Raw genomic sequence first — 53,647 nt, 5'->3', positions numbered from 1 at the left:
CACAACACACTCGACAGTATCGTGCGCGTACTGGCATTGTAGTGGCATTTTTTCGAGCATCGATTTTCGTGCAATTGCCATCAGATGCCGCAACCAAACCGGGTGAGTCGATACAGCGTTCTCACCTGCGCATATAAGGTGCTTCACATGGCCCCCCGCCACCTACCCATCCTTGGGCTTTGCCTGATGTCGGCGCTTTCATTCGCCGCCGCGCCGCGACCTGACGCCATTGCCGAATATGAGTCGGCCAACCAGGCCATGGATGAGTTGCAGCGTGGTTATGCACAACTTCAGGACCTGCCGGCCGAAACAGAGGCTGATCGAGCGAAAGGGCGGGCGCGTGTCGATGAGCTATCGGCCATGAGTGCTCGCATGTACGAGCACCTGGACAATGCCATCGCCGCCGGACATGCCGTCGCGATGTACCAGAAGGCCAAGATGTTGGCGGTAAAAACCATCGGCAAAGGCAATAAGGCGGTGTGTGACCTGTATGGTCAGGCCGCCGAGCTGGGGCTGATGGCGGGTGCCTTGGAGTATGCCAAGTGCCTGAACTTCTACCCTGAGACAGCGGAATACAACCGGCGGCTGGAGATACTCAAGGTGGCGGTCGAGGGGCAGGACCCGTATGCGGCGGAGTACCCGCTGATGACGTCATTCCCGTATTGCTTCCCCAAGAACAAGCCAGCGTTGAAACCAGGGGAAGATGCTATTGCGTGGGTTGCGGACAATGCGCGCCCTCTAGCGTTGAGTGCTGAGGATTTTCGCGCAGAAGGTTATTACACGCTGGCGATGACCGGGCCAGACGAACAAACCAAGGAGATCAAGGCCGGGTTTCTGAGGTCGGCTTTTGCCCATGGCTGCCGAGAGGACTCGGCGCGAATTGGCAGGCACTTGGGCGTGACACCGCCGGGGAAATGACCAGTCAAAGAGCCGCCCACTCAGTGCACGAGTCGGCGGTCCCTGCAGCAACGTCAGGCCACGGAGCAAGATACTAGGGCTTCTGGTAGGACTTGTAGTCGTTCTGCAACACGATATGGTCCGCCACGTACTTCGCATCGTGCCAAACCCCATAGATAAATGAAGATGCGCGGTTGACCAGGTTCGGCAAACCCAGGAAGTAAATTCCGCTCTGTGCCGAGATCCCGCGTTTGTGGAACGGCTCGCCTTTCTCGTCGAACGCATCCACCTTCAACCAGCTGAAATCGAAGGTAAAGCCAGTAGCCCAAAGGATTGTGGTCACGCCCGCTTCAGCCAGGTCCAGGCTCAACATCGGATTCACCAAACACTCTGGATCGGGCAACAATTCCCAGGCCTGTGGCTCCGGCGGAAACGGTAAGCCATTGGCCTCGATATACGCATCCGCATCGCGCAGTACATCGAAGTAAGCGCGGTCGCCTTCAGCCACGTTCTCGGCCAACCCCGGTTGAAACGTCATGACGCCCTCCACCCAGTCCTGGGTGACACCCACCAACTGAATCCCCTGATGCGCCAGTCGGCGAAAGTCCACTGTCTTGCCGCCTTCATAGCCACTCACCGCGAACGCCACGTGTTTTTTCTTCGGCTGGATTTTGACTTCATCCCATAAGCCCAATGCACCCAGCCACCAGCAATAGTCACGGCCACGATAGGCACGGGGCGGACGGTAGTGTTCGCCGACCGAGAGGTACACGGTCTTGCCGGCCTTTTGCAGTTCCTCGGCGATCTGCGAGCCGGAGGCACCGGCGCCGACCACCAGCACCGCGCCTTCGGGCAGTTGGCCGGGGTTCTTGTAGGCGGAGGAATGCAGTTGGTGCAGCGCTGCGCTGGCGGGCACGATGTTCGGGATTGAGGGGCGTTGGAACGGGCCGGTGGCGGCCACTACGTTGACGGCTTCGATCACGCCCGCGGAGGTGGTGACCTTGAAGCCGGGGCGGCCTGCATGGCGTTCCACCGACTGGACTTCCACGCCCGTGCGGACAGGGGCCTGCAACTTATCCGCGTAGGCCTCGAAGTAGTCGGCCATGCGCTCTTTCGGCGGGAAGGCTTCCGGCGAAAGGCCTTCGAAGGTGAGGCCGGGAAAGCGGTCATGCCAGGCCGGACCATTGGCGACCAGGGAGTCCCAGCGTTCCGAGCGCCAGCGTTCGGCGATGCGGTGGCGCTCCAGCACGATGTGGGGCACGCCCATCAGGGACAGGTGCTCGCTCATGGCGACGCCGGCCTGGCCTGCGCCGACGACCAGGGTGTTGATTTTTTCGACGGACATAGGCGGTTCCTGAACAGTCATTAGGCGGTTTGGCTTAGCAATTCGGCCACAGCCGTGATTGCCAGTTCATAGCCCAACGCCCCCAACCCGGCGATCACACCGGTGGCGGCCCTGGACACGTAGGAGTGGTGCCGGAAGCTTTCGCGCTGCCAGATATTGCTCATGTGCGCTTCGATGATCGGGCCGTCGAACGCCAGCAGCGCATCGAGGATCGGCACCGAGCTGTAGCTGAGGCCCGCGGCATTGATCACGATGGCGTCGGCGGTCAACCGGGCCTCCTGAATCCAGTCCACCAGCACGCCTTCATGGTTGCTCTGGCGAAAGTCCAGCGTCAGGCCCAGCGCGGCGGCGTGGCGTTGGCAGCGGGCGTCGATGCTGGCGAAGCTTTCGCTGCCATAGGTGCCGTTTTTATCCAGCCCGTACAGGTTGGCGTTAGGCCCGTTGAGGAAAAACACACGATGGGTCATGGGGCACTCCAGGCAATCAGCGCGTTCATACGGCCCAATCGTCCGGCACCACGGCGATCACATCGATCTCCATCAACCACTCTGGCTGGCCCAGCCCGGAGATCACCAAGCCGGTGGAAATCGGGAACACGCCTTTGAGCCACTTGCCCACTTCCTGATACACCGGCTCGCGGTAGCGTGGGTCGATCAGATAGGTGGTGGTCTTCACGATATGCGACAGGTCCGAACCGGCTTCTTCCAGCAGTTGCTTGACGTTCTTCATCGCCTGCTCGGCCTGGGCACGCGGGTCGCCAAGGCCAACCAGGTTGCCGTCGAAATCGGTGCCGATCTGGCCGCGCACGTAAATGGTGTTGCCGGCGCGCACGGCCTGGCACAGGTCGTTGTCCAGCGCCTGGTTGGGGTAGGTCTGTTGGGTATTGAACATGCGGATGCGGGTGTGGGTCGGCATAACGGCAGCTCGTGGTAAGCGGGATAGATCCAGCTTCACACTGCCCCGGTTGCGGCGAAACCAGCATTTGCGCGGGGTAGTGCTTAGGAAAAACCGAAGCCCGTGCAGGTCATCGGTTTGCGCCTGACCCGGCACGAACCCTGCAACACCACCTGCACAGTCATTGTTGAGGGGCAGGCGTCATGCTCAGTCGTATTACTCAGCGTCAACTGGAGTATTTCGTCGCGTCGGGAGAGGCGGGCAGCATCAGTGCGGCCGCCGAGCGCATCCATGTGTCGTCACCGTCGATCTCGGCGGCGATCACCCATATGGAGGCGGAGCTGGGCATCCAGCTGTTTATCCGCCATCACGCCCAGGGCATTTCCCTCACGGCGGTGGGGCGCCTGGTGATGCAGGAAGCCAAGCTGATCCTGGAACAGATGACCAACCTCTACACCATTGCCTCGGAGTCGCTGAACAGTGTGCGCGGGCCGTTGCGCGTGGGTTGCCTGGAGTCGCTGGCACCGATGATCACGCCAGAGCTGGTGTTCGGTTTCGGCCGGGCCTTTCCCGGCGTACGGCTGACGCAAGCCGAGGGCAACCATGAAGAGCTGCTGGAAAAACTGCGCAGCGGCGAGCTGGACATCGCCCTGACCTATGACCTGGTGACCAGCCCGGACATCGACTTCCAACCCCTGGCGCAGTTGCCGCCCTACGTGATGGTGGGCGAGTACCACCCGCTGGCGAATTCGCCGGCCGTGAGCATGCAGGACCTGGAGGCCTACCCGGTGGTGCTGCTCGACACGCCGTGGAGCCGTGACTATTTCCTCAGCCTGTTCATCCAGGCCGGCACCACGCCGAACATCATCATGCGCTCCACCAACCTCGAAACGGTGCGCGCCATGGTCGGCAACGGTATCGGCTATTCCTTCGCGAATGCGCGGCCCAAATCGAACATGTCCCAGGATGGCAAGCGCGTCATCCGTCTGCGCCTGGCGGGTGCACACCGGCCGATGCGCCTGGGCTACGCCACGGCCAGCAACACCCAGCTGTCGCGGGTGGTGTCGGCGTTTGCCGAGCGCTGCCGCATGTTTGTGTCCGACCAGTACATCCCCGGCATGGCGCCGCCGAGCTTTTTTGACCCGCATGCGGTGCGGGTGTTGAGCGGTGTGAGCTGAGGTTGCACCAATAAGTGGCGCGCGCAATACGGCCGATTCAAGCCTGCACCAAAGGTGGGAGGGGGCTTGCCCCCCGATAGCGGTGTGTCAGCTACCCCTCAGTGGGCTGATCCATCGCCATCGGGGGCGAGCCCCCTCGCTCATTGGATCTGCATAGGTTCTGCCTACCCAGTGCCCCGGCTTTTACGAATTGACCCCAACCGCCTCCCACCACGACTCTGAACCCATCGATGTAGATCAACTTCTCAGGGCACAGCGACGATGACATTCGACTGGAATTACATGTTTGGTTTGCTGGGCGATGCCGAGTTCTGGCGGGCGACGTGGACGGTGATCAAGCTCAGTACCCTGACCTGGGTGTTGAGCATTGGCCTGGGCTTTCTGCTGGCACTGGCCAAGCAATCCCGGCATAGTCTGCTCAGCGTGCCGGCCCGCGGCTATATCTGGCTTTTCCGCAGCCTGCCGCTGCTGGTGCTGCTGATCTTTATCTACAACCTGCCGCAAGCGTTGCCGGGTACCTCGGCGGTGCTGGCCGACCCGTTCTGGTCCGGCCTGCTGGCCCTGGTGATCTGCGAAACCGCCTATGTGGCCGAAATCCATCGCGGTGGCCTGCTGTCGATTCCCAAGGGCCAGGGCGAGGCAGCACGGGCGCTGGGCCTGAAGTTCTTCGGCACCCAGTGGCGCGTGGTGATTCCCCAGGCGCTGCGGGTGGCCTTGCCGTCGCTGGCCAACGAATACATCTCTATCGTCAAGCTCACTTCCCTGGTGTCGGTGATCTCTCTGACCGAGATCCTGATGGTCGGCCAGCGCCTGTATTCGCAGAACTTCCTGGTGATCGAAACCATGGCGGCGGTGGCGTTTTTCTACGTGTTTATCGTCACGGTGTTCGACTTTCTGCTCAAACGCCTGGAGCGCTTTCTCGACGTCAACCAGCGCAACGTGTCCCGCGTCCCTGATGCGGCGGTGCTGGCCCTGGCGACGCAAGCGCGCACCGCCTTGGCGCGCCCGGCCCACACTGGCGAGTCGGCGTTGCAAGCCACGCGCTTGCACAAGGCCTACAACGATATCGAGGTGTTGGGCTCGGTGAATCTACAGATCCAGCCCGGTGAAGTGGTGTCGGTGATCGGCCCGTCGGGCTCCGGCAAGACCACGCTGATTCGCCTGCTCAATGGCCTGGAGCAACTGGACAACGGCGAGATCAGGATCAACGGCCAGCCCTTCATTCACTTGAACAAAGTCGGCGCGCAGAAACCCCAGTACATCGAACACGCCGAGCATCGCTTGAACATCGGCATGGTGTTCCAGAGCTTCAACCTGTTCCCGCACTTGAGCGTGCTCGACAACCTGCTGATGGCGCCCAAATACCACCGTTTGGGCACCACCGCCGAGCTCAAGCAACAGGCCTACGCGCTGCTGCACAAGGTCGGCATGCTCGACCACGCCTGGAAGTACCCGCACCAGTTGTCCGGCGGCCAACAGCAACGCGTGGCTATCGCCCGGGCGCTGATGATGCGCCCGCAGATCATGTTGTTCGACGAGCCCACCTCGGCGCTGGACCCGGAGAAGGTCAACGAGGTGCTGCAGGTGATCGAAGCCCTGGCCGAGGAGGGCATCACCATGGTCATCGTCACCCACGAGATGAACTTCGCCTTCAAGGTCTCCGACCGCATCGTGTTCATGGAGAAGGGCCGCGTGGTCTGCGACGACACGCCGGGCGCCCTGCGCAGCGGCCACAACCCACGCGTGGAGGCGTTCCTCAAGGACGTCTCGCTGGCGTGATCTGTTTAACGTTCAGGAAACACTAAAATGATCGAGCAATCGCAAATCGAACAATTCCAGCGCGACGGCTTCCTGGTGGTCGAAGGCGTGCTGTCGCAGGATGAAGTGGCCGCGTTGCAGCACGACTTCGACCAATGGGTGGAAGAAAGCCGCAGCCATGACCGGGGCTGGGGCGCCACCGTCGATGGCCGTGAGCGCTTTGACCTGGAGGGCGACCACCGTGCCGACCACCCGTCGCTGCGCCGGGTCAGCTCGCCCACGGAGATTTCGCCGGCGTATGAGCGCGTGGCGTTGCACTCGCGCATGGCGGCGATTGCCGCGCAGCTGATCGGCGCCCAGGGCACGCGTTTTCATCACAGCAAGATCAATTCCAAGCTGCCCCACACCGCGACCCAGGTGAAGTGGCACCAGGACTTCCTGTTCACACCCCACAGCAACGACGACATCGTCACCGCCTTGCTGATGGTCAGCGAAGTGACCCCGCAGAACGGCCCGCTGAACGTGATCCCCGGCAGCCACAAAGGCCCGCTGTGGTCGCACTGGCAGCATCAGCGTTTCACCGGTTCGGTGGACGACAGCGTGGTCGCGCAACACTGCCAGCAGCCGGTGGCCTGTTACGGCCCGGCCGGCTCGGTGTGCTTCATGCACACCCGGCTGTTGCATGCTTCCAGCCCTAACGAGACCGAACTGCCGCGCACGTTGTTCATCAGCGTCTATGCCGCTGAAGACGCGCTGCCCTTCGGCGAAAACCCGTTGCCCAGTGCGCATGCCGGCCTACTGGTGGCCGGTGAAGAAAGTGGCCTGGTGCGTTCCACCGACAACCACATGCGCCTGCCGCAGAAGCCCCGTGGCGCATCGTTCTTCGTGCAACAGGCGGGACAAGATTCAGCCACTGCCTAACCCCCCTAAACCCTTGCAGGTAATCACCATGACAGCGTTTCGTAAAAGTGTTCGTCCCCTTGCCGTGTGCCTGCTGGGCGCAGCCGTTGCACTGACCTCGTTGGCCGCGTCGGCGTTCCAGCAGGATGGCAAGATCATCGCCGGTTCCGATGTGACGTTCTTCCCCTATGAGTACATGGATAACAACAAGCCGGCAGGCTTTGATATCGAATTCATGGACGGCCTGGGCAAGGTCATGGGCCGTAAGGTCGAGACCCTCGACACGCGCTTTCCCAACCTGATCACCGGCTTGCAGGCCGGACGTTTCGATGTGACCAACTCGTCGATGTACATCACCGCCGAGCGGGTCAAAGTGATCGACATGATCCCTTATCTGAAAAGCGGCGAGTCGATCCTGACCCTCAAGGACAGCAGCTTCCAGCCCAAGACCCCGGAGGAATTCTGCGGCCACAAGATCGGGTCTATGGGCGCCACCTCGTGGCTGGCGCAGATGAACAAGTTGTCCACCGAATACTGTGTGGCCAAGGGCCTGAAGCCGATCCAGATCAGCGAATACAGCACCGACCCGCAAACCACCCAGGCGCTGCTGGCTCACGCGGTTGAAGCGCAGATCACCGACGCCGCCGTGGCCCGGGGCGTGATCGACAAGCTCGGCAGCCGCGTGGTGATCTCGTCCGACACCTTGATCTACCCGGTGCTCAATGGCTTCGGCGTGAAGAAGGGCAATGACACGGTGAAAAAAGCCCTGCTCGACGGCCTGGAAAAATACCGCGCCACGCCGGAGTACGCCGCCCTGCTCAAGAAGTACAACTTCCAGGCGCCGACCGAGGCCGACATCGCTGCACTGATGCCGAAGTAAACCTACACGCGCGTGCCGCAGTCGCCTGCGGCCGCGCCCTGCGGAGTCCGATCCATGGCGTTATCCCACGAAGAACAGACGCGCATCGACCTGGCGGCGACCTTTCGCATCATCGCCCACCTGGGCATGCATGAGGCGGTGGCCAACCACTTCAGCGCTGCTGTCTCGGCCGATGGCAAACAGTTTTTGCTCAACCCGAAGTGGAAGCACTTTTCGCGTATTCGTGCGAGCGATCTGCTGCTGTTGAACGCGGACGATACGGCCTGTGCCGATCATCCCAACGTGGATGCCACGGCGTGGTCGATCCACGGGCAGATCCACCGGCTGCTGCCGCAGACCCGTGCGGTGCTGCACCTGCACCCGGTGTACACCACGGCGGTGGCGTGCCTGGCCAGGCCGCATATTCCGCCGATCGACCAGAACACTGCGCGCTACTTCAACCGCGTGGCCGTGGACGAGTTGTACGGCGGCATGGCCGACACCGAGGCCGAAGGCGCCCGGCTGGCCGGGTTGCTCGACGGCAAGACGCGCTTGTTGATGGGTAACCACGGCGTAATGGTCACGGCCGGTTCCATCGGTGAAGCGTTCGACGACATCTGGACCCTGGAACGTTCCTGCCAGATCCTCGTCACGGCCTGGTCTACCGGGCAGCCGTTGCGGGTGCTGTCCGATGACGTGGCGGAAAAAACCGCGCGCGGCTGGGAAGGCATTGCCGACTTTTCGCGCCAGCATTTCGAAGAAATGAAGCAGTTGATGATCGACGCCGACCCTTCCGTGCTCGACTGAGGACTCCCCATGACGTTTTCCGTTGTCGCCCGCTGCGCTGAGACGGGCCAGTTGGGCATTGCGATCAGCTCATCGAGCATTGCCGTGGGCGCACGTTGCCCCTGGCTGCGCCCCGGTGTGGGCGCGGTGGCGTCGCAGAACATCACCTTGCCGAGCCTGGGGCCACAGGTGCTGGATTTACTGGAGCAGGGCCTGACGCCGAGTGAAGCACTGGCGACCCTGGCCGGTCAGGATCACAGCGAGTATCGCCAGGTCAGCGTGATTGATCATCTGGGCCGCACCGCACATTTCAGCGGTGCGCAGACCCTGGGCATTCACCACGCAGTGAGCGGTGAGGGCTGCGTGGCGGCAGGCAACATGTTGGCCAACGCTGGGGTGATCAAGGCCATGGTGGCGGCTTTTGAAGCGGCCCCGGGGCACCTGGCCGACCGCCTGCTGGCCGCGATGCACGCCGGTGTGGCAGGTGGTGGTGAAGCGGGGCCGGTGCATTCGGCGGCGCTGGTGATCGTCGATGACCTGCTGTGGCCGGTGGTCAATCTGCGCGTGGATTGGGCCGATACGGACCCGATCAGCGCCCTCGACCAACTCTGGCAAGCCTATCGCGGGCAACTGCAGGATTACATCGACCGTGCCCTCAACCCGCAGATCGCACCGGGTTATGCGGTGCCGGGAGATGACCGATGAACAGCCGCGACCTGCTGGCGCAACTGGTGCGTTTCGACACCACCAGCCGCGAATCCAACCTGGCCTTGATCGACTTCGTGCGCACCTACCTGCAAGACCACGGCGTGGCCTGTGAGCTGGTGTACAACGCGCATAAGAGCAAGGCCAATTTGCTTGCGACCATCGGCCCGGCGCAGGTGCCCGGCATCGTGCTGTCCGGGCATACCGATGTAGTGCCGGTGGACGGGCAGCGCTGGCGCGTGGCGCCGTTCGAGCTGACGGAACAGGACGGCAAGTTGTACGGGCGTGGCACGGCCGACATGAAGGGCTACATCGCTTGTGTGCTGGCGTGCGTGCCGGCGTTGGTGCAGGCGTCGTTGCGCATGCCGGTGCATATCGCGCTGTCCTACGATGAGGAAGTCGGCTGCCTGGGCGTGCGCTCGTTGATCGAGCGGTTCCATGGGCAGCCGGTCAAGCCGCTGCTGTGTGTGATTGGCGAACCCACCGAACTCAAACCGGTGCTGGGCCACAAAGGCAAGCTGGCGATGCGCTGCCAGGTGCACGGTACGGCATGCCATTCGGCGTATGCGCCGGCGGGTGTGAACGCGATTGAATACGCGGCGCGCCTGGTCAGCGAGCTGGTGCGTCTGGGCGAAACGCTCAAGGCGACGCAGCATCTGGATGCGCGTTTTGATCCGGCGTTTTCTACGGTGCAGACCGGTTTGATCAGCGGCGGCAAGGCACTGAATATCGTGCCGCAGGAGTGCAGTTTCGACTTTGAAGTGCGCTCGCTACCGGCCCAGGATCCCTGGCAGGTGGTGCAGCAACTGCGCGACTACGCCGAGCACTCCCTGTTGCCGGCAATGTGGGCGGTGAGCGCGCAGGCGGCGATTAACCTCAGCGAGTTGTCCAGTTATCCAGGGCTGGCCACGTCTCCAGAAAGCCAGGCCGCAGAGTGGGTGGCGCAGTTCTGTGGCTCGCCGGATTTTGGCACGGTGGCCTTTGGTACCGAAGGCGGGTTGTTCGACCAGGCCGGTATTCCCACGGTGGTGTGTGGGCCTGGCAGCATGGAGCAGGGCCACAAGCCGGATGAGTTCATCAGCCTGGAGCAGTTGCAGGCCTGTGACCGGATGTTGGCGCGGGTGCTGAAGTTTGTGAGCGTGTAGGTTACCTGTGGTAGGGGGCTTGCCCCCGATGGCGATGGGTCAACTAACAATGCAGTGACTGGATGTCCGCAATCGGGGCAAGCCCCCTCCCACATTTGATCTTTGTTGTGCCCTCGAACTGTCAGTGCTTTGCCACACCCACCCGCCACTGCGCAGGCGGCAGGATTCCATTCACCAGGTAATTGCCCACAATCCGCGACTTGTACACACGCGGGTTGTGGTTCGCCAGCGTGCGCGCATTGCGCCACAGTCGGTCCAGCGCCTTGCTGCTGGCAGTGGCACTGGCGCCCAGGGCATCGAACAAGGCCGTGGTCGCGGCCAGCGTCGCATTCACCACCGGGTTCACCGCCAGGCACACTTCCAGCTCGGCCAATGCAACCTGCGGGTCATCGTCATGCAGTGGCTGGTCGTGGGCAATCACGTACTGCGCGGTGTACTCCAGGCGTTGCGCCGCTTGCTGGGCAATGGCCTGCGCGGCGTAGGCCTGGCTCGCGACTTCACCAATCACCTGTAGCAGTTGCACGTCCTGGCTCGCCGTGTCGGCATTGCCGGTGGTGAAGGTGCGGGCGCGCTGGCTGAGTTCTGCGGCACCACTGAGGGCGGCGCGCCGAGCGATACCGGCGAGGGTGCTGAGGTGGTAGAGCTGGAAGAATGACTGCCCGTGACCAAAGCGCTGTTGGGTGGGGCGTGCGTCGTCGTCCACCACCGGCGCGTTGTCGAAAATGCACGTGCCGCTGGCGGTGAGGCGTTGGCCGAAGCCGTTCCAGTCGTCGACGATCTGCACGCCGGGGGCTTTCAGGTCGACGACAACCGTATACACGGTGCCGTTTTCACCGGTCGCAATGGTGTTGATCAGGTCGCTGTAGAGCGCGCCGGTGGTGTAGAACTTCTTGCCGCTGATGCGCAACGCGCCGGCAGCGTCACGGTGCAGGCGGGTATCAAAATCACCCCGGGCCGCGTTGCCGACTTCGGTGCTGCCGGGCGAGAGCAGGGCGCCTTGGCCGAGGCGGTCCAGCCACTTGGCGCGCCAGTCGAGGTCCTTGGCGCTGAGTACGTCTTCGCAAAAACCAAAGTGGCCGCGCAGGGCCTGGGTGATGTTGGAGTCGGCGGCGGACAGTTCAGTGAGCAGCGTGAGCAACTCGACCAGGCTCGCATCCTGGCCGCCATAACTGGCCGGCAGGCGCCAGCGCGGCAAACCCAGGGCATTCAGTTGCTGGATCACCGTGGCGAGGCTGGCGCGTGTCTGATCCGCCGCGGCGGCTTGCGCGAGAATCTGCGCAAACAGTGGGCGAAACGGCGCGGCCAATTGTTCGTAGCGGGCAGTGGGCGGAGCGCCCCAGATATTCAAAGCGGGAATCGACATGCAATGGACCTTGCTGAAAATGGTTCAGGTGCTGGGGTCCAGTGGTCTGGTGACGTCACCCTAACCCAGGGGCGGCGAAGGTTTTAATACGAAAAGCAACTAGCGACCTGTGGGACGGTTCTATCGATAGTGCCCAACAGTATTAAACCCCGCGCTTTTATTGCGTTAGCTTCTACGTCAAGCAACCAGACTGCATGCCCACAGATGGTTAAACCTACCCTCTAACCCTGTGGGATTTTTCATGATCAACCGTCGAACACTGCTGTCCTTGCTGGGCGTGGCCTCTCTTGCGCTCTATGGTCCGTCGGCCAGCGCCGCCGAGCCGTTGACCCTCGTCGTGGGTGACCAATTCTTCTCCAACCGCATCGTGCTGGAGCTGTCGGGCGAGCTGAAGGACTTGCCGTACACAATCGACTTCAAGCGCTTCAACACCGGCTCTCCGGTGGCCTCGGCCGTGGCCAGCGGCGCGCTGGATGTGGGCATCGTCGGCGACACCCCGGTGATCAGCCTGGCCGCCAATGGCGCGCCGGTGAAAGTCGTCGCCAGCACCCAGACCAGCCTCGACGGCGTGGGCATCGTGGCGCGCAAGGGCATTCACTCGGTGGCCGACCTCAAAGGCAAGACCGTCGCCATCTGGAACGGTTCATGGAGCCAGCAACTGGCGTACAAGGCACTGGATGAAGCGGGTGTGCCGCGCAGCAGCGTCAACTTCAAATACCTGCTGCCCGCCGAGGCCAGCCTGGCGCTGACCCAGGGCGACATCGACGCCTTCGGCACCTGGGAACCCTACGTGTCACTGCAGGAAAAAGAAGGCAGCACCCTGATCCGCAACGCCAAGGGCCTGATGAGTGCGCCGACCTACATCGTGGCGTACGAGCCGGCCCTGGCGCAGAAAAGTGCGATCATCAAAGACTTCATTGCCCGCCTGACTCGCGCCCGAGTCTGGAGCAACACCCACGTCGATGAGTACGCCGAAGCCTGGTCGAAGGCCAACCAGTCGGCGCCGGAAATTGCCAAGGTGTGGTTCAAGCGCGACGCGATCAAGGTACTGCCGATCTCGCCGACGATTATCAGCGAGGCCCAGGCCACGGCGGACTTTTTGGTGGATGCACAGATGTTGAAGCAGCGGTATGACGTGGCGCCGTTGTTTGATCGGGTGCTTTAAACACTGGGGAAACAAGCGCTCATAGTATCCAGCCGATGTTTGTGCAGGTGCTGAACTAGGGTTTTTTGTTCCGGCGCTCACCGGAAACAAAAATCCATTGGCATCGACAAGGAGTAGCCTGTAGGCTACAAGTGATACTGTGACTAATTTGATCGGCAGGACGCCGGAGTTTGATACATGGCTCGACGGTATGCGGGATATTTGGGGGAAAACGGCGATTCTTACTCGCTTGGACCGGGCGGAGGAAAACAATTTTGGGGATTGTGAATCCGTAGGTGACGGTCTGAGTGAGATGCGTGTGTTTGTCGGGCCCGGCTACAGGATGTATTTCGTGCGTACGGGGATCACCGCTTACATGATGCTGTGGGGCAGTGATAAGACCGACCAGAAAAGAGGCATCAAGCGGGCAAAAGAGATTCTCGATGCCCTGAGAGGTAAATGAAATGAGCGAATCGAAATTCAAACCCGAGGACATGCCGATCCTCGATCTGGATACGTCCGGAACCAGCGTCTATGAGGCTTCGCGCTTTCTCGACAGCCCGGAAACCATCAGTGCGTATCTGGCGCAGAGCATGAAGGCTCAAGACCTGCAGGTGCTCATGAAGGCGCTTGCCGAGATTGCCAAGGCCCAAGGTGTGAACAAGGTGGCCGAGGCCGCTGGGGTGAACCGGGAGAGCCTGTATAAAACGTTGAAAGGCGGCTCAAAGACCCGCTATGAAACGATCCAGAAGCTGATGCTGGCCTTGGGCGTCGAGCTGACGGTGCAGCCAATTGCAGGAGCGAGCTTGCTCGCGAAGAAAACCTAGGCAGCGCGTTTACCCAGGGGGGCGCTTTGCCGTTGGCGATCTTCGCGAGCAAGCTCGCTTCTACAGAGGGTGGGCGTTTATCGCACCAGGCACGGCTGTTTGTTGTTGAAGCGCCACCCCGGAATCAAGAATTGCATTGCCACGCTGTCATCCCGCGCGCCTAGGCCCATGCCTTTGTAGACTTCGTGGGCCTGGGCCACCGCGTCCAGGTCGATCTCCACGCCCAGGCCTGGCTTGCTTGGCACTTTCACATAACCGCCTTCGATTTTCAGCGGCACTTTGGTCAGGCGCTGGCCGTCCTGCCAGATCCAGTGGGTGTCGATGGCGGTGATATCGCCCGGCGCGGCGGCGGCGACCTGGGTGAACATTGCCAGGGAAATATCGAAATGGTTGTTGGAGTGCGAGCCCCAGGTGAGGCCCCATTCATGGCACATCTGCGCGACGCGCACCGAGCCCTGCATCGTCCAGAAATGTGGGTCGGCGAGGGGGATGTCCACCGATTGCAACTGGATCGCGTGGCCCATTTCGCGCCAGTCGGTGGCGATCATGTTGGTGGCGGTTTTAAGGCCTGTGGCCCGGCGGAATTCGGCCATGACTTCGCGGCCCGAGTAACCGTTTTCGGCACCGCAGGGGTCTTCGGCATAGGCGAGTACGTGGTGCTGGTCGCGGCACAGGCGGATAGCCTCTTTCAGTGACCAGGCGCCGTTCGGGTCGAGGGTGATGCGTGCGTCCGGGAAGCGTTCGGCCAGGGCGGTGACCGCTTCGATTTCGGCATCGCCGCTCAATACGCCGCCCTTGAGCTTGAAGTCGTTGAAACCGTATTTGGCCTGGGCGGCTTCGGCCAGGCGCACCACGGCGTCGCTGGTCAGGGCTGTTTCGTGGCGCAGGCGGAACCAGTCATCGTCGCTGTCGGCCTCATTGCGATAGGCGAGGGTGGTGGCGCTGCGGTCGCCGACATAGAACAGGTAGCCGAGCATTTTCACCGCATCACGCTGCTGTCCTTCGCCGAGCAGGGCGGCCACTGGTACTTCGAGAAACTGGCCCAGCAAATCGAGCAGTGCCGCTTCCGTGGCGGTGACGGCATGGATGGTGATGCGCAGGTCAAAGGTCTGCAGGCCGCGGCCGGCAGCGTCGCGTGAAGCAAATGTGCTGCGCATCTGGTTGAGGATGCGCTGGTACTGGCCGATGGGCTGGCCGATCACCAGGCTGCGGGCGTCCTCCAGGGTTTCGCGGATGCGCTCGCCGCCGGGTACTTCGCCGACGCCGGTGTTGCCCGAGCTGTCCTTGAGAATCACGATATTGCGCGTGAAGTACGGCCCATGGGCGCCGCTGAGGTTGAGCAACATGCTGTCGTGGCCGGCGACGGGGATGACCTGGAAGTGCGTAACGACGGGAGTATTCATGGCAGGTTCCTGATTGGGCTCAAAGTGGTTTGCCGAGGGCGGCGGTGGGCACGGCGCTCGGTGGCATCAATGCGGCAGAGGGGGCCGTCTTGGCAAAAAACACCAGGATCGCGGCGAGCACCGAGGTGCCGGCCAGGCCATAGAGGCCGCCCTGGATCGAACCGGTGGTTTGCTCCAGAAATCCGAAGGTGGTCGGCGCGACGAAGCCGCCCAGGTTACCGATGGAGTTGATCAGCGCGATCACCGCGGCGGCGATGCGCACATCCAGGTAGCCCTGGGGGATCGGCCAGAACAGTGACGACGCCGACTTGAAGCCGATGGCCGCAAAACAGATCGCCACAAACGCGAAGATCGGCCCGCCGGTGGTCGACATGAACATCCCCGCCGCCGCAATCAACAGCGCTGCCGCGACCCAGGCCTGCTGGAACTTGAACTTGCCCGAGAGTGACGCAAAGGCGTACATGGCGATGATCGAGATCAGCCACGGGATCGAGTTGAAGAAACCGACCTGCACATCACTCAAGTCGCCCATCTTCTTGATGATGCTCGGCAGCCAGAACGTGGCGGCGTAGATCGTCAGCTGGATGCAGAAATACAACGCGCAGAACAGCAGGATCTGGCGGTCCTTGAGCAGCTTGCCGAGGGTCGGCTTGACGCTGGTGAGGGCTTCGCGGTCGCGTTGTTCCTGGTCGATGGCATTGACCAGTGCGTCCTGTTCCTCGCGGGTCATCCACTTGGCGTCGTGGGGCTTGGAGTCCAGCCAGAACCACACAAAGAACCCCAGCGCCACCGAGGCCAGGCCTTCAATGCCAAACATCCATTGCCAGCCATGCAGGCCAAACCCTTCGATCTGCAACAGCGCGCCGGAAAGCGGGCCGGAAATCAGCGACGCGACCGCCGAACCACTGAGGAAAATCGCAATGGCTTTACCGCGTTCCACGCCGGGCAGCCAGCGCGTGAAGTAGTAGATCACCCCTGGGAAAAAGCCGGCTTCAGCCACACCCAGCAGGAAGCGCAGGATGTAGAAGTGGGTTTCGTTCTGGATGAACGCCATCAGCGTGGCGACGATGCCCCAGGTGAACATGATGCGGGTCAGCCAGATACGTGCGCCGACCTTTTGCAGCAGCATATTGGAGGGCACTTCGAAGAGGGCATAGCCGATGAAGAACAACCCGGCACCGAAGCCATACGCCGCTGCGCCGATGCCCAGGTCGTGTTCCATGTGCGTGCGCACAAAGCCGATATTGACCCGGTCGATGTAGTTGAGGATGAACATGATCACGAACAGTGGGAGCACATGGCCCTTCACTTTGCTCACGGCGCGCGTGAGGACTGGATCATTTTCGGGTGTGGCAGATGCGTGGCTTGAGGTGGTCACCATTCAAAACTCCCCCTGATTGTTTTTATGCGGGTGTGCGTGTCTTGTTGATAGACATCATACAAGTCGATTTATTTTTTTCGCAACAATATCGGGGTTTTTTGGTTTTAAAATGCGTTTATTAATGTGTTGTCATACAAGTGGGTGGTTTTTTGACATCAAACACCCTGAAGACGCGAGGGACAGATGGGGATGTTAAGCTTGCGGCTGCTCAACCCTGTGGATGCGTAATATGCCCATCGATAATGGAAGCTCTGTCCGCAGACGCTCCACCAACCTGGCCCAAGGCGTGGTCGACGCGTTGACCCAGCGCATCCTGCTCGGCCAACTCAAACCCGGTGAAAAACTGCCCTCGGAATCCACCATCGTGCGCGAACACGGCGTGAGCCGAACGGTGGTGCGCGAGGCTATCTCCAAGTTGCAGGCGTCCGGCCTGGTCGAGACCCGCCACGGTATCGGCACCTTTGTATTGGAGCAGCAGGCCCAGCAAGGTTTGCGCCTGCATGTAGACACGGTGGCCAGCGTGCGCAACATGCTGGAATTGCGCCTGGGTCTTGAAGTACAAGCCGTCGCTTTGGCGGCGGTGCGCAGGACCGACACCCAACTGGCCCACATGCGCCAGGCGCTGGACGACTATCAGGCTTCCCTGGCCAATAACGACAGTTGTGTGGAGGAAGACAAACGCTTTCACCAACTGATCGCCGAGGCCACCGGCAACACCTTCTTCACCGAAATCATGCTGCACCTGGGCAATGCGATGATCCCGCGCACCCAGGTCAAGGGGGATGAGCGCGGCGGTGCCGACTTCGCCAGGCTGGGGCAGTTGGCGAACCTGGAGCACGAGGCAATCTTCAACGCGGTCAAGCGCCAGGACCCGGATGCCGCCCGCGCCGCCATGGTGTTGCACCTGACCAACAGCCGCGATCGGTTTTCCGGGGAGCAGGGCCGTTGAACGAACACACCTTATCCCAGCGCCTGGAGCGCGTGGCCGCCAACGTACCGGCGGGTGCGCGACTGGCCGACATCGGTTCCGATCACGCTTACCTGCCGGTGGCGTTGATGCGCCGAGGTGCGATCACGGCGGCGCTGGCGGGGGAGGTGGCGACCACGCCCTTCAGTGCCGCGCTACGTACCGTGCGCGACAACGGCCTGGAACAGCAGATCACCGTGCGCCTGGCCGATGGTCTGGCGGCCATCGAACCCCATGACGGCATCACCGCCATCAGCATCTGCGGCATGGGCGGCGAGACGATCCGCGACATTCTTGAACACGGCAAACTGCACCTGAGCGGCCAGGAACGCCTGATCCTGCAACCTAACGGTGGCGAACAACCGCTGCGCCAATGGCTGATGCACAACAGTTACTCCATCCTCCATGAAGAGCTGCTGCGCGAGAACCGTTTCTACTACGAAATCATCGTCGCCGAGCGCACCGGGCCGGTGGCCTACACCGCCGAACAGCTGTACTTCGGCCCCCTGCAAATGCAGGCGCGCAGCCCGGCGTTCCTGGCCAAGTGGCAGCGCCTGTTGCAGCAAAAGCACAAGACCCTGGCCAGTTTCGAGCAGGCGCGGCAGGCAGTGCCGCCAGACAAGTGGCAGGAGATTTCCCAGCAGGCCAGGTGGATAACCGCGCTGCTGGCTTGATCGACCCTCATTCAAACCTGATGACCAAGGAAAACCACCATGGCAGACGCCATCGACCCCACCTTCTACGACCGCGCCGACGCGCATATCGAGCTGTCGAACGAGCAGCTCCAGACCCACGAAAACCTCGGCCAGGTCAGCGCTTCGATGATGTTTGGCACCACGCGCTTCAACGCCTGGGCGAGTGCGCGCAACTTCAAGTCGGGTGCGCAAATGGCCGATGCACGGGAAGCGATGTTGAAGTACTTCTGCGATCAGTACCGGATGATGCTTGAGGATAATCTGGATGATCACATCAATAATTTCGACCGGTACATGGCCGGACAGGCGCAAGGGTAAGGGAGGCTGTCGGGGGTTGAAAAGGTGGGAGGGGGCTTGCCCCCTAATGCGGTGGGCCAGCGAAGAATGTGCTTAATGACACACTGCCATCGGGGGCAAGCCCCCTCCCACCTTGGGTTTGTGGCGTGGTTACAAATTTGCGCGCAGTAATGGGTGCTTTTGCCCCATTTCAGGGCGCTTTGCATGCACCGTCAGTGTGCCACCCCGCCTGTATCCGGCCTCTCCATCAGCGGCCCACATCTTGCTAGTGCCTTCCCAATCAATGACATGGCATTTTGCTGTTAGTCATTTCAAGGCTTCACCCAGCGGTGCACCGCCTGGGTCGTTTTTGGGGAGTGTTTGCACATGCACAGCCTTTTATCACCGGGTATCCGCCTGCTGGGACGGTTCGGCTTTGCGCGCAAGTTCCAGATTCTGTTCTTCCTGTTCATGCTGCCCCTGGCGGGCAGCCTGTGGATGATCGGCGCGGACTATCGAGACAAGCTGACCGTCATTTCCAGCGAGCAATCCGGCGTTCGCCAACTGCTGGCCCTGGATGGGCTGGACGGCCAGTTGACGGCGCAGCGCAACCTGGCCGCGCGCTGGAAAGCCGCCGACATCCTGCACGCCCCGACACCGGCGGCGAAGGCGGCGATGGACAAGGTCGATGCGAATTTCCCGCTGATCCTGCAAAGCCTGCAAGCCCTGGGGGATTCACTCAAAGCCCGGAATGCCGGTGCCGACGTGCTGGCCCGCTTCGACGCGTTGCAGGCCACGGTCAAGGGCATGGACTCGCAATCGCTGCGCACCGTGGGCTGGTGGCCGGACGGTTACGACCGTTTCACCTCGGCCCTGACCGCCATGCAAACCCTGCGCGAACAGATCACCCTGGACGCCGGCCTGATTCTCGACCCATGGCTGGAAACCTACCTGTTGATGCAGATGTCCACCCAGCACACGCCGGACCTGATCGAGCGCATCGGACGCATGGCCAGTGTCGGCCAGTCATCCATCGCCTCGGGCCAATTCACCTTGCAAAGCCGTTTGCAGATGCGTGACCTGCGCGGCCGTATCGGCGATGCGCGCGACCAACTGGTCAAGGCGGCGGCCTCGCTCAAGGCCAAGCAATATGCCGGCCTGGAACCCTGGACCACCCAGTACGACACCAGCCTGCAACGCCTGGACGACCAACTCAAAGTGCTCGACGACGGCGTGTTCGGCGGCACCATCAAGCTCGACACGGCGGCCTTTGAGGCCAGTGTCGACGGCATGCTCGATAGCCTCGGCGCGCTGCGCAACCAATCCCTCGACTCGCTGGATGCGCGCCTGGGGCACTACCGTGATCGCTCGTTGCAGAAGTTCGTCCCCGTCGCGGCGACTTTCAGTCTGCTGGCCCTGGCCGCGTTGTACCTGTTCATGTGCCTGCAAGCCTCCATCCGCCGCAGCGCCAGCGGCATCACCACCCTGGCCGAGTCCCTGCGTGACGGCAACCTGTGCGTGGAGGTGGCGGTGGAAGGGCGCGACGAACTGGCGGCCATCAGCACTGCGCTGAACGTGGCGGTGGTGCAACTGCGTACCAGCCTGCTGGGGGTCAACCACGAGACGCAGCAGCTCGGCTCGGCGGTGCTTACCCTCAATTCGCAATCGGGCAGCACCCTCACCGAAGTCGAAGACCAGCAACACCAGATCAGCCAGATTGCCGCCGCCGCGACCCAGTTGGCGGCGACCTCCCTGGGCGTCGCCAAAAGCTGCGAACAGGCCTCGGGCAGCGCCCAGCAGACGCGGCGTATTGCCGAAGACAGCAGCCGTGACAGCCAGCGCACCACGGCCAGCATCCAGCAGCTCAACCAACGCCTGACTGACACCGCCGATGCGCTGGAGCAAGTCAGCCAGCAGGGCCAGCAGATTCAATCGGTGGTCGACACCATTCGCGGCATCGCCGAACAGACCAACCTGCTGGCCCTCAACGCCGCCATCGAAGCCGCGCGCGCCGGCGAGCAGGGCCGTGGTTTTGCGGTGGTGGCCGATGAAGTGCGCAGTTTGTCGCAACGCACCCAGGCCTCCACCGCGCAAATTGCCGGCACTGTGGACAGCCTGCGCGCCACGGTCAGCCAGGCCGTCACCCTGATGGGCGCCGCGTGCGAACAAGCGCTGACGGATGCGGAGTCCGTCACCGGGCTGGGCACCCGTTTGGGCGAGATCGCCGGGGCGGTGCAGCACGTGACCGACACCCTGGCGCAGATCGCCACCGCCGTCGAGGAACAAGCGGCGACGGCGGATGAAGTGAGCGGCAACATCCAGCAAGTGGACCAGGCCGCCGGGCGCTTGCTCGACGGTGCGCGGGCAGTGAACCGCGCAGCCGATACCCTGAGCAAAGGCAGCCAGGCACTGAGTGACAACACTGCGCGGTTCCGCCTGGGCTGAGCTGTCTTCCAAACAAACCAGATCCAATGTGGGAGGGGGCTTGCTCCCGATTGCGGTGTACCAGTCAACAGATTCAGCGACTGACACACCGCATTCGGGAGCAAGCCCCCTCCCACATGTTGTCCTGCGCTGTTTTCAGCACCGGGTCAGGTCCTCCTCCTGCGGCCGTGTCCTCAGGCGATCTTCACATTCATGGTGATCTTCGCCGTAAACACCTTCATCCCGCCCTCATCGAAAATATCCACCGGCACGATCTTGTCGCCAGCCGTTGCCCAGTCAATGCAACTGCCATCCGCCACCGCACGGATGTTCGACTTGGCCTTTGCCAGGTACTCCACGGTCATGCCCTTGGGAATCCACTTGGCGCCTTGGGGGATCGACACATCGGTCATCGTGCCACCGGCCAATTCCGCCGCGTTGCACAACGCAATGGCATGCACCGAGGCCAGGTGGTTGGTGATTTCCTTGCGAAACGGCACGTTGACCGCCGCATGGCCTGGGCGCAGTTCGGCGATTTCAGGGTTGATGGTGCTGAAGTAGGGCGCCACCTGGCAGGCCATCTGGCTGAAGGCGGCTGGGCCGACGCTGTTGAACATGCTGAGAAACTGACTCATGGATTTCCTCCTGATAGGTTTACAGAATAATATTCTGTTGCGGAACAATATTCTGTTAATTCCAAGGGTGTCAAGCCATGCCTTCTCTAGCGGCTGCTGTACCTTTAGACTCCGCACATTTGGCGAGCGACTTCATGCACGCACCTGACCTGATCGAGCGCACCTTCCCGGGCCGGCGCAGTGACCTCAAGCGCAGCATCCTGCGCGAGGCGCTGGCCTGTTTTAACGAGGTGGGTATTGAAGCCACGAACATCGAAACCATCCGCGCGCGGTGCGACACCAGCGTGGGCGCCATCTACCACCATTTCGGCAGCAAGGAAGGCATCGTTGCCGCGCTGTTTTTTGCCGCGCTGGAGGACCAGGCCGCACTGCGTGAGCACTACCTGACCCAGGCGCAAACCGCCCAGGCAGGCGTGGAGGCATTGGTGCGCAGCTATGTGGAGTGGGTGGACGCACAACCCGACTGGGCGCGTTTTGTGTTCCAGAGCCGTTTCGCCGTGGCCAACGGCCCGTTCAAGGATGAACTGCTCACCCGCAACAAACAGCGCAATCGGCAGTTGACCGAGTGGATGAGCGAGGAGGGCCGCGCTCAAGCGTTCAGCCACATTCCCGCCGAGCTTTTGCTATCGCTGATCATTGGCGCGGCAGAAAACTACGCCCGGGCGTGGTTGTCCGGGCGGGTCAAGAACAGCCCGAATGCCTATGCGTCGTTGTTGGCCCAGGCGGCGTGGGCGTCGATCAGCCAAACGCCTCCACAATAAACGCCTCGAGTGTCTTCTCTTCCAGGATCTCCATGGAAAAGTGCCCGAAGCGCTTGGGTAGCCAGATAATGCGCCCGCCGGAAGTCGACTGCAGGTTCTCGCGGGCCAGGGGCACGCCGTTTTCATTCTCGGGCTGCACACCGGCGGCGATCAGCTCGTCATAGGCGACCTCGATGTCCGGTGTGGTGTAGCAGTGACGGTAAATCATGCCTTCGCCGTGGGCGTCCAACAGCTCGCGCAGATTCCCGGCAATCGGCTGCACCAGCATGAACCGCTCTTGCCCCATCAGCACCACGGCATAACGCACATGCAAACCGCCGCGTTCCCACACAAAGGTCTTGGAGATGCGTGCCTTGAGGATGTTTGCGTAATAGGCGCAGGCCTCCTCGAGGTTTTCGACCAGTATGTCGACGTGACTGAACTTCAGGTCCATGGCGGAACTCCTGTGGATTCGATCCCCATGGTAACCACGAGTGTTTGTCGCGTTGAAATTTAATTGTCGGCACTCCCGGACGCTGGCGTAGTCTGTTTCCAAGACATCCCTATCGCCCTGCGGAGCACGCCATGATCATCGTCCATCACCTCAACAACTCACGTTCGCAACGCATCCTGTGGCTGCTCGAAGAACTCGGCCTGCCTTACGAGATCAAGCGCTACCAGCGCGACCCGAAAACCAACCTGGCGCCGCCGGAACTCAAGGCCATCCACCCGCTGGGCAAATCCCCGGTGATCGAAGACGGCGGCCAGGTGCTGATTGAATCCGCCGCGATCATCGACTACTTGATCCGCCATCACGGCCAGGGCCGCCTGCAACCGGACCCAACCAGCGCCGCCTATGACACCTACGTGCAGTGGCTGCACTTCGCCGAAGGCTCGGCCATGTTGCCGCTGATGCTCAACCTCTACGTCGGCCGCCTCGGCGATGCCGGCGCGCCGTTGCATCCGCGTATCGAATCGGAAGTGGCCAACTATTTGGGTTACCTGAACGACGTGCTGGCCGATAAAGCGTACCTGTTGGGCGACGAGCTGAGCGGTGCGGATATCCAGATGAGCTTTATCGGCGAAATCGCCAAGGCCCAGGGCAAGTTGCAGGCTTACCCGCATCTGGCGGCGTGGGTAGAAAAATTCCAGGCCCGACCTGCCTATCGCAAGGCGGTGGAGCAGGGTGGGGAGTATGCGTTTGCCAAGTGACTAACGCTGTTGCAACGCCACCTTCAGCCCCAGCCCCATAAACAGCGTGCCGATGATTTTTCCTTCCCAGCGCCGCAGTTTGGACAGCCCCTTGATGCCTCGGCTCAAGGGGCGGATGGCGAGGGCGAGCAGGCTGGTGTACACCGCGCTGAGCACCGAGAAAATCAAACCCAGCACCGCGAACTGCACCAGCGATGAGCCGGCTTCCGGGTGCACGAATTGCGGCAGGAATGCCAGGAAGAAAATCGCGGTTTTCGGGTTGAGCAACTCGGCACCGACCGCCTGGAAAAACGCCTGGCGCGGCGTGACTGTAGGCAACGTCAGCCCTTTTTGTGTGCCGGTCTTGGCCGTGAACGCACGGATGCCCAGGTAGATCAGGTAAGCCGCGCCGGCCCATTTCACCGCGTTGAACGCGGTGGCCGAGGTCATCAGGATCGCCGATAACCCCAGCGCCGCGCCCAGTGTATGCAGCAGGTCGCCGCACGCCACCCCCAGGCCGGTGGCGACCCCGACCTTGCGGCCGCCCTGCACGGTGCGGGTGATCACCAGCAACACCGACGGGCCGGGGATCAGGAACAGGCCGATCACGACGGCGATATAGGTGATGAGGGCTGCGAGTTCAAACATGATGGGCACTCTCGGAACGGGGCTCGACCGCCAGTTATCCCCAACTCAACGTCGTTTACAACTGTTAACGGATTCAACGGCGCAATCGCTATAGGCTTTGCGTGGTCCTTCAGGAGTCCTTGACCATGAACCTGCGAGCTGTCGTCGCCACGTTGTTTGCCTTTGCCCTTTTGCTGCCGTCACCGGCCGAAGCCTCGGCGCCTATCACCCGTGTCGCCATCTACCGTGGCCCGGCAGGCTGCGATGATTGTTCGGAAAACGTGGCAAAGGCCCTGCAGCGCATCAACCCCAACTACCGTATCGACTTCGTGGGCGCCGACGAGCCCATCGACATCACCCCGCAAACCCTGGCGCGCTACGACCTCTACGTGCAACCCGGCGGCGGCCAGGACATCCCCGGCGCCCTGCGCAGCCTGGGCGATGCGCGCAGCGAGGCGATCCGCGATTACGTGGCCAACGGCGGGCGCTACCTGGGCTTGTGCATGGGTGCCTACCTGGCGGATGACAGCAACCTCGGCCTGATTCCGGTGGACCTCGACGGCGAAGCCGGTCGCCCCGGTTTCGAAGTGCCCGACAGCGCCGACGCCGCCGTGCAGGTCACTTGGGACGGCAAGCCTGACCAGGTGTTCTTCCAGGACGGGCCTTTCTTCCCCAAGGTCGCGCCCTATGCGGCCATCGCCACCTACCGCAACGGCGACGTCGCGGCGGCGCGGTATACCTTCGAGAAAGGCGTAGTGATACTGAGCGGGCCCCATCCTGAAGCCAGTGCGCAGTGGTTCGAGAACGCCGAAATACCGTTGAGCCAAATGCCCCAAGGCGACCTGTTCGGCTCGCTCATACGCCACTTCTAACTGCCCCCTGATCCCTTGTGGTGAGCGGGCTTGTTGTTGTGAGCGGGCTTGTCCCGCGTTGGGCTGCGAAGCAGCCCCAAAGCCAGGCACCGCATGCTGTCTGAAAGCATGCGGTGTTTTATTGGGGCGGCTGCGCCACCCAACGCGGGGCAAGCCCGCTCGCCACAACAGGCCGGCTCATCACACGTTGAGTGGGACTGCGGCTAAACACAACGGGCGATCAGTCGCCGCTTCGATGTGTTCTTGCGTGGCGTGGAGCACTAATCAGCGCACGACATCCAGCGTCTGGATTTCATTCACATAGTGGGTCTGGCTCGACGTCGACTCCAGCGTCAGGGCGACGCCCAGGTCCTCGATAAACGCGCGCGACGATGTGTAGCCGTCCTGTTCGCAGGCCAGCCGGATGGCATCGCCCGTCAACGACGCAAACACCTGGCGCGCCGGGAAGCGCTCGCCGACCTTGCAGGTCAAGGTGGTCTCGGTCGGCTTGTCGGTGGGCTTGACCGGCACATTGGCCATCTTCAGGTGCGCACTCAGGGTCTGGCCCGGTGCCCAACTGGTCGGCAGTTTGACCTCGGCCTCGCGGGTCTGCAGCACCTGGCCTTCGCCCACGCCGTTCATTTTCGATTTTAGCTGGATCAGGTCTGCCAGCATCAAACGGTCCACATTGAAGGCGTTGCCATAGGCCTCATTCTTCACCAGCAAACCACCCTCGGCCTTGAACTGGATGGTGATCGGCGCGTCCTTGCCCGCGTCATTCTTCGACAGGTAGGTGTAGCTCAACGTCTTGAACCTGGGCCGCAATAACGGCGCGTCGAGGCCCTGGAGCACAGTGGGCGGCACCGGCACGTCGGCGAGATGGGTGTCGGCCACCGTGCGCGGGTAATCGACCGGTGCAATGTCCGGCCGCAGCAGCGCGACCAGGCCGGGAGTCACACCGCCCTGCACCGAACAGCTCACACGGGAGTGCGTGCCCTCCGGCTCCACGATCAGCACCCGCTCCACATTGCGCAGCCCTGGCGCCTTGCCCGGCATCGGCTTGATCGCCTGCCAGCTGTTGCCCACCTTCAGCTCGCTGCGCGTGTATTGCCCTTCGCCTTTTTGCAGCGCAGCGGGTTGGTCCAGCAGTGCGGCAAAGCGCTGCGCGACCTCATCAACGTTGCCGTCCACCGTGAAACCCCAGAAATAATACAGGCCCAACGGGCCGAGATCGCTGACCTCATCGTTGTAGGACAGCAGCTTCAACCCCGCGATGGCCGGCGCGCTCACCGGCACTGCGGTGGCCTTGGGGTCGGTGCGATCGCGCACCGCGATCCAGCTGAAGTCCTTCTCTTGCTTGAGCGGGGCGTAGGCCTGCCAGGCGTCGCGGTGGGTGTTCAGGCTGCTGAAAAAACTCGCGTCGCAGCGGGTGAAGGCCTTGAGGGTGTCGACCAGTGCGGCGTCGTCGGCGTGGGCCAGCGAAGGCGACAGCAGGGCAGACGCAAGCAGGGCGGCGGAAAGCGGCAACTTCATGGGGCGGGATTTCCTTTTCGGCAGGCGAGGAACAGGGCGAGGCATTATCCAGCAGTTGGGCGCCAGGCTCTAGTTGGCTGCGCGGGTCAGGCGCAAACGCCAATTGCCGCCGTGTTGGGTTTGGCAGGCTTCTTCGGAGTCAAGTTGAACGCAGCGCGGCAACGGCACGGGTGGGATTTGCGCATCGTGCAGGGCTGCGGCCGTGAGTTCGCGGATGCGCGCGTCCAACCCTGTCGCCACGGCCTGCTCCTTGTTGGCGCGGGTGTCGAAGACCCAGGTAATGCGCAGGCTTTGCGGGAAGTCGGCGTAGTTGACCGTATGCGTCAGCCATTCAAACCCCGGGATTTCAGCCTTCGCCGTTTCGCAGGCTTCAGTCAGTGCAGCGACCAGTTGGCGTTCGATACCAACGGTTTCACGTTTGGACAGGGCCATGTATAGCTCCGAATGCAGATCAATTGTAGGAGCTGTCGAGCTTCAGCGAGGCTGTTATGGGATCACCTCGGTGTCCAGATAGCGCGACGCGCCAGGGCTACGCCTGAGCTCTAAGCGCACTGATGATAAACCCATGCAGGCTGTTGACCGCCTTGGATCCGCGCGAAGCCCGACTACGTAGAATCGACACCTCCATCGGTTCGATAGCGCCCAAGCCGTGTTCGCTGCTCAAGACCTGCAAGGACGGCTGCACGGTGCACTCTGTAATCGCAGCAATCGCCAGCCCACCTTCCACGGCGGCGAGTTGGCCGGCCAGGCTGGAGCTGTTGTACACCACCTTGAACTGGCGGCCCTGTTGCGCCAGTGAATTCACCGCATACCGCCGTGCCAGGCTTTCGCTTTCGTAGACGGCGATAGGCACCGGGTCGCGCCGCCATAGTTCGAATTGCGCGGAGCCGACCCACACCATCGGCTCCTTGAATAGAAACGTCCCCGTGTGCGGCGAGTCCCTGGACACCAGCGCAAGATCAAGATCGCCGCTGCGCACACGCGGGATCAGGGCGGTCGACTGTTCACAGGTCAGCTCGATGTCCACCCCCGCATAACGCGGCGCAAAACGCTTGAGCAGCGGCGTGAGGTATTTGGCTGCGTAGTCCTCGGCAACCCCCAGGCGGATGCGACCGGTCAATGCCTCGCCGTGAAACGCCGCCTGGGTCTCGGCGTGCAAGGCGAGCATGCGACGGGCATAGCCCAGCAGTGTCTGGCCGTCATCGGTCAGTTGCAGGTGCCGCGGGCCACGGTTGAGCAAGGGCCGGCCCAGCGCAGCCTCGAGTTTTTTCATCTGCATGCTGACGGCGGACTGCGAGCGGTTCACCTCATGGGCCGCACCCGACAGCGAACCGGCATCCACCACGGCGACGAAGCACTTGAGCCAATCGATCTGCAAATCGCTGGAAGACATGGCGGTTACCTTTATTCGTTAATCGAATGGCTGCGACGTGGATTATGCGCTTTTCACGGTCGTTGTTCATTTGCAAGATAGCAGTCAAAACCACCCATTGCGGACTTGATCATGCCCTTCGAGACCTGGTTGCTCTACCTGATCACCTGCTGCGGGATATCCGTGGTGCCAGGCCCGAATGCGTTGCTGGCGCTGACCCATGGCGCGCTGCACGGCAGTCGCAGAACCCTGTTCACCATCAGCGGCGGCGTGCTCGGTTTTGCCTTGGTGCTTGCGCTGTGCGCGCTGGGCCTGGGTGCGCTGATCCAGGCCTCGGCCAGCGCGTTCACGGCCTTGAAGATTGCCGGCGGGCTCTACCTGATCTGGCTGGGCTACGGACTGTGGCGCGCCGCTCCCGTCAGCCTGGAAACAGCGGCCACTTCCAGCCTGCGACGCTGGTCGCTGTTCCGCCAAGGGTTGGTCTCGGCCCTCTCCAACCCCAAGGCGCTGCTGCTGTTTACCGCGTTTATCCCACCCTTCCTCGACCCCCACAGAAACATCATCACGCAGACCGCCATCATCGCGCTGACCTACGCCGTGGTGGAGTTTGTGGTCGAATACCTGGTGGCCAGCGCCGCGCACCGGGTGCGGCCCTGGTTGGCGCGCACCGGGCGGCGGTTCAATAAAGTCTGTGGTGGGTTCTTCGTGTTGTTCGGGGTGGCGTTGCCGTTGCATAGCTGAGGGCAAGACGTGGCTCAGAAGTTATCGCCCCAATTGCACAACTTGCTCTCGCCCAACGGCACTCGGGTGCCCTCAGTCTTGCCAACCAACATGCGCTTGAGCGTCACCCCGCACTTATAGCGCCCCGTTGCATCCAGTTCATAGTCCATCCCCGCCTCAGGCACGAAAGTGAACATGTTGTAGCAACGATTGCCGATGTAATGAAACGCGATGGGCTGCCCGGCCGGCACCCGCAGTTCACTCATCACCGTGGCCTCCGAAGACCGCTGCACGGGCGCCATGCCCAGACTTTCGCCGTTGCGGTCTGCATAGCCCTCTCGGTTGGCCACCATCACCCCCGCACCGGGCAGGCGGAAGTTGATGCAATTGGAGTTGGGCACAGCGCGCACCATGCCATCGCTCATCACACGCAGGCGCACGGTTTCAGCGCTGGTGGGCGTGGTGTAGGGCGTGGAGAACGAGCGCACATCCGTCAATGCGCCGCAGCCGGTGAGGGCGGCGAGGAGGGTGAGGCAGATGAGTGGTTTGAGTGGGCGCGGGGAGGTGAGCATGGTGTCGATTCCATTCGTAAGGGGGTCGATAAGCGGGGTCAGGCAACCGAAGCACGCAGCCGTTGCCACTCACTCCAGCATTCCTCGGCGACAATATCCGGATAACCTCGCTCGGTTTCCATCGCCAGTGCGATGCTGAACGGCAGCGCAATAGAGGTGGCTGCATCGCGGATTGCACACACTTCGGCTTCGGTGAGCGGCGTGCCTTTTTTCGCCTCGGCGGCGGTGAGTACAGCCACAAGGGCGGGGACAAAAACCAGGCATAGCGGATCGGTGGACATCGAGTGCTTCCCTGCGTGAGCGGTGCAAAAGGCGCCAGTGTAAACGTGGGGCGGCTCCTTGGGGGGCTGCGTATTCAATATCTCGCCCGCACTGTCGATAATCTCTGCTGATGTGATCAACAGGAACGCCGTGCGCAGGAAGCCAGATGATGATTTTTGATGTCAATCGCTATGCCCAGATCTACTACCAGAATATCCAGCCCTCTCCGGGTAACGACTACCCCCGACTCAAGGCGTGGGAGTTTCTCTATGAATACATCTGGGACGAATCCCGCCCTCGCTGGGCTGACCTCATCAGCGAAGAACAGATCGACACCACCGCCCTGCATATCGGGTTCTACCTGGCGAACTGGGGGATGTTCCGTGGCTCCTCGGGCCTGCTGCAGAACAGCAACCTGGACCTGATGAAAGCCTTGGCCAAGTGCCTTTTTACCGGCCAGGGCCCGGAGTTGTTTGAACTCTCCCTGGATAATTTCGCACCCGGCGCACCGGACCTGGCCTACAACCAAGCCTTGTTGGACAGCGTATTGACCTCCATGGAGACCTTGGCCACCAACGTCTCCTGGACCGACACCCTCAAGACCAAAATCCTGATGGGGGTCTGGGGAGAGTGCCCGGCGCTGGACCGTTTCTACATTGCCGCCTGCCGCGATCTGTTCCCACGTCGCGCGTTCATCACCACCGCCAGCGGGAAGGGGCTGACGGCGTTGGCGGGCGTGGTGGAGCAACTGAATCTTTCACCCCCGCCGTTGAAAACTGGACGCCTGAAACTGCCGTATCCTATGGCGCGGGTGATGGACATGGCGTTGTTTCAGTACGGGCTTGGATTGTAAGTCGTGCGTGAAAGAAACCGGTCAGAGCCCAAGTGTTACTGAGTTGGCAATACGAGGGGATTGAGGGTGAACAAAGCGCAATTGACCGCGCAGGGCGAAAGGGCTTCACACGGGGTGTTTGCGTGGAGCCAATTTGTCGCGCACACCGAATGCCTATGGCAGGACACCACGCTGGTGACCGACGTTGCCGCCTGGCAGCGCCAATGGTTCGAGCTGGAAATCATCAATGGCTTGGCGTTGGCCGAGTGGGAAGAGCAGGGCAGGCCGGAGGATTTCTCAGCCCGCTGGCGTGAGGGCTATCAGCAGGAAGCCGTTGAATTGGTGAATGAGTTGCTGGCGTTGGTCGCTGATTCCTACATCCCCGGATAGAGACTGGGAGGCGGCTGGTAATCCGGGTCCTCGAAGCGACTGTTGTTGTAGTGGGTTTTGGCGGTGGGGCCGGCAGGCGAGTAAGTCACCTGCGGATTAGGCGTGAGATGCCATCCCGCCCCCGCTTTATCGCGCTCGATCAGCGAGGGCCTGGCCGTGCAGGTGCCGCTGGAGCCCGACGTCAGGCTGAACTGATAGTAACGCCCAGCCTGCGGCGTGAACTGCACCGTGACAAAACAGGATTGAGTGCGCGGCCCCTCCCAGAACAGCCCCACATGGGTTTCGATGCCGGGCCGCACGCGGGTTTCATAGTAGTCGGAGGTCAAATGTTGCCCAGCTTTATGCATGCCCTGATCCTGCGTATGGATGAAGGGCAGCGGCCCGCTACGGATGACACCGCCCGAGCGCACACCGTTTTCGTATTGGTAGATATCGGCGTGCTGCGTGAAATTGACGATGCGTACCCAGGCGGGGTTCGGCTCGTTGTCGGGGGCGGTGAAGTAATGGGTCTGTGGGAAAAACTGGCAGCCGGCAAATAGTGGCAGGGTCAACAGGCAGAGCGTGGGGCGAATCGACATGGCGCGAGTCCTTTGCAGCGTTGTGCTACAGACCGCAAGAAAACAGGTGCATTCCGTAGCCGACGCAAAGTGGGTCAGATCGCGGTTGTACCGGCGATCTCAATTTCAGCAACAACAAGTCCCACAGCAAGCGGGTTGGTCAGGGGGAGTAGGGGGCAGCACACCATTATTGATAACGTGGGCTGACCCCAATTCTCGGAAGACATCGGCGAAAAGCGGCTTCCGATCCACAATGGAATCTCAGCTTCTGTGATTCACACCTACAAGCCGCATAGGAGTTCGCGTCTCACCTGAAGAGCAATTGCTGCGAACCCCTTTCCAGTACCGCGCTTGTGGGGCGCGTAGTCCTGATTAGCAGAAACATCCTCCCATTGACTCACCGATTCCACGTACCTATGAGTGTCATCGGTATCAATTTCAAACTCTATGAACCGCTCTGCGTGAGTGAGCAAAAGACCATAAAGGCTGGGCATACCTGGAAAGTCGACTTCAAGATCTAGTACGACGGTTTCTGACCATCTAACGCCTTTCGACTCGCCATAGTTTTTTAAGGCTATGGGAATCCCTCTGGCCAACCAAGCTTTGGCGGTTACCATGAGTCTGTGGGCCACAAGAGCATTTTGCTCTTGCACGTTCAGTTGCCGCTTTTTTTTCAGACGGTCAATGTCCACTTCAATCTCCTCAAAAATCGTCGCTTCCAGAATGACGATGACTTCTCAAACGCGCAACGACTCAGGCGATTCCCATCTCCACGTTGCTACCCGGTCCGCGCGGGGCGTAGCGACGTTCCGATGTCTTTACCGAAAAGACGTCTTTTGACCCAACGCGGACAACTGAATCGTCCGCATAACATCGTCAACGTTTGAGACGAACTCTCTTGTTTAAACCAGACTGGCCGATAACGGACCAGATGTCCCCATTTCTGGATTCTTCTCGGTTGGTGTGAAGTTGACTAAATCCATACTTATCTGCTGTGCGATTTTTCTGACTGGTTGTGTTGGTCACTACCAGCAACCGGCACCGAATGCGCCGCACGCCACCCTTGATGCTCATTGGGGGAAAAACGAATTCATGTCTGGAGGCAGCCAAGTGTATTGGGCCTACTACGATGCTCACTGCCAAGACACGAAAGAGACCGGTGTGCTAGGTAGTGTTTCACCGTCAGACCCTGAAAAGAATCGATTTCTAATCCAGCCTGATCGGCGCATTTACCTGAGCGCACTCAGCTCAGGAATCAAGGAGCGTGAGAACACGGATCAGCCGTTAATCCATAGGAGTTGTTTGAGCATCAGTAGCTTCGTCCCTAATGCGTGGGGGATCTACCAAGTGACCCACTCAGCTCCTAAATCCGGTTGCGCATTGGAGGTAGTTGATATTCAGACAGGGAAAGCGCCTTCAACACTTGTCGTTGAGCCTATCGCAAAGGGGTGCGGATTGTGATGGCGTACACAGACAAAGCGTATTGCCACCAACTTATGGCCTCGCCTTATCTGAGACAGTCTTTCTGCCAGCGCAGTGTCTAGTCTGTTGTCTCTACCGGTTGAATAGTCTGGCGATTTCTGCTCGTGCTGACGTGCTGCTTCTGGCCGATTTCTGCCTGTCGTAGCGGGCAGCAATCGGCCAGAACCGGATGTTTAAAGCTGGGATAATGAACTCGTCGAATTTCTTCCTGCTTTAAGAGTTTGCCGACGCGCTTTTACACACTCCGGGCTGGGAAGTAGAGTTAGGAAATCAACTCGTCCCTTTTTATAAAGTAGGTGCAAATGGTGGCTCCCTTCGTTCTCCAGGACTTTGATGTTGGATGGGTCGCCACCGACGCCGTCGGGCAGGTTGCGCTCTTCACTACGGGTGGGCCGGGGCCGGTTCCTGATTCCGCAATGCCCTCCGTCGAAAACTCCGAAGAATTTGTCCTTTCATTGCCGGAGGTGTCCGATGTAGATCGGGTCACTGCCAGGGCTGGCGTAAACGCTTTCGTTGAATTTGCCAAACGTGGGTTCTTCGCGTACGACTGGTCAGACGTTCATCGCGATTCACGCCAGGCCTTGAGGGGGTATGAGCTGCAATGCCGCCCACTGAATCCACTGACACTTTTCGATTTGCCTGCCCCTTTACGGGCATTAGCTGAGGCTACTCGGCTATCTGATGTAACCTTCGGAGAACCCCTCATAGTGATAGGTGATCAGGTTTCTTAGCCTTCATTCGGCGATTCGGAGCCGCTTTTTTGGGCCGGAAGCTTTCAGTTGCGTACCGCAGCTCACGGCCAATAGCTGCGCTTCGCGATTGACGACTTTCGACCCATTGCGACCATTCGCAGGAGCCACCAGAATCGGGGGACTTCTGGTGGTGAGGTGACGCATGGTGAGGATTGAAGTATCAGAAGAAGCCGACTGGACGCTTTTCGAGGACGTGGCCCGGGTTCTTGAGCAAGGGCTGGGAGGTTGCTGGAAAGAGAGGCTCGATGGTCAAGATCAGCGCTACTGGGATCTGTTGGTAGATGAACACACGCTCACCCTGCACCTTGAACACTATTTAGGCATTTCAGTGGACATTCCCGATGGCGCAGATGACATCGCTCGAAGAGTATGTGTGTTGCTCAAGTAGCCTCTTTGCGGGTAAGCCCGCTCCAACAAAGATCACGTCTGATCTAGACGGCAGCAGTGGGTCGATTTCTGCCTGTAGCCATCGTCAGCTTTTGGCCGAGAGTAGCCATTCACTAAAGGCCGTTTTGAGCCCACTGAAAAGGGGACGAATTGATTCTTCATGGATCAATCCGCCCCCATTTTTCATACTTCGACTCAGCCACTGACCTGCCTCGTCTTCTGGATAGCTATGGTCAGCCCGCGGAGGGCGCCTCACGATCAAGGAGCTTGGCTGTGAGTAACACGCCCAGTTCACTCAATTGGTGGATAGCCAGTGCAATATCTCGATGTTTGCCGCTCAGATCTTCGGATAGATCGAGCAGAAGGGTACTGACACAGGCGAAGGTTTCGTAACTATTGGCAATGAGGGCTTCATTGCTTGCGTCTGGAGCAACGCAGAAGAGCACGGTTGAATCCTGCATGACGTGAGGCATAAAGATATCCTGACTTGGGCCACCACCTCCCCGCTACTAAACGAGTGGGTGGCAGCTGTACGCAGGTTAGTAGACCGGTGGATATCTAAAGCCGGCGCGTCCGAGGACGCCCTGCGCACAGCCGCCATCAAGCACAGACGTGATGTCTGACTGATGAAGCTCATGCACATTCAGATAACCGATCCGGGCTACTAAACCCGATCACCGAAAAATTCAGCGACCGCGCAACCATAGATTCCACCACCCCAGTGCACAAGCCGGCGGATTCTGACCCACGCGTAGGCAATCGGGCAACCCACTCTCCAGCTTTGGGAATTGTCCTAGGACACCGCCCTCACACCGTCACCACGATTTTCCCCACCTGCTGGTTCGCCTCCAAAAACCGATGCGCCTCCTGCACCTCGTCCAACGCAAACGTCTTCGCAATCACCGGCGCCAATGCGCCAGACGCCAGCCCGTCCAGAATGAACGCCTTGGCCCGCGCCAACGCCGCCGGTTTGGCGACGATCTCGGCGTACAGATACCCCTTGAGCGTCAAACATTTGCCCAATACGGTAAACAACGGAAACGGCGTGGGCTCGGCACTCAGTGCGCCGTATTCCAGCAAGATTCCGCCCTGGGCCATGCTTTGGGTGAGGGCTTCAAAACCCGGCCCGCCGATCGGGTCGAACACCACGCGGGCGCCTTGGTCGTGGGTGAGTTGCATCACGCGTTCCACCAGGTTTTCTTCATCGCTGACGATGACGTGCGCTGCGCCGGCATCCAGCAGCGCCTGTTTTTTTGCGCGGGTGCGGGTCACGCCGATGGCGGTGGCGCCGACGCTGCGGGCGATCTGGAAGGCGGCGAGGCCAACGCTGCTGGAGGCGGCGGTGACCAGTACGGTGTCGCCCTGGGTCAGTTTGGCCTGTTCCACCAGGGCGCCCCAGGCGGTGACGTATTGCATCCAGCACGCGGCGGCTTGCACGAAGCTGAGGGTTTGCGGGTGTTTGACGGTGAGGTGGGCGGGCACGTTGGCGACTTCGCCGTAGGTGCCCCAGCGGGCGATGTCCAGCGGTGGGATGACGCTGACGGCGTCGCCCACCTGCAGGTCGCTGACATCGGCGCCGACCGCGACTACCACACCGGCCGCTTCGTAGCCCAGGCGGCTGGGGAATTCGGCTTCCTGCAGGTAGGCGTGGTTGCGGAACATCACTTCGGCGCGGTTGAGGCCGAAGGCTTTGACGTCGATTTGGACTTCATCGGCGGCGGGGGCGGGGACGTCGACGTCTTCGAGTTTCAAGACGCTGGCGTCGCCGTAGGCGTGAATCCGGACGATGCGTGCCATGGGGGCTTACCTCGGGGTTGATCGATAAGGCGTTCAATGTAGGCCGGGGGCGGGTGGAGATAAAGCACAACCTCCCGCCCGCGCCTCAAGCCTTGGCCAACCTGCGCGCCTCAATCCGCTCAAACAGCCACATCCCCAACGCCATGGCCAGCACGAACACCCCCACCTGCCATTGCCCGGTCAGCAACAACGCCAGCGCCGGGCCGGGGCACAGCCCGGCGATCCCCCAGCCAACACCAAACACCACACTGCCGAGCACCAGCCGCCGGTCGAGGGTGCGCCTGGTCGGCAGCTGTATCGGCGCGCCCAGCAACGCGGTGCGGCGCTGCCTGGCGACGTAGAAGAACACGCTGCTGACGGCGAGCGCGCCGAGCATGACCAGCGCCAGGGACGGGTCCCATTCGCCGGCCAGGTCGAGAAACCCGAGCACCTTGGCCGGGTTGGTCATGCCGCTGAGGTACAGCCCCAGGCCGAAGATCAGGCCGGCGATCAACGCGGTCAATTTGCGCATGCTCAGGCTCCGATCAGATGGCGGATGAAGTAGACAGTGGCAAACCCGCTGCCCATGAAGCACGCCACCGCCACCAGCGAGCGCAGCGACAGGCGTGACAGCCCACAGATCCCATGCCCGCTGGTGCAGCCGGCGCCGTAGCGCGTGCCGAGGCCCACCAGCAACCCCGCCAGCACCAACGCTGCGCCACCGGCCTGGATCGACGCGCCGGGCAAGCTGCCGAACAGTGACCACAGCCAGGGCGAGGCGAGCAGGCCGAGCAGGAACAGGGCTTTTTCAGCGCGGCCTTCAGCGTGTTTGGCCAGCAGGCTGCCGAGCAGGCCGCTGATACCGGCGATGCGCCCGTTGAGCAGGATGAACAGGCCGGCGCTGAGGCCGATCAGCGCGCCGCCGAGCAGGGAGGCCCAGGGAGTGAAGTCGGGGGAGAGGGTCATGGTGCTGGGCCTGCGGGGCGGGAGGGGGATGTAGCTTAGCGCTATCACGGTGGTGTGGGGAGGGTCATGAAAAAGCCCCCTTTCTCAGCCAGCCAGTCTACCATGCCACCCCGGCAGTGGTTGCACGCGCTACCGAATTCTCTCTTTTAAGGTATCGCCCATGTCCATCGACCAGATCAGCCTGCCCAAGGGCGTCGGCCCCCATGCCACCAAACTGTTCGACGCCATTACCGGCGCCGCCACCCCTGAGGAACTCAACCGCGCCGGCGGCAAGGCCGAGGGCTTTGTGCTGGGCCTTGAGTCTACCAAGGCCATCAAGAGCCAGGTCGCCGAGTCGTTGTATGTGGTGTACGACGACGCGGCGGCGCATCGGGTTAGTGAGTTGAAGGGTTGAGGTCAGAAGCCCTGGCTCACGCTGATCCCGCGTGAGATCGAAAAGCGCGGGTCGATCAACTGCAACCCTGGTTCCCCCTTCACCCGGCCGACGGTCACGTGGTAGGTCTTTGGCGCTTCGGAGAGGTTTTCCGGGTGGCGCGTCAGTCGCTCTATCGCCGGGTTTTTCGCCCACGGGGCGACGGGCTTCTGGCGGATGTCCACGGTCACCTGCCAGGATTTTTCCACGGCCGGTCCCATCTGATCGGTGTTGACCTCGGTGCTCTGGACCCTCGCGATCTCATAGCCCTGGGCGTAGCAGAATCCGGAGGCCTGGGGCACGTGGGCGGCTTTACCTGGTTCGGTGAGGGTGTAGGTCTGGTCGCTCTTGGCCAACAGGCCTGCATCGACCAGCGCATCGAAGGCCGGTGCGTTGCCCTTGGACACACTGCGGGTGAAGCTGTCACCCAGGGTCACGGGGAAGTCTTTGAACATCGGCGCGCTGATGCAGGAAGCCCCTTCCAGGCGGGGTTGCAGGGCGGCTTGAATGTCGGTGTCGGAAGGGCTCTCGCTGCAGGCGGTGAGCAATAGGGTGCTGGTGGCGACGAGGGCCATGGCGGTGATTCGCATCGTTTTATCCTTGACGATTGGGGCAGGTTTTTAGCCCGCGGCAAAGTGTATAGAAATCCTGCTGTCACGAAACCCTCCACGCCGTGGTGTAACCTCTGCCGTTCGAGCGCGTCACGGATAACGGAGAGCCCATGACATTGACTGTCGAAACCCTGCTCAACCTGGCGATGGCCAACCCCATCAACGCCGAAATCACCGCGCGCCTGCCCGATCTGGGTGTGGACCAATGCTTCCTCACGGCGGGCTGCCTGTTCCAGGCGGTGTGGAATCATCAGTCGAATTTACCGGCGGCCCAGGGCGTAAAGGACTACGACGTTTTCTACTTCGATACGGACCTGTCCTACGAGGCTGAAGACGCAGTGATCCGTGCGGCCGAGCGGTTGTTCGGGGACCTGGGCGTCAATGTCGAGGTGAAGAACCAGGCGCGGGTTCATCTGTGGTACGGCGAGCGCTTTGGCCGGCCTTACCCGCAGTTGCACACGGCCAGGCAGGGGATTGATCGTTACCTGGTGGCGGGCACATGCATCGGCCTGGAGATTGCCACGGGCGAGGTGTATGCGCCGTATGGGCTGGAGGATGTGGAGCAGGGCGTGTTGCGCATCAACCCGCTGCATCCGGAGCCGGCGTTGTTTGTGCAGAAGGCCCGCAGTTATCAGGCGCGCTGGCCTTGGCTGAACATCGTGATGCCCTGAATCGCAGTGAACTTTTACCCGCGTCCTACGCGTCAAAGTTGAAATACCCAGCCAAGGACCGCCCATGACCTTCTTCATCTTCCTGCTCGCCTGCGCCGCCGCTGCCAGTACCGGCATCATCTTCAAGCCCGGCGCCTGGTACGACTCCCTGGTCAAACCCAGCTTCACCCCACCCAACTGGCTGTTCCCGGTGGCGTGGACGGTTATCTATCTGTTGCTGGCTTGGGCTGGTTATCGCCTGAGCTTTATCCCAGGCAGCCAAACGGTTTTGGCCTTATGGGCCGCGCAGATTGCGCTGAACACCTTGTGGACGCCGGTGTTCTTCGGTGCCCATCGGCTTCTGGCCGGGATGGTGATTCTCGCGGTGCTATGGCTGACCGTGGCGACCATGGTGGTACTGGCGGTGCAGCTGGATTTGATCACCGGCTTGATCCTGTTCCCCTACCTGGCGTGGCTGTGCGTGGCGGCGGCGTTGAACTTCTCGATCCTGCGGAATAACCGTTGATGGCCCATAAAACCTGGCCCGCCAGTGAGCCGGAACTGGCCGAGATGCGCCGCTTCAACCAGAAGCTTGCCTGGATGCCTCGCTTCAAAATCCGTAATCGCGTCACACCGCGCCTGATCCAGGCGCTGTTGCGCACCAGCCAAATGCTCAAGAAAGCGCCGGCGGCTGAATGCAAAGTGGTCGACTCCGTACCCGTGCGCATCCTGCGGCCAAGCGGCAAGCCCAAGGGCGTGGTGCTGGATATCCACGGTGGCGGCTGGGTGATCGGCAATGCGCAGATGGATGACGACCTCAACCTGGGCATGGTCCACGCCTGCGAGGTGGCGGTGGTGTCGGTGGATTATCGGCTGGCGGTCGACACGCCGGTGCAAGGGCTGATGGACGACTGCCTGGCGGCGGCGCGTTGGTTGCTCACGACCGATGAGTTTGCCGGGCTGCCGGTGATCGTGGTCGGCGAATCGGCCGGCGGGCACTTGGCGGCGGCGACGTTGCTGGCGTTGAAGCAATGGCCGCAACTGCTCCAGCGCGTGTGCGGGGCGGTGTTGTATTACGGCGTGTACGACTTGACCGGCACCCCGAGCGTACGTGCGGCGGGGCCGCAAACATTGCTGCTGGACGGCCCTGGCATGGTCGAAGCGCTGAGCATGCTGACACCGGGCCTGAGCGATGATGAGCGTCGGCAACCGCCGTTATCGCCGTTGTATGGCGACTTCGAAGGCCTGCCACCGGCGTTGATGTTTGTGGGGGAGTTGGACCCGTTGAAGGATGACACGTTGTTGATGGCTGAGCGTTGGCCGGGGGCAGAGGCGCATCTGTTGCCGGAGGCGGCGCATGGGTTTATTCATTTTCCGGTGGTGATGGGGACGCAAGTGCTTGCCTATAGCCGTGAGTGGATAAGCCAGCGGATGAACGGGGAAGTACTCAACCTTCCATCGTCCGATTAATCTTTCGCCTTTCAATACAGCGCCAAGGAAAAAACGTGCCTGTGAACTCACTTAGCCTACGCCCGGCGATTGTCACTGACCTCCCGTCAATCTACCGAGGGGAGTTGGCCTACATCCAACGGTGGGAGCCCACCCAGGAAGCCGGCTGGCGCTCGCAGGTGGAGCGCAACCTCGCTTTGTGGGTCGATAACTTCGAGCTGCTCACTGTAGCGGTGCTCGACGGTCAATTTGTCGGGTATTCGCTATGGAGACCCGAGGACAGTTTTGCCGAGCTGTACACGATCAACGTCAGCGAAGCTTATCGGCGCAACGGGATAGGTCGGGCATTACTGCAGGCTTATGGGGTTGCGGCGCGGGGCAGCGGCTGCACTCACCTGAGTTTAAGCGTGCGCCCAGACAAACCTGCCCGGCTGATGTATGAATGTGCAGGGTTTATCGCGGTGGGGACAGACGCCCATGGTTACCTTCGCTATGAGCGCGCAAATGAATTGGGAACTTAAAACTTGATCGATTAGTCAGGTTGTTCGGTTGCTCTTATTCTCTAAAAAGGACTCCCCATGCGCGAATACACCCTCGATTACTTGTTCAACAATGAGTCCCGCACCCATGTGTTCGAACTCAAGCAACCCCAATTGCCGGTGCATGAAGCGGCATTGCACCTGCTACAGCTGCATTTTGGCGACGCCGAGAATGGCTTGATCCTGCCGCCCGCGGATGCCAGCCCGGATGAAATTCTGGAGCAAGCGCAGGTGGTGGGGATTACGCAGATAGCCGTTGCATGAGTTCACGCCCGATCATTCAGGTGGCCACTGCGGCGGATATCCCTGAGGTATTGAGGTTCGTGTTGCAAGCCCGTGCCGAGCTTTTCCCCAAGCTCAGAGCGACGGGGATGCCGACGGACTTGGCGCGTTTCGAGGCGATCTATCTGCACGGCGATGGACGATTTCTGATCGCACGTGATGAGGGCCAGATCGTCGCTGCCATTGGCTATCTGCCCTATGACGGGCGTTTCCCGCAGCTGAATTACCAGGGCCGCAAGACGGTGGAAGTGGTGCGCTTGTTCGTAGCGCCAGGGTTTCGCCGTTTTGGCTTGGCGGGGCAGTTGTATCGTGCGTTGGAAGCGCTGGCGCAGGCGGATGAGGTTGAGGTGATGTACCTGCATACCCACCCGTTTTTGCCGGGGGCGATTGAGTTCTGGGTTCGGCAGGGGTTTGAGGTGGTGGATGTGGAAGCAGACCCGGCCTGGCGGACGACGCATATGCAGCGGTCCCTATAGACCTGTGGCGAGCGGGCTTTTGTGGCAAGTGGGCTTGTTATGGCGAGCGGGCTTAATGTGGCGAGCGGGCTTGCCCCGCGTTGGGCTGCGAAGCAGCCCTGAAACCCTGCGCCTCGGTTCGACCTGGAGGAATGCAGCGGCTTTATTGGGGCTGCTTCGCAGCCCAGCGCGGGGCAAGCCCGCTCGCCACGATAAACCGCTATTCCAGCATTAAGCCGGGCGCAGCCGCAGGATCTGCGCCCCATCAAACGGGTCCGTCAGGTAATGCGCCTGCACCCCGAACGTCTCCTGCAAGCGCTGCGGCGTCAGCACTTGCAGCGGTTTGCCCAGGGCCACCAACCTCCCGCGATCCAGCACCGCCAGGCGGTCACAGGTCAGCGCCTGGTTAAGGTCATGCAACGCAATCAAGGTCGTCACGGGCAGCGCCTGCACACCCTTCAAGATCGCCAACTGATGCTGGATATCCAGGTGGTTGGTTGGCTCATCCAGCAACAGAATCTGCGGCCGTTGCGCCAATGCACGGGCGATGTGCACGCGTTGGCGTTCACCGCCCGAGAGGCTGCGCCAGGCGCGGTGGCCCAGGTGGATGGCGTCGACGTCGTGCAGGGCTTGCTTCACGATGGCGTCGTCTTCAACGGACCACGGGCTTAATGCCGACAACCACGGCGTACGGCCCAGGGCCACGGCGTCGAACACGCGGATGGCGTCGTCGGTGTCGGCCTGTTGCTCCACCACCGCCAGTTGCTGGGCGATGGCGCGGCGGGACAGCGTGCCCAGGCGCTGGCCGCCCAGCAGCACTTCGCCGCACGCCGGAGCACGCAAGCCGGCGAGCAGCTTGAGCAAGGTGGATTTGCCGGAACCGTTCGGTCCGACAATCCCCAGGGTTTCACCCAACTGCACGTCCAGATGAATATCCCGCAGCAACTCGGCCTCGCGCACCTTGAAGCCCAGCCCGCGGCAGCTCAATACGCTCATCGCGCATTCCTCCGGCCGATCAGGATCAGCGCAAACACCGGCGCACCGACCAGCGCGGTGACCACACCGACCGGAATCACCTGGCCCTTGATCAGCGTGCGCGACAGCACGTCCGCCGCGATCAGAAACAACGCGCCACCCAACGCGCTGGCGGGCAACAGCCGCGAATGCCCGGTGCCAAGCAACAGGCGCACGGCATGGGGAATCACCAGCCCGACAAAGCCGATAGAGCCGACAATCGACACCATCACCGCCGTCACCAGCGCCGCGCAGCCCACCAGCACAAACTGCACGCGACGCACCGGGATGCCAAGGGACGCCGCCGAGTCGCTGCCAAAGGTAAACGCATCCAGCGCCCGGCGGTGCCACAGGCACACGGCCAAGCCGACGACCGCCACCGGCACCGCCAGCCACACCGAGGGCCAGCGCACGCCGCTGAGGTTGCCGAGCAGCCAGAACATAATGCCGCGGGCCTGTTCGGAACTGGCCGACTTGGTGATCAGGAACGCGGTGAGCGCATTGAACAATTGCGAGCCGGCAATGCCGGCGAGGATGATCTGCCCGGTGCCGCTGGCCGAACCGCTGGCCCGTGCCAACAGGATCACCAGGGCAAACGCCGCCATCGCGCCGACAAATGCGCCCGCCGACAACGAAATCAAACCGCCGCCCACCCCCATCAACGCCACCAGCACCGCACCGGTCGAAGCGCCGGCGCTGATGCCCAGCAGGTAGGGATCGGCCAGCGGGTTGCGCAACAGCGATTGCAGGATCACCCCGCAGGTCGCCAGCCCGGCACCGCAGGCGGCGGCGACCAGGGCGCGGGTGAGGCGGTAATTCCACACCACGCCTTCATCGATGGGGTCGAGCACGTAGCCGGCGGCCCACAGTTTGTTGGCGAGTACCTTGAGCACCACCTGTGGCGAGATGGCGGTTTCGCCGATGGCCACGCCGGCGAGCACGGCAACCAGGAGCAGGGCCAGGGCGAGCAGGGTGCGCATCATTTTGGCAGGTCGTAGCCGTCGATGGCCGTGGCCAGTTGTTCAAGGCCGTCGAACATGCGGATGCTGGCCTGCAACGCCAAGGCGTCGAGGATGATGATGCGGTTGTTTTTCACCGCGTCCATGTTGCGCGTGACCGGGTCGCTACGCAGGAAGGCGAGTTTCTTTTCATGGTCGTCGGCCGGGTAGCGGCGGCGGTCCATGCGGGCGATGACGAGGAAGGTCGGGTTGGCCTTGGCGATGGTTTCCCAACCCACGGCTGGCCACTCTTCATCCGACTGCACCACGTTGGAAACGCCCAGGGTTTGCAGCATGAATTCGGGGATACCCTTGTGGCCAGCCACGTACGGGTCGCTGGCCATCTCGGCACTGGAGAACCACACCAGCGCGCTGGCCTGCTTGAGGCCTTTGCCCTGCACGGTGGCGACGGACTTGGCCAGACGCGCCTTGAGTTCATCGTTCAACTGCTGGCCGCGATCCTGTACATCGAAGATCTGCGCCAGTTGGCTGATGCTTTTATAAATGGTCTCGATGCGAAACGGTTCCAGCCGCGTGCCATCGGCGCCCACCAGGTTGTCCTTGCCTTCGCAGTCGGAGGGTAGCAGGTAGGTGGGAATCTTCAGTTCATGGAACTGCTCGCGGGTGCCGACCACGCCTTGCGGCCCCACCACCCATTCCAGCTCGGCGGCCACCAGTTGCGGACGCTTGGCGATCACCGCTTCGAAGCTCGGCTCGTTGTTGGCCAAACGCTCGATGTTGTCGTTCTGCGCCTTGTACTGCGGCAACACGCTGTTGAACCACAGCGAGGTGCCCACCACTTTATCGCCGACGCCCAGGGCGTAGAGCATCTCGGTGGCGGCCTGGCCGATGGTCACGCTGCGGGCGGGGGCTTGCGGGAAGGTGATCGGGCTGCCGCAGTTTTCCACGGTCAGCGGGTAGTGAGTGGGCGCGGCGTGGGCCAGGGCACAGAAGCCAACACCTGTAAGCAGGGCGATAACGCGTGGCAGCATGGGGCGATCTCCGAGTGAAGCGTACGTGCCATTCGGAAATTCACTCTCGGGCGCCGGGGGCGCGACAGGCAAGAATGTCCTTCCCGGACACCCCGCCGGTTAGTGATTGAGCTTGGGCCGGCAGGTCTCCTGACTGATGCGTCGTCGCCACGCTCCAGCCTTCCCGGACGAGGTCCAGTGGCATCGAGGAGCAGGCTCAGCACCTACAGTTGCGGGGGCAGTTCCGATTGGCGCGGGTGTACCGCGCCTCGTATTCCCTATTAGTCCCGTTTGGGAACCGGCGCGGTATGGTAGTCGATCACGCGGTCGAGCGGGAGGCCGTGAAACCAGCGGTGGCGCTTTGAAGGTGGGGCTCCTATGATGCGCAGCCCATGGATCGCTTTATCATAAGGAATAGACAGTGAAATTATTCGTCGCGCTCGCCCTCGCCGCCGCTCTCGTCGGTTGTGCCACCCAGGGTAAATCTGAAAAGCAGATTCTTGATGAGGCCGCCTCCGCCTATGTCAAGTCGATGCCGGCTGGGTCGGACAAGCTCCGGCTGCATACGATGAGCATCCCCAAAAGCGGTATGTTCGGCGATACCCTGGCGATTTCCATGGCGGGTGAGCAAAATGCCGCGCACCTCAGGGCAGAGCTGCTCGATGCCAAACGCTTGGGCGATGTGTTCTTTTTGATTATCGGTGCTAGCACGCCGGTTGATGTTGCGGTGATCGGCAAAGCAGTCGAAGGGCAAAACTTAAAGGGTATGCAGATTTACTACTCAGGCACTGAGGCGCAGAAAGACGCCGTGCGTGCGACAGTCGAGAAAACGCAGGCGCAGTTTCATTACATCAATGCGCAATGATGGCTAGCCCGTTGACTCGCCTGAGTACGGCGCCGGACCTGTGGCGAGCGGGCTTGTCCCGCGTTGGGCTGCGCAGCAGCCCCCAAAACCTGCGACTGAAGAGTGCCTGACTCACGGCATTCCTCCTTCCAGGGTCGCTTCGCAACCCAACGCGGGACAAGCCCGCTCGCCACAGTTGCAGTGCTCACCCTTGATGGAATCGTATCAGCCAGATCAAGAGCGGCTCGCTTCGCGTCGTGGTGAGTGTCGGTTGTCAACGCGGATCAACCTGTGAAGCGTTGGTCAGAGACGAATGTCTTCAGGCCCCTGGATCAGCGCTTCAATCCGCGTGCCGGTGGCGCGTTCTTCGTTGCTGAAGCCGTCGTAGTCGGCCAGGTTGCCGAAGCGGATGCCGGTCAGGCGCTCGATCTGGATCACACTGCGCTGGTAGGTGCGCAGCTGGCCGAACACCAGCTCCAACTGGCCCAGTTCGCGGCTCTGATCGATCATGTAGGCGCTGGCCGAAGGCTTGCCGTCATCGCTGAGGTAGGCGACCACTTTCCAGAACGCCTTGGGGATCTGCACGCCCCGGTACACGCGGTCGTCGTCGGCGAACACCGGGCCGCTGAACACCGTGGCCCGGGCTTTCCAGCGCTGGGTGTTGTCGAGGATGTAGTCTTCGAGTTCCAGCCAGGTCTTCTGGTTGAACCCGCTCATCTGCGGTGAGCAGTTGGTGAAGTGGAAGGTGTCGAGGTTGGCGGTTTGCGCCACATCGCCCCAATTGGGGTCCTGGCGGCGCACCAGGTGGCCGCGATCGAGGCCATTGCTGGCGTAGAGCGCTTCGCCGACTTGGGCGTCGACCGGCAGGCGGCCATCGTAGGCCCAGGTGTCGTTGCTTCGGATGATGTCCACATGCTGGCCGCCGTCGATGTTGACGCCCACATACAGCGCGAGGCGCTTGGCACGTGACATCGTGATGGAGAAGTGCGTGTAGTCCAGGCGCTTCTGGGCATCGCTCGTCAACGCCTCCTCCAGTGTGGGCCAGGGCACCCCGAAGCTGCCAAGAAAGTCATCTGCGTAACCGCGCCGGTCCTTCAAGTCTTTGGCCGGGGTGACGCGGGGTGTCGCTGCCCTGGCCTTCAGCAGCGTGGGGCTCGGCGCGATCAACGGGCGCAGGTCGGCGAGCCGGGGGCGGTAGGCGAGGTCGATTTTGGTTTTACGTGCGGGCATCGGTCAGTCCTCCTTGGATAAACACGACTGCAACATAGGTTAATGACAATTGATCATGCGCACCAACCCCTGGGGGCTATCCTCAAACGGTCACCCGGACGTTCAGCACACGCCAACAAGGAGCCAGCCCATGTGTGATCGCCATCACCGCAACCCGATTTTCTGCCTGATCCCGCCGTATATGCTCGACCAGATCGCGCGCAACGGCGACAAAGCGCAACGGGATGTCGCGCTGCGTACCCGCGCCAAGGACAGCACCTTCCGCTCGCTGCGCATGGTCGCGGTGCCCGCCAAGGGCCCGGCGCACCTGGCGCTGGCCATGGGCGCCGACAAACGGCGTTCGATCTACAGCGCCGAGGGCAGCGACAGCCTGCCGGGCAAACTGATCCGTGGCGAAGGCCAGCCCGTCAGTGGCGACGCTGCGGTGGACGAGGCCTATGATGGGCTGGGTGCCACCTTCGACTTTTTCGATCAGGTGTTCGACCGCAACTCCATCGACGATGCCGGCATGGCGCTGGACGCTACCGTGCACTTTGGCCAGAACTACAACAATGCGTTCTGGAACTCGACCCAGATGGTGTTCGGTGATGGGGACGGCGAGTTGTTCAACCGCTTTACGGTAGCCCTCGACGTGATTGGCCATGAACTGGCCCACGGTGTCACCGAGGATGAGGCCAAGCTGATGTATTTCAATCAGTCCGGTGCGTTGAACGAGTCGCTGTCGGACGTGTTCGGTTCGTTGATCAAGCAGTATGCGTTGAAGCAAAAGGCCGAGGACGCCGATTGGCTGATCGGCAAAGGGCTGTTTACCAAGAAGATCAAAGGCGTTGCGCTGCGCTCGATGAAAGCCCCCGGCACCGCGTTTGACGACAAGCTGCTGGGCAAGGACCCTCAGCCCGGGCACATGGATGATTTTGTGCAGACCTATGAGGACAATGGCGGGGTGCATATCAATTCTGGCATCCCCAACCACGCGTTCTACCAGGTGGCGACGAAAATCGGCGGGTTTGCCTGGGAACGTGCCGGGCGCATCTGGTACGACGCATTGCGCGATGCGCGGTTGCGGCCGAACTCGGGGTTTTTGCGCTTTGCGCGCATTACCTACGATGTTGCCGGTCGCCTGTATGGCGCGAACAAGGATGAGCAAAAGGCGGTCAAGGAGGGCTGGAAGGCGGTCGGTATTTCGGTCTGACGTGAGGAGCAACCATGCAAATTTCGCTGAAGGAAAACGGCGGGCCTGCTTTTTTTCCGGGCCTGGCCAAGCCGCGTACGGTTGAACTGGACAGCCTGCCCGAGCAGGACCAGCAGGAGTTGCGGCAGTTGGTCGCGGCGTGCGACTTCTTTCAGCTGCCGCAAAGCAGTGAACCCGCGCCGGGTAACCCGGGCCAGGTGCATTACACCCTGACGGTGAAGGAGGACCAGCGCGAACACACGGTCTGTGTGCTCGCGCCAGTGAAGTCGCAGGCGCTGGAGGGGTTGGTGCAGTGTGTGCGGCGTCATATTCGTGCATAAACACTTTCAGGCGACCGCATTCCTCAGGCGACCGCACTCCTGTGGTGAGCGGGCTTGCCCCGCGTTGGGCTGCGCAGCAGCCCCGACACCAGGCGCCCAGGTGTGCCTGATACAGCGCATGCGTCTTCATCAGGGGCGCTTCGCAGCCCAACGCGGGGCAAGCCCGCTCGCCACGGGTCAGGCGCTGCTCTGATTTATGTGCGATCCAGCCACACGGTTTGGGCATTGCAGAACTCGCGGACGCCGAAGTGCGACAACTCACGCCCGAAGCCACTTTTCTTGATCCCACCAAACGCCACCCGTGGGTCTGAAACACTGAAGGCATTGACGAAGATGCCGCCGGTTTCCAGCTGATTGGCGATGTCCCGCGCCTTCGCCGGGTCGCTGGTGAAGATGCTCGCGGTAAGGCCGAACTCGCTGTCATTCGCCAGGGCCACCGCATGGTCGGCGTCGCGGGCGGTGATGATCGAGGCCACGGGGCCGAACAGTTCCTGTTTGAACGAGGTCATCTGGTCGGTAACGTTGGCCAGTACGGTCGGCGCATAGTAATTGCCGGCACCGGGTACTTTATGGCCGCCCAGCAGCAGGGTCGCACCTTCTTCCAGGGTGGCCTGGACCTGGCCGTGCAACTCGTCGCGCAGGTCGAAGCGGGCCATCGGGCCGATGTAGGTGGTGGCTGAAGTCGGGTCGCCCATCACCATGGCGCGGCTGGCTTCGAGGAATTTGGCGGTGAAGGCTTCCACCACGCCTTGCTCGATGATCAGGCGCTTGGCGGCGGCGCAGACCTGGCCGCTGTTCTGGAAACGGCCGATCAGCGCGGCTTGCACGGCGGCATCGATGTCGGCGTCGTTGAGCACGATGAACGGGTCGGAGCCGCCCAGTTCCAGCACGCATTTTTTCAACGCGGCGCCGGCCTGGGAGCCGATGGCGATACCGGCGCGCACGCTGCCGGTGAGGGTGACGGCGGCGATGCGTGGGTCGGCGATGGCCTTGGACACACCGTCGTTGGTCACGTTGACCACTTCAAACAGGCCTCCGGCGAAACCGGCTTTGCGAAACGCCTGCTGGATCAGGTAAGCGCTGCCCATCACATTCGGCGCATGCTTGAGCACGTAGGTGTTGCCGGCCAGCATGGTCGGCACGGCGCCGCGCAGTACTTGCCAGACCGGGAAGTTCCACGGCATCACCGCGAAGATCGGGCCCAGCGGGCGGTATTCGATCTGGGCGCTGCCGTTGTCCACCAGGGTCGGTTCCGGGGCGAGCATGGCCGGGCCGTGGGCGGCGTACCATTCGCTGAGTTGCGCGCATTTTTCAATTTCGGCACGGGCCTGGGCGATGGGTTTGCCCATTTCCAGGGTGATCATCTGCGCCATGTCTTCGGCTTGTTCGCGCAGGGCGCTGGCCAGGCTCAGCAGCAACTCGGCGCGCTGGCTGACCGGCTGGCGGCGCCAGGTGCGGAAGGCGAGGGTGGCGCGCTCGAGCGCGGCGTCCAGTTGCTGCGCGGTTTCATATGGGTAGCTGCCAACCGTTTCGCCGGTGGCCGGGTTGATCGAGAGGGCGTGGGTCGTCGCGTTCATGGCACCGTCCTGCTGAATGATGAGATTGGGTTCAGCCTACGGGGCTAGATCTTTTCTGGAAACTGAATAATATTAAGCAATACATTCACGATTGGAGAATGACTTGGACCTGGTGCAGCTGGAAATCTTCAAGGCCGTTGCCGAGCAAGGCAGCATCAGCGCCGCCGCGCAGTTGATTCACCGTGTGCCGTCGAACCTGACCACGCGTATCAAGCAACTGGAGCAGGACCTGGGTGTGGAATTGTTTATCCGCGAGAAAAGCCGCTTGCGCCTGTCGCCGGCGGGCTGGAATTTCCTCGTCTACGCGCGGCGCATCCTCGACCTGGTGCAGGAAGCCCGTGCGACGGTGGCGGGGGAGGAGCCCCAGGGCGCGTTTGCCCTCGGTTCGCTGGAAAGCACGGCGGCGGTGCGTATCCCGGCGTTGCTCGCGGCGTACAACCAGAAGCACACCAAGGTCGAGCTGGACCTGAGCACCGGACCGTCGGGCACGATGATCGAAGGCGTGTTGTCGGGACGCTTGGCGGCGGCGTTTGTCGACGGGCCGGTGCTGCATGCCACGCTGGAGGGAGTGGCGGTGTTTGAGGAGGAGATGGTGGTGATTGCGCCGCTGCATCATGCGCCGATCAAGCGCGGCCAGGATGTGAATGGCGAGAACATCTACACCTTCCGCTCCAACTGCTCATATCGACACCATTTTGAACGCTGGTTTTCACAGGATGGCGCGGTGCCGGGCAAGATCTTCGAGATCGAGTCCTACCACGGCATGCTCGCCTGTGTCAGCGCCGGCGCCGGGCTGGCGCTGATGCCCCGCAGCATGCTGGAGAGCATGCCGGGGTCGGCGGCGGTGAGTGTGTGGCCGCTGACGGATAACTTCCGGGTTCTGCACACCTGGCTGATCTGGCGGCGGGGGACGGTGTCGCAGAGCCTGAACAGCTTCGTAAAGTTGCTGGAGGAACGCAATCAAATGTGGGAGGGGCGGTGCGACGATTCGACTTGCTCCCGATAGCAGTGTGCCAGTCACTACATCTGTGTCTGAGCCACCGCCATCGGGGGCAAGTCGAATCGTCGCACCGCCCCTCCCGCATTTTGATCTGTATCAGCCGCCAAATTGCAGGGTGCCCATGGCCAGTTTTGCCATCAGTGCCGTTGCGCCCAGCTGCACCAACCATAACGCCAGGCCACCTAGGAACACACCCAGTGCCACTTGCAGCACCAGGCTCTTCTGGCGCTTTACTTGCGGTGCGCGGGGGGTGAAGTGGTCCAGCTCGTCGCGGTCGGCACGCAGGTCCAGGTCATCGTTTCTCATAAGGTACTCACAGCAAAGGGGCGGTCGAGGTTCAGTCTAGGGGCTGGAGACGAAAAAGGGGAAGCCATTGGCTTCCCCTTCTGGTGCAACGGCTACAGGTTTACAGCACCTGAACGATTGCCTTTGTGACTGCATCAATGTTCGACTGGTTCAACGCCGCCACACAGATACGCCCGGTATCCAGGGCGTAGATGCCGAATTCGCTGCGCAGGCGGGTGACTTGCTCAACGGTCAGGCCGGAGTAGGAGAACATCCCGCGCTGGCGGCCGACGAAGCTGAAGTCGTGCTCCGGAGCAGCCTTGGCCAGGGTGGCGACCATCTGCTCACGCATGCCACGGATGCGCAGGCGCATTTCGGCCAGTTCGGCTTCCCACTGGGCGCGCAGCTCAGGGCTGTTCAGCACTGCGGCCACAATCGCCGCGCCATGGGTGGGCGGGTTGGAGTAGTTGGTGCGGATCACACGCTTGACCTGGGACAGGATGCGCGCGCTTTCTTCCTTGGACTCGCCGACGATGGACAGTGCGCCCACACGTTCGCCGTATAGGGAGAACGACTTGGAGAACGAGCTGGACACAAAGAAGGTCAGGCCCGATTCAGCGAACAGTCGCACGGCGGCGGCGTCTTCGTGGATGCCGTCGCCAAAGCCCTGGTAGGCCATGTCGAGGAACGGCACCAGGTTCTTGGCCTTGACCACGTCCAGCACGTTCTGCCAGTCGGCCGGGCTCAGGTCGACGCCTGTCGGGTTGTGGCAGCAGGCGTGCAGCACCACGATGGATTGCGGCGGCAGGGCGTTGAGGTCTTCGAGCAGGCCGGCACGGTTCACGTCGTGGGTGGCGGCGTCATAGTAGCGGTAGTTCTGCACCGGGAAACCGGCGGTTTCGAACAGGGCACGGTGGTTTTCCCAGCTCGGGTCGCTGATGGCGACGACGGCGTTGGGCAGCAGTTGCTTGAGGAAGTCAGCCCCCAGCTTCAGCGCGCCAGTGCCGCCGACCGCTTGTACGGTGGTGACGCGGCCAGCGCTGAGCAGTGGCGATTGCGCGCCGAACAGCAGGGTTTGCACGGCCTTGTCGTAGGCCGCGATGCCATCGATCGGCAGGTAGCCACGGGCGGCGTGTTGCGCCACGCGAATGGCTTCCGCTTCGGCAACGGCACGCAAGAGTGGAATCTTCCCCTCCTCGTTGCAGTAAACGCCCACGCCAAGGTTGACCTTGGTGGTTCGTGTATCGGCGTTGAATGCTTCGTTGAGGCCCAGGATAGGATCGCGTGGTGCCATTTCGACAGCGGAGAACAGGCTCATTTTTGCGGCAGCTCTATGGGGGGTAGGAGGGACGTGTCGCGCTCCAGCCGAATGCACTAGAGCGGTGCACAAACGGGGAGCTAGTATAGAGGCCATCACTGCCGAGGGCGACAGCCGAAATGGCTTTTCGGCCAAGTTTTTCGGTTTATTTGCTGACCGTTAGTCTTATTGCAACATTGATCCGGCACGGCACGTAGGACGATGGTCTTGAAACCCGTCACATTCGGCACCACTTCTACAGCTATCATGGTTTTTTCCTGCAACCTGCGATAATCATTCGCGGGTTGCTGAGCTATTTCGTCCCTGGCGGTTTCGAGTCTGGGGTGACTACACGAGGTACGTTATGTCGGATTTCCAACTCGTCACCCGTTTTGAACCCGCTGGCGATCAGCCGGAAGCCATTCGCCAGATGGTCGAAGGCATCGAAGCCGGCCTGGCCCACCAGACGCTGCTCGGGGTGACTGGTTCGGGCAAGACCTTCAGCATCGCCAACGTGATCGCGCAGATCAATCGTCCTACCCTGGTGCTCGCGCCGAACAAGACCCTGGCCGCGCAGCTCTACGGCGAGTTCAAGGCGTTCTTCCCGAATAACGCGGTGGAGTACTTCGTTTCCTACTACGACTACTACCAGCCCGAAGCCTACGTGCCATCCTCCGATACCTTTATCGAGAAGGATGCGTCGATTAACGACCACATCGAGCAGATGCGGCTGTCGGCGACCAAGGCGCTGCTGGAGCGCAAGGACGCGATCATCGTCACCACAGTGTCGTGCATCTACGGCCTGGGCAGCCCGGAAACCTATTTGAAGATGGTGTTGCACGTCGATCGCGGCGACAAACTGGACCAGCGCGAACTGCTGCGCCGCCTGGCCAGCCTGCAATACACCCGCAACGACATGGACTTCGCCCGCGCGACCTTCCGGGTGCGCGGCGATGTGATCGATATCTACCCGGCCGAATCCGATCTGGAAGCGATCCGCATCGAGCTGTTCGACGATGAAGTCGAGAGCCTGTCGGCCTTCGACCCGTTGACCGGCGAGGTGATCCGCAAGCTGCCGCGCTTCACCTTCTATCCGAAAAGCCACTACGTAACCCCGCGTGAAACCCTGATGGGCGCCATCGAGGGCATCAAGGTCGAGCTGGCCGAGCGCCTGGAATACCTGCGGTCCAACAACAAGCTGGTCGAAGCCCAGCGCCTGGAACAGCGTACGCGCTTTGACCTGGAGATGATCCTGGAGCTGGGCTACTGCAACGGTATCGAAAACTACTCGCGCTACCTGTCGGGCCGCGAGTCCGGTGCGCCGCCGCCGACCCTCTACGATTACCTGCCGCCGGATGCGCTGCTGGTGATCGACGAATCCCACGTCAGCGTGCCGCAGGTCGGCGCGATGTATAAGGGCGACCGGTCGCGTAAAGAGACCTTGGTGGAGTACGGTTTCCGCCTGCCGTCGGCGCTGGATAACCGGCCGATGCGCTTTGATGAGTGGGAAGCCATCAGCCCGCAGACTATTTTTGTGTCCGCCACGCCCGGTAACTACGAGGCCGAGCATGCGGGCCGTGTGATCGAGCAACTGGTGCGCCCGACCGGCCTGGTCGACCCGGAAATCGAAATCCGCCCGGCGTTGACCCAGGTCGACGATTTGCTCTCGGAAATCACCAAGCGCGTGGCGCTGGAAGAGCGGGTGCTGGTCACCACGCTGACCAAGCGCATGTCCGAAGACTTGACCGACTACCTGGCCGACCATGGCGTGCGCGTGCGCTACCTGCACTCGGACATCGACACCGTGGAGCGCGTGGAGATCATCCGCGACCTGCGCTTGGGCACCTTCGATGTGCTGGTGGGCATCAACCTGCTGCGTGAAGGTTTGGACATGCCGGAGGTGTCGCTGGTGGCGATCCTAGATGCCGAC

62 protein-coding genes and 1 riboswitch (1 of these 63 cut by a window edge) are annotated in these 53,647 nt (G+C 61.6%); of the genes, 34 read left to right on the top strand and 28 right to left on the bottom strand.

Features of this window, described 5'->3' with window-relative positions; all coding sequences use genetic code 11:
* Positions 1–147: 147 nt before the first annotated feature.
* Positions 148–918 (top strand): hypothetical protein, encoded by a 771-nt coding sequence (locus tag ACZ445_RS20845; protein ID WP_310864136.1) that lies wholly within the window; start codon positions 148–150, stop codon positions 916–918.
* A 73-nt stretch (positions 919–991) separates the two neighbouring features.
* Here the strand turns inward: ACZ445_RS20845 and ACZ445_RS20840 are convergent, their stop codons facing one another.
* Genes ACZ445_RS20840 through ACZ445_RS20830 form a run of 3 tightly spaced genes read right to left on the bottom strand, consistent with a single transcriptional unit; the run spans position 992 to position 3,157 of the window.
* Positions 992–2,242 carry a flavin-containing monooxygenase gene (locus tag ACZ445_RS20840; protein ID WP_310864137.1) on the bottom strand — a complete coding sequence of 417 codons (1,251 nt, stop codon included), beginning with the start codon at positions 2,240–2,242 and terminating at the stop codon, positions 992–994.
* A 20-nt stretch (positions 2,243–2,262) separates the two neighbouring features.
* Complete coding sequence (locus tag ACZ445_RS20835; protein WP_058425660.1) at positions 2,263–2,709, bottom strand: type II 3-dehydroquinate dehydratase; 447 nt, start codon at positions 2,707–2,709, stop codon at positions 2,263–2,265.
* Between the two features lie 25 nt (positions 2,710–2,734).
* Positions 2,735–3,157 carry a RidA family protein gene (locus tag ACZ445_RS20830; RefSeq protein ID WP_058425659.1) on the bottom strand — a complete coding sequence of 141 codons (423 nt, stop codon included), beginning with the start codon at positions 3,155–3,157 and terminating at the stop codon, positions 2,735–2,737.
* Positions 3,158–3,339: 182 nt separating this feature from the next.
* Between ACZ445_RS20830 and ACZ445_RS20825 the strand changes: the two genes are divergently transcribed.
* From ACZ445_RS20825 to argE, 7 genes are all read left to right on the top strand, one after another.
* Positions 3,340–4,314 carry a LysR family transcriptional regulator gene (locus tag ACZ445_RS20825; RefSeq protein ID WP_058425658.1) on the top strand — a complete coding sequence of 325 codons (975 nt, stop codon included), beginning with the start codon at positions 3,340–3,342 and terminating at the stop codon, positions 4,312–4,314.
* A 261-nt stretch (positions 4,315–4,575) separates the two neighbouring features.
* Positions 4,576–6,093, top strand: a complete 1,518-nt coding sequence (locus ACZ445_RS20820) for an amino acid ABC transporter permease/ATP-binding protein (protein ID WP_058425657.1) — start codon at positions 4,576–4,578, stop codon at positions 6,091–6,093.
* A gap of 27 nt (positions 6,094–6,120) precedes the next feature.
* Positions 6,121–6,993 (top strand): phytanoyl-CoA dioxygenase family protein, encoded by an 873-nt coding sequence (locus tag ACZ445_RS20815; RefSeq protein WP_310864138.1) that lies wholly within the window; start codon positions 6,121–6,123, stop codon positions 6,991–6,993.
* A gap of 28 nt (positions 6,994–7,021) precedes the next feature.
* A complete protein-coding gene (locus tag ACZ445_RS20810) occupies positions 7,022–7,852 on the top strand; it encodes an ABC transporter substrate-binding protein (protein WP_310864139.1) in 831 nt (276 codons plus the stop codon).
* Positions 7,853–7,906: 54 nt separating this feature from the next.
* On the top strand, positions 7,907–8,638 hold the full coding sequence (locus ACZ445_RS20805) for a class II aldolase and adducin N-terminal domain-containing protein (RefSeq protein ID WP_058425654.1): 732 nt from the start codon (positions 7,907–7,909) through the stop codon (positions 8,636–8,638).
* A gap of 9 nt (positions 8,639–8,647) precedes the next feature.
* Positions 8,648–9,322 carry a DUF1028 domain-containing protein gene (locus ACZ445_RS20800; RefSeq protein WP_058425653.1) on the top strand — a complete coding sequence of 225 codons (675 nt, stop codon included), beginning with the start codon at positions 8,648–8,650 and terminating at the stop codon, positions 9,320–9,322.
* The gene (gene argE / locus ACZ445_RS20795; RefSeq protein ID WP_464707511.1) at positions 9,319–10,467 is read left to right on the top strand and encodes an acetylornithine deacetylase; all 1,149 of its coding nucleotides are present in this window, start codon (positions 9,319–9,321) and stop codon (positions 10,465–10,467) included. Before ACZ445_RS20800 ends, argE begins: the two co-directional genes overlap by 4 nt.
* 121 nt (positions 10,468–10,588) lie before the next feature.
* Here the strand turns inward: argE and ACZ445_RS20790 are convergent, their stop codons facing one another.
* Entirely contained in the window at positions 10,589–11,830 is a 1,242-nt protein-coding gene (locus ACZ445_RS20790) for an acyl-CoA dehydrogenase family protein (RefSeq protein ID WP_464707510.1), read from the bottom strand.
* Positions 11,831–12,071: 241 nt separating this feature from the next.
* Between ACZ445_RS20790 and ACZ445_RS20785 the strand changes: the two genes are divergently transcribed.
* From ACZ445_RS20785 to ACZ445_RS20775, 3 genes are all read left to right on the top strand, one after another.
* Positions 12,072–12,995, top strand: coding sequence for an ABC transporter substrate-binding protein (locus ACZ445_RS20785; protein WP_058425650.1), 924 nt, complete (start codon positions 12,072–12,074; stop codon positions 12,993–12,995).
* A gap of 139 nt (positions 12,996–13,134) precedes the next feature.
* Positions 13,135–13,437, top strand: a complete 303-nt coding sequence (locus tag ACZ445_RS20780) for a type II toxin-antitoxin system RelE/ParE family toxin (RefSeq protein ID WP_464707509.1) — start codon at positions 13,135–13,137, stop codon at positions 13,435–13,437.
* A 1-nt stretch (position 13,438) separates the two neighbouring features.
* The gene (locus tag ACZ445_RS20775) at positions 13,439–13,801 is read left to right on the top strand and encodes an addiction module antidote protein (protein WP_058425648.1); all 363 of its coding nucleotides are present in this window, start codon (positions 13,439–13,441) and stop codon (positions 13,799–13,801) included.
* 77 nt (positions 13,802–13,878) lie between these two features.
* Here the strand turns inward: ACZ445_RS20775 and gudD are convergent, their stop codons facing one another.
* Complete coding sequence (gene gudD, locus ACZ445_RS20770; protein WP_058425647.1) at positions 13,879–15,204, bottom strand: glucarate dehydratase; 1,326 nt, start codon at positions 15,202–15,204, stop codon at positions 13,879–13,881.
* Between the two features lie 19 nt (positions 15,205–15,223).
* The gene (locus tag ACZ445_RS20765; RefSeq protein ID WP_122304921.1) at positions 15,224–16,582 is read right to left on the bottom strand and encodes an MFS transporter; all 1,359 of its coding nucleotides are present in this window, start codon (positions 16,580–16,582) and stop codon (positions 15,224–15,226) included.
* Positions 16,583–16,814: 232 nt separating this feature from the next.
* On the opposite strand from ACZ445_RS20765, the gene ACZ445_RS20760 reads away from it, so the two are divergent.
* The 4 genes from ACZ445_RS20760 (at position 16,815) to ACZ445_RS20745 (ending at position 20,968) form a co-directional block, all read left to right on the top strand.
* Positions 16,815–17,534 (top strand): FadR/GntR family transcriptional regulator, encoded by a 720-nt coding sequence (locus tag ACZ445_RS20760; RefSeq protein WP_310864142.1) that lies wholly within the window; start codon positions 16,815–16,817, stop codon positions 17,532–17,534.
* Positions 17,531–18,226 carry a tRNA (adenine(22)-N(1))-methyltransferase gene (locus tag ACZ445_RS20755; RefSeq protein ID WP_058425644.1) on the top strand — a complete coding sequence of 232 codons (696 nt, stop codon included), beginning with the start codon at positions 17,531–17,533 and terminating at the stop codon, positions 18,224–18,226. The genes ACZ445_RS20760 and ACZ445_RS20755 overlap by 4 nt, the downstream gene beginning before the upstream one ends.
* 39 nt (positions 18,227–18,265) lie before the next feature.
* Complete coding sequence (locus ACZ445_RS20750) at positions 18,266–18,565, top strand: DUF3144 domain-containing protein (RefSeq protein WP_179029870.1); 300 nt, start codon at positions 18,266–18,268, stop codon at positions 18,563–18,565.
* Between the two features lie 345 nt (positions 18,566–18,910).
* Positions 18,911–20,968 carry a methyl-accepting chemotaxis protein gene (locus ACZ445_RS20745; protein ID WP_464707508.1) on the top strand — a complete coding sequence of 686 codons (2,058 nt, stop codon included), beginning with the start codon at positions 18,911–18,913 and terminating at the stop codon, positions 20,966–20,968.
* A gap of 173 nt (positions 20,969–21,141) precedes the next feature.
* Here ACZ445_RS20745 and ACZ445_RS20740 read toward each other — a convergent pair whose 3' ends face one another.
* Positions 21,142–21,582 carry a hotdog fold domain-containing protein gene (locus ACZ445_RS20740; RefSeq protein ID WP_464707507.1) on the bottom strand — a complete coding sequence of 147 codons (441 nt, stop codon included), beginning with the start codon at positions 21,580–21,582 and terminating at the stop codon, positions 21,142–21,144.
* A gap of 134 nt (positions 21,583–21,716) precedes the next feature.
* Between ACZ445_RS20740 and ACZ445_RS20735 the strand changes: the two genes are divergently transcribed.
* Entirely contained in the window at positions 21,717–22,343 is a 627-nt protein-coding gene (locus ACZ445_RS20735) for a TetR/AcrR family transcriptional regulator (RefSeq protein WP_179029213.1), read from the top strand.
* Here the strand turns inward: ACZ445_RS20735 and ACZ445_RS20730 are convergent.
* Complete coding sequence (locus ACZ445_RS20730; RefSeq protein ID WP_464707506.1) at positions 22,321–22,776, bottom strand: VOC family protein; 456 nt, start codon at positions 22,774–22,776, stop codon at positions 22,321–22,323. The two genes, ACZ445_RS20735 and ACZ445_RS20730, sit on opposite strands and share 23 nt — an antisense overlap.
* Before the next feature lie 131 nt (positions 22,777–22,907).
* On the opposite strand from ACZ445_RS20730, the gene ACZ445_RS20725 reads away from it, so the two are divergent.
* A complete protein-coding gene (locus ACZ445_RS20725; RefSeq protein ID WP_058425638.1) occupies positions 22,908–23,534 on the top strand; it encodes a glutathione S-transferase family protein in 627 nt (208 codons plus the stop codon).
* Here ACZ445_RS20725 and ACZ445_RS20720 read toward each other — a convergent pair whose 3' ends face one another.
* Complete coding sequence (locus ACZ445_RS20720) at positions 23,535–24,161, bottom strand: LysE family translocator (protein WP_092250704.1); 627 nt, start codon at positions 24,159–24,161, stop codon at positions 23,535–23,537.
* Between the two features lie 125 nt (positions 24,162–24,286).
* Here ACZ445_RS20720 and ACZ445_RS20715 point away from each other — a divergent pair, with 125 nt between their 5' ends.
* Positions 24,287–25,012, top strand: coding sequence for a BPL-N domain-containing protein (locus ACZ445_RS20715; protein ID WP_179029212.1), 726 nt, complete (start codon positions 24,287–24,289; stop codon positions 25,010–25,012).
* Positions 25,013–25,276: 264 nt separating this feature from the next.
* Here the strand turns inward: ACZ445_RS20715 and ACZ445_RS20710 are convergent, their stop codons facing one another.
* From ACZ445_RS20710 to ACZ445_RS20700, 3 genes are all read right to left on the bottom strand, one after another.
* Positions 25,277–26,524: a hypothetical protein gene (locus ACZ445_RS20710; protein WP_464707505.1), complete on the bottom strand. Its 1,248-nt coding sequence runs from the start codon at positions 26,522–26,524 to the stop codon at positions 25,277–25,279.
* Positions 26,525–26,593: 69 nt separating this feature from the next.
* On the bottom strand, positions 26,594–26,956 hold the full coding sequence (locus tag ACZ445_RS20705) for a hypothetical protein (protein ID WP_464707504.1): 363 nt from the start codon (positions 26,954–26,956) through the stop codon (positions 26,594–26,596).
* Positions 26,957–27,053: 97 nt separating this feature from the next.
* Entirely contained in the window at positions 27,054–27,917 is an 864-nt protein-coding gene (locus tag ACZ445_RS20700) for a LysR family transcriptional regulator (protein WP_179040841.1), read from the bottom strand.
* Positions 27,918–28,028: 111 nt separating this feature from the next.
* Here ACZ445_RS20700 and ACZ445_RS20695 point away from each other — a divergent pair, with 111 nt between their 5' ends.
* Positions 28,029–28,637 carry a LysE family translocator gene (locus tag ACZ445_RS20695; RefSeq protein WP_093124773.1) on the top strand — a complete coding sequence of 203 codons (609 nt, stop codon included), beginning with the start codon at positions 28,029–28,031 and terminating at the stop codon, positions 28,635–28,637.
* Between the two features lie 14 nt (positions 28,638–28,651).
* Here ACZ445_RS20695 and ACZ445_RS20690 read toward each other — a convergent pair whose 3' ends face one another.
* Positions 28,652–29,188 carry a hypothetical protein gene (locus tag ACZ445_RS20690; RefSeq protein ID WP_310864143.1) on the bottom strand — a complete coding sequence of 179 codons (537 nt, stop codon included), beginning with the start codon at positions 29,186–29,188 and terminating at the stop codon, positions 28,652–28,654.
* A 38-nt stretch (positions 29,189–29,226) separates the two neighbouring features.
* A complete protein-coding gene (locus ACZ445_RS20685) occupies positions 29,227–29,469 on the bottom strand; it encodes a hypothetical protein (RefSeq protein WP_179029886.1) in 243 nt (80 codons plus the stop codon).
* A 149-nt stretch (positions 29,470–29,618) separates the two neighbouring features.
* On the opposite strand from ACZ445_RS20685, the gene ACZ445_RS20680 reads away from it, so the two are divergent.
* Both ACZ445_RS20680 and ACZ445_RS20675 read left to right on the top strand, forming a co-directional pair.
* Positions 29,619–30,302 carry a hypothetical protein gene (locus tag ACZ445_RS20680; RefSeq protein ID WP_179029890.1) on the top strand — a complete coding sequence of 228 codons (684 nt, stop codon included), beginning with the start codon at positions 29,619–29,621 and terminating at the stop codon, positions 30,300–30,302.
* Between the two features lie 66 nt (positions 30,303–30,368).
* Positions 30,369–30,671: a hypothetical protein gene (locus tag ACZ445_RS20675; protein ID WP_310864144.1), complete on the top strand. Its 303-nt coding sequence runs from the start codon at positions 30,369–30,371 to the stop codon at positions 30,669–30,671.
* Here ACZ445_RS20675 and ACZ445_RS20670 read toward each other — a convergent pair.
* Positions 30,656–31,249 (bottom strand): hypothetical protein, encoded by a 594-nt coding sequence (locus ACZ445_RS20670; protein ID WP_310864145.1) that lies wholly within the window; start codon positions 31,247–31,249, stop codon positions 30,656–30,658. The two genes, ACZ445_RS20675 and ACZ445_RS20670, sit on opposite strands and share 16 nt — an antisense overlap.
* Before the next feature lie 260 nt (positions 31,250–31,509).
* The gene (locus ACZ445_RS20665) at positions 31,510–31,920 is read right to left on the bottom strand and encodes a hypothetical protein (protein WP_310864146.1); all 411 of its coding nucleotides are present in this window, start codon (positions 31,918–31,920) and stop codon (positions 31,510–31,512) included.
* Positions 31,921–33,604: 1,684 nt separating this feature from the next.
* Between ACZ445_RS20665 and ACZ445_RS20660 the strand changes: the two genes are divergently transcribed.
* On the top strand, positions 33,605–33,850 hold the full coding sequence (locus ACZ445_RS20660; RefSeq protein WP_058425626.1) for a DUF3630 family protein: 246 nt from the start codon (positions 33,605–33,607) through the stop codon (positions 33,848–33,850).
* Positions 33,851–34,082: 232 nt separating this feature from the next.
* Here ACZ445_RS20660 and ACZ445_RS20655 read toward each other — a convergent pair whose 3' ends face one another.
* The 4 genes from ACZ445_RS20655 to ACZ445_RS20640 all read right to left on the bottom strand — a co-directional run bounded on the left by ACZ445_RS20655 (position 34,083) and on the right by ACZ445_RS20640 (position 36,591).
* Complete coding sequence (locus tag ACZ445_RS20655; RefSeq protein ID WP_310864147.1) at positions 34,083–34,322, bottom strand: DUF6124 family protein; 240 nt, start codon at positions 34,320–34,322, stop codon at positions 34,083–34,085.
* 334 nt (positions 34,323–34,656) lie between these two features.
* Entirely contained in the window at positions 34,657–35,646 is a 990-nt protein-coding gene (locus ACZ445_RS20650; protein ID WP_310864148.1) for a zinc-dependent alcohol dehydrogenase family protein, read from the bottom strand.
* Positions 35,647–35,731: 85 nt separating this feature from the next.
* A complete protein-coding gene (locus tag ACZ445_RS20645) occupies positions 35,732–36,157 on the bottom strand; it encodes a DUF6691 family protein (protein ID WP_310864149.1) in 426 nt (141 codons plus the stop codon).
* Positions 36,158–36,159: 2 nt separating this feature from the next.
* Positions 36,160–36,591 carry a YeeE/YedE family protein gene (locus ACZ445_RS20640; RefSeq protein WP_058425622.1) on the bottom strand — a complete coding sequence of 144 codons (432 nt, stop codon included), beginning with the start codon at positions 36,589–36,591 and terminating at the stop codon, positions 36,160–36,162.
* A 160-nt stretch (positions 36,592–36,751) separates the two neighbouring features.
* On the opposite strand from ACZ445_RS20640, the gene ACZ445_RS20635 reads away from it, so the two are divergent.
* Positions 36,752–36,985 (top strand): hypothetical protein, encoded by a 234-nt coding sequence (locus ACZ445_RS20635; protein ID WP_310864150.1) that lies wholly within the window; start codon positions 36,752–36,754, stop codon positions 36,983–36,985.
* A gap of 2 nt (positions 36,986–36,987) precedes the next feature.
* Here the strand turns inward: ACZ445_RS20635 and ACZ445_RS20630 are convergent, their stop codons facing one another.
* The gene (locus tag ACZ445_RS20630; protein WP_310864151.1) at positions 36,988–37,593 is read right to left on the bottom strand and encodes a hypothetical protein; all 606 of its coding nucleotides are present in this window, start codon (positions 37,591–37,593) and stop codon (positions 36,988–36,990) included.
* Between the two features lie 131 nt (positions 37,594–37,724).
* Here ACZ445_RS20630 and ACZ445_RS20625 point away from each other — a divergent pair, with 131 nt between their 5' ends.
* From ACZ445_RS20625 to ACZ445_RS20600, 6 genes are all read left to right on the top strand, one after another.
* Positions 37,725–38,285 carry a nucleotidyltransferase family protein gene (locus ACZ445_RS20625; protein ID WP_058425619.1) on the top strand — a complete coding sequence of 187 codons (561 nt, stop codon included), beginning with the start codon at positions 37,725–37,727 and terminating at the stop codon, positions 38,283–38,285.
* Between the two features lie 64 nt (positions 38,286–38,349).
* Complete coding sequence (tspO, locus tag ACZ445_RS20620; protein ID WP_058425618.1) at positions 38,350–38,790, top strand: tryptophan-rich sensory protein TspO; 441 nt, start codon at positions 38,350–38,352, stop codon at positions 38,788–38,790.
* The gene (locus ACZ445_RS20615) at positions 38,790–39,734 is read left to right on the top strand and encodes an alpha/beta hydrolase fold domain-containing protein (protein ID WP_058425617.1); all 945 of its coding nucleotides are present in this window, start codon (positions 38,790–38,792) and stop codon (positions 39,732–39,734) included. The genes tspO and ACZ445_RS20615 overlap by 1 nt, the downstream gene beginning before the upstream one ends.
* Positions 39,735–39,838: 104 nt before the next feature.
* A complete protein-coding gene (locus ACZ445_RS20610; protein ID WP_310864153.1) occupies positions 39,839–40,234 on the top strand; it encodes a GNAT family N-acetyltransferase in 396 nt (131 codons plus the stop codon).
* Between the two features lie 57 nt (positions 40,235–40,291).
* Complete coding sequence (locus tag ACZ445_RS20605; RefSeq protein ID WP_058425616.1) at positions 40,292–40,516, top strand: hypothetical protein; 225 nt, start codon at positions 40,292–40,294, stop codon at positions 40,514–40,516.
* Positions 40,513–41,010 (top strand): GNAT family N-acetyltransferase, encoded by a 498-nt coding sequence (locus tag ACZ445_RS20600; RefSeq protein ID WP_310864154.1) that lies wholly within the window; start codon positions 40,513–40,515, stop codon positions 41,008–41,010. Before ACZ445_RS20605 ends, ACZ445_RS20600 begins: the two co-directional genes overlap by 4 nt.
* Before the next feature lie 210 nt (positions 41,011–41,220).
* On the opposite strand, the gene ACZ445_RS20595 is transcribed toward ACZ445_RS20600, so the two are convergent.
* From ACZ445_RS20595 to ACZ445_RS20585, 3 genes are read right to left on the bottom strand one after another with little or no spacing between them, the layout of a single operon-like run.
* The gene (locus ACZ445_RS20595; protein WP_310864155.1) at positions 41,221–41,985 is read right to left on the bottom strand and encodes an ABC transporter ATP-binding protein; all 765 of its coding nucleotides are present in this window, start codon (positions 41,983–41,985) and stop codon (positions 41,221–41,223) included.
* Positions 41,982–42,986 carry a FecCD family ABC transporter permease gene (locus ACZ445_RS20590; RefSeq protein WP_179040914.1) on the bottom strand — a complete coding sequence of 335 codons (1,005 nt, stop codon included), beginning with the start codon at positions 42,984–42,986 and terminating at the stop codon, positions 41,982–41,984. Before ACZ445_RS20590 ends, ACZ445_RS20595 begins: the two co-directional genes overlap by 4 nt.
* On the bottom strand, positions 42,983–43,993 hold the full coding sequence (locus ACZ445_RS20585) for an ABC transporter substrate-binding protein (RefSeq protein ID WP_058427811.1): 1,011 nt from the start codon (positions 43,991–43,993) through the stop codon (positions 42,983–42,985). The genes ACZ445_RS20590 and ACZ445_RS20585 overlap by 4 nt, the downstream gene beginning before the upstream one ends.
* Positions 43,994–44,095: 102 nt before the next feature.
* Positions 44,096–44,290, bottom strand: a riboswitch (cobalamin riboswitch).
* 103 nt (positions 44,291–44,393) lie between these two features.
* Between ACZ445_RS20585 and ACZ445_RS20580 the strand changes: the two genes are divergently transcribed.
* A complete protein-coding gene (locus ACZ445_RS20580; RefSeq protein WP_058427810.1) occupies positions 44,394–44,837 on the top strand; it encodes a hypothetical protein in 444 nt (147 codons plus the stop codon).
* 282 nt (positions 44,838–45,119) lie between these two features.
* Here ACZ445_RS20580 and ACZ445_RS20575 read toward each other — a convergent pair whose 3' ends face one another.
* Positions 45,120–46,046, bottom strand: coding sequence for a DNA/RNA non-specific endonuclease (locus ACZ445_RS20575; protein ID WP_310864156.1), 927 nt, complete (start codon positions 46,044–46,046; stop codon positions 45,120–45,122).
* 130 nt (positions 46,047–46,176) lie between these two features.
* Between ACZ445_RS20575 and ACZ445_RS20570 the strand changes: the two genes are divergently transcribed.
* Complete coding sequence (locus tag ACZ445_RS20570) at positions 46,177–47,238, top strand: M4 family metallopeptidase (protein ID WP_179030275.1); 1,062 nt, start codon at positions 46,177–46,179, stop codon at positions 47,236–47,238.
* A gap of 14 nt (positions 47,239–47,252) precedes the next feature.
* Positions 47,253–47,558: a protealysin inhibitor emfourin gene (locus ACZ445_RS20565; RefSeq protein ID WP_058427817.1), complete on the top strand. Its 306-nt coding sequence runs from the start codon at positions 47,253–47,255 to the stop codon at positions 47,556–47,558.
* Between the two features lie 194 nt (positions 47,559–47,752).
* On the opposite strand, the gene ACZ445_RS20560 is transcribed toward ACZ445_RS20565, so the two are convergent.
* A complete protein-coding gene (locus ACZ445_RS20560; protein ID WP_310864157.1) occupies positions 47,753–49,135 on the bottom strand; it encodes an aldehyde dehydrogenase family protein in 1,383 nt (460 codons plus the stop codon).
* Between the two features lie 103 nt (positions 49,136–49,238).
* Here ACZ445_RS20560 and ptrR point away from each other — a divergent pair, with 103 nt between their 5' ends.
* Positions 49,239–50,141, top strand: coding sequence for a putrescine utilization regulator PtrR (gene ptrR / locus ACZ445_RS20555; protein ID WP_058427803.1), 903 nt, complete (start codon positions 49,239–49,241; stop codon positions 50,139–50,141).
* Positions 50,142–50,231: 90 nt separating this feature from the next.
* On the opposite strand, the gene ACZ445_RS20550 is transcribed toward ptrR, so the two are convergent.
* Together ACZ445_RS20550 and ACZ445_RS20545 are read right to left on the bottom strand one after the other, a co-directional pair.
* Positions 50,232–50,441 carry a hypothetical protein gene (locus ACZ445_RS20550; RefSeq protein WP_058427802.1) on the bottom strand — a complete coding sequence of 70 codons (210 nt, stop codon included), beginning with the start codon at positions 50,439–50,441 and terminating at the stop codon, positions 50,232–50,234.
* A gap of 100 nt (positions 50,442–50,541) precedes the next feature.
* The gene (locus ACZ445_RS20545) at positions 50,542–51,738 is read right to left on the bottom strand and encodes an amino acid aminotransferase (RefSeq protein ID WP_179029891.1); all 1,197 of its coding nucleotides are present in this window, start codon (positions 51,736–51,738) and stop codon (positions 50,542–50,544) included.
* Positions 51,739–52,081: 343 nt separating this feature from the next.
* On the opposite strand from ACZ445_RS20545, the gene uvrB reads away from it, so the two are divergent.
* Positions 52,082–53,647: the 5' portion of an excinuclease ABC subunit UvrB gene (uvrB, locus tag ACZ445_RS20540; RefSeq protein WP_028617131.1), read on the top strand. 450 nt of this gene lie beyond the right edge of the window; only the first 1,566 of its 2,016 coding nucleotides appear in the window; the start codon lies at positions 52,082–52,084; its stop codon lies beyond the right edge, outside the window.

It is taken from the genome of Pseudomonas allii, from assembly GCF_055380095.1.
This window is presented reverse-complemented; position numbering and strand designations above follow the sequence as displayed.

Excerpts from the sequence above, each read along its gene's own strand:
- ACZ445_RS20845 (WP_310864136.1), top strand. The coding sequence starts at position 148 with ATGGCCCCCCGCCACCTACCCATCCTTGGGCTTTGCCTGATGTCGGCG.
- ACZ445_RS20840 (WP_310864137.1), bottom strand. The coding sequence starts at position 2,242 with ATGTCCGTCGAAAAAATCAACACCCTGGTCGTCGGCGCAGGCCAGGCC.
- ACZ445_RS20835 (WP_058425660.1), bottom strand. The coding sequence starts at position 2,709 with ATGACCCATCGTGTGTTTTTCCTCAACGGGCCTAACGCCAACCTGTAC.
- ACZ445_RS20830 (WP_058425659.1), bottom strand. The coding sequence starts at position 3,157 with ATGCCGACCCACACCCGCATCCGCATGTTCAATACCCAACAGACCTAC.
- ACZ445_RS20825 (WP_058425658.1), top strand. The coding sequence starts at position 3,340 with ATGCTCAGTCGTATTACTCAGCGTCAACTGGAGTATTTCGTCGCGTCG.
- ACZ445_RS20820 (WP_058425657.1), top strand. The coding sequence starts at position 4,576 with ATGACATTCGACTGGAATTACATGTTTGGTTTGCTGGGCGATGCCGAG.
- ACZ445_RS20815 (WP_310864138.1), top strand. The coding sequence starts at position 6,121 with ATGATCGAGCAATCGCAAATCGAACAATTCCAGCGCGACGGCTTCCTG.
- ACZ445_RS20810 (WP_310864139.1), top strand. The coding sequence starts at position 7,022 with ATGACAGCGTTTCGTAAAAGTGTTCGTCCCCTTGCCGTGTGCCTGCTG.
- ACZ445_RS20805 (WP_058425654.1), top strand. The coding sequence starts at position 7,907 with ATGGCGTTATCCCACGAAGAACAGACGCGCATCGACCTGGCGGCGACC.
- ACZ445_RS20800 (WP_058425653.1), top strand. The coding sequence starts at position 8,648 with ATGACGTTTTCCGTTGTCGCCCGCTGCGCTGAGACGGGCCAGTTGGGC.
- argE (WP_464707511.1), top strand. The coding sequence starts at position 9,319 with ATGAACAGCCGCGACCTGCTGGCGCAACTGGTGCGTTTCGACACCACC.
- ACZ445_RS20790 (WP_464707510.1), bottom strand. The coding sequence starts at position 11,830 with ATGTCGATTCCCGCTTTGAATATCTGGGGCGCTCCGCCCACTGCCCGC.
- ACZ445_RS20785 (WP_058425650.1), top strand. The coding sequence starts at position 12,072 with ATGATCAACCGTCGAACACTGCTGTCCTTGCTGGGCGTGGCCTCTCTT.
- ACZ445_RS20775 (WP_058425648.1), top strand. The coding sequence starts at position 13,439 with ATGAGCGAATCGAAATTCAAACCCGAGGACATGCCGATCCTCGATCTG.
- gudD (WP_058425647.1), bottom strand. The coding sequence starts at position 15,204 with ATGAATACTCCCGTCGTTACGCACTTCCAGGTCATCCCCGTCGCCGGC.
- ACZ445_RS20760 (WP_310864142.1), top strand. The coding sequence starts at position 16,815 with ATGCCCATCGATAATGGAAGCTCTGTCCGCAGACGCTCCACCAACCTG.
- ACZ445_RS20750 (WP_179029870.1), top strand. The coding sequence starts at position 18,266 with ATGGCAGACGCCATCGACCCCACCTTCTACGACCGCGCCGACGCGCAT.
- ACZ445_RS20745 (WP_464707508.1), top strand. The coding sequence starts at position 18,911 with ATGCACAGCCTTTTATCACCGGGTATCCGCCTGCTGGGACGGTTCGGC.
- ACZ445_RS20740 (WP_464707507.1), bottom strand. The coding sequence starts at position 21,582 with ATGAGTCAGTTTCTCAGCATGTTCAACAGCGTCGGCCCAGCCGCCTTC.
- ACZ445_RS20735 (WP_179029213.1), top strand. The coding sequence starts at position 21,717 with ATGCACGCACCTGACCTGATCGAGCGCACCTTCCCGGGCCGGCGCAGT.
- ACZ445_RS20730 (WP_464707506.1), bottom strand. The coding sequence starts at position 22,776 with ATGGACCTGAAGTTCAGTCACGTCGACATACTGGTCGAAAACCTCGAG.
- ACZ445_RS20725 (WP_058425638.1), top strand. The coding sequence starts at position 22,908 with ATGATCATCGTCCATCACCTCAACAACTCACGTTCGCAACGCATCCTG.
- ACZ445_RS20720 (WP_092250704.1), bottom strand. The coding sequence starts at position 24,161 with ATGTTTGAACTCGCAGCCCTCATCACCTATATCGCCGTCGTGATCGGC.
- ACZ445_RS20715 (WP_179029212.1), top strand. The coding sequence starts at position 24,287 with ATGAACCTGCGAGCTGTCGTCGCCACGTTGTTTGCCTTTGCCCTTTTG.
- ACZ445_RS20710 (WP_464707505.1), bottom strand. The coding sequence starts at position 26,524 with ATGAAGTTGCCGCTTTCCGCCGCCCTGCTTGCGTCTGCCCTGCTGTCG.
- ACZ445_RS20705 (WP_464707504.1), bottom strand. The coding sequence starts at position 26,956 with ATGGCCCTGTCCAAACGTGAAACCGTTGGTATCGAACGCCAACTGGTC.
- ACZ445_RS20700 (WP_179040841.1), bottom strand. The coding sequence starts at position 27,917 with ATGTCTTCCAGCGATTTGCAGATCGATTGGCTCAAGTGCTTCGTCGCC.
- ACZ445_RS20695 (WP_093124773.1), top strand. The coding sequence starts at position 28,029 with ATGCCCTTCGAGACCTGGTTGCTCTACCTGATCACCTGCTGCGGGATA.
- ACZ445_RS20690 (WP_310864143.1), bottom strand. The coding sequence starts at position 29,188 with ATGCTCACCTCCCCGCGCCCACTCAAACCACTCATCTGCCTCACCCTC.
- ACZ445_RS20685 (WP_179029886.1), bottom strand. The coding sequence starts at position 29,469 with ATGTCCACCGATCCGCTATGCCTGGTTTTTGTCCCCGCCCTTGTGGCT.
- ACZ445_RS20680 (WP_179029890.1), top strand. The coding sequence starts at position 29,619 with ATGATTTTTGATGTCAATCGCTATGCCCAGATCTACTACCAGAATATC.
- ACZ445_RS20670 (WP_310864145.1), bottom strand. The coding sequence starts at position 31,249 with ATGTCGATTCGCCCCACGCTCTGCCTGTTGACCCTGCCACTATTTGCC.
- ACZ445_RS20660 (WP_058425626.1), top strand. The coding sequence starts at position 33,605 with ATGGTGAGGATTGAAGTATCAGAAGAAGCCGACTGGACGCTTTTCGAG.
- ACZ445_RS20655 (WP_310864147.1), bottom strand. The coding sequence starts at position 34,322 with ATGCCTCACGTCATGCAGGATTCAACCGTGCTCTTCTGCGTTGCTCCA.
- ACZ445_RS20650 (WP_310864148.1), bottom strand. The coding sequence starts at position 35,646 with ATGGCACGCATCGTCCGGATTCACGCCTACGGCGACGCCAGCGTCTTG.
- ACZ445_RS20645 (WP_310864149.1), bottom strand. The coding sequence starts at position 36,157 with ATGCGCAAATTGACCGCGTTGATCGCCGGCCTGATCTTCGGCCTGGGG.
- ACZ445_RS20640 (WP_058425622.1), bottom strand. The coding sequence starts at position 36,591 with ATGACCCTCTCCCCCGACTTCACTCCCTGGGCCTCCCTGCTCGGCGGC.
- ACZ445_RS20635 (WP_310864150.1), top strand. The coding sequence starts at position 36,752 with ATGTCCATCGACCAGATCAGCCTGCCCAAGGGCGTCGGCCCCCATGCC.
- ACZ445_RS20630 (WP_310864151.1), bottom strand. The coding sequence starts at position 37,593 with ATGCGAATCACCGCCATGGCCCTCGTCGCCACCAGCACCCTATTGCTC.
- ACZ445_RS20625 (WP_058425619.1), top strand. The coding sequence starts at position 37,725 with ATGACATTGACTGTCGAAACCCTGCTCAACCTGGCGATGGCCAACCCC.
- tspO (WP_058425618.1), top strand. The coding sequence starts at position 38,350 with ATGACCTTCTTCATCTTCCTGCTCGCCTGCGCCGCCGCTGCCAGTACC.
- ACZ445_RS20615 (WP_058425617.1), top strand. The coding sequence starts at position 38,790 with ATGGCCCATAAAACCTGGCCCGCCAGTGAGCCGGAACTGGCCGAGATG.
- ACZ445_RS20605 (WP_058425616.1), top strand. The coding sequence starts at position 40,292 with ATGCGCGAATACACCCTCGATTACTTGTTCAACAATGAGTCCCGCACC.
- ACZ445_RS20600 (WP_310864154.1), top strand. The coding sequence starts at position 40,513 with ATGAGTTCACGCCCGATCATTCAGGTGGCCACTGCGGCGGATATCCCT.
- ACZ445_RS20595 (WP_310864155.1), bottom strand. The coding sequence starts at position 41,985 with ATGAGCGTATTGAGCTGCCGCGGGCTGGGCTTCAAGGTGCGCGAGGCC.
- ACZ445_RS20590 (WP_179040914.1), bottom strand. The coding sequence starts at position 42,986 with ATGATGCGCACCCTGCTCGCCCTGGCCCTGCTCCTGGTTGCCGTGCTC.
- ACZ445_RS20585 (WP_058427811.1), bottom strand. The coding sequence starts at position 43,993 with ATGCTGCCACGCGTTATCGCCCTGCTTACAGGTGTTGGCTTCTGTGCC.
- ACZ445_RS20575 (WP_310864156.1), bottom strand. The coding sequence starts at position 46,046 with ATGCCCGCACGTAAAACCAAAATCGACCTCGCCTACCGCCCCCGGCTC.
- ACZ445_RS20570 (WP_179030275.1), top strand. The coding sequence starts at position 46,177 with ATGTGTGATCGCCATCACCGCAACCCGATTTTCTGCCTGATCCCGCCG.
- ACZ445_RS20565 (WP_058427817.1), top strand. The coding sequence starts at position 47,253 with ATGCAAATTTCGCTGAAGGAAAACGGCGGGCCTGCTTTTTTTCCGGGC.
- ACZ445_RS20560 (WP_310864157.1), bottom strand. The coding sequence starts at position 49,135 with ATGAACGCGACGACCCACGCCCTCTCGATCAACCCGGCCACCGGCGAA.
- ACZ445_RS20550 (WP_058427802.1), bottom strand. The coding sequence starts at position 50,441 with ATGAGAAACGATGACCTGGACCTGCGTGCCGACCGCGACGAGCTGGAC.
- ACZ445_RS20545 (WP_179029891.1), bottom strand. The coding sequence starts at position 51,738 with ATGAGCCTGTTCTCCGCTGTCGAAATGGCACCACGCGATCCTATCCTG.